The organism is Croceibacterium selenioxidans, from assembly GCF_018599195.1.
Taxonomy (GTDB): domain Bacteria; phylum Pseudomonadota; class Alphaproteobacteria; order Sphingomonadales; family Sphingomonadaceae; genus Croceibacterium_A; species Croceibacterium_A selenioxidans.
This window is the reverse complement of record NZ_JAHFVK010000001.1, coordinates 1742109-1799552: the sequence shown is the minus strand read 5'-3', so window position 1 is coordinate 1799552 and position 57444 is coordinate 1742109. Positions and strand designations below refer to the sequence as shown.

53 protein-coding genes and 1 other RNA gene (2 of these 54 running past the window's edge) are annotated in these 57444 nt (G+C 63.9%); 24 read left to right on the top strand and 30 right to left on the bottom strand.

What is annotated here, in order from left to right:
- The 11 genes from KK137_RS08825 to KK137_RS08775 all read right to left on the bottom strand — a co-directional run.
- Positions 1-475 carry the start of an outer membrane protein assembly factor BamB family protein gene (locus KK137_RS08825; protein WP_214535768.1) on the bottom strand. 1484 nt of this gene lie to the left of the window's left edge, so only the first 475 of its 1959 coding nucleotides appear in the window; its start codon is at positions 473-475; the stop codon falls past the left edge of the window.
- A gap of 95 nt (positions 476-570) precedes the next feature.
- Entirely contained in the window at positions 571-2682 is a 2112-nt protein-coding gene (locus tag KK137_RS08820; RefSeq protein WP_250893631.1) for a PQQ-dependent dehydrogenase, methanol/ethanol family, read from the bottom strand.
- 79 nt (positions 2683-2761) lie between these two features.
- Complete coding sequence (locus KK137_RS08815; protein ID WP_214535765.1) at positions 2762-3595, bottom strand: bestrophin-like domain; 834 nt, start codon at positions 3593-3595, stop codon at positions 2762-2764.
- A gap of 117 nt (positions 3596-3712) precedes the next feature.
- A complete protein-coding gene (locus KK137_RS08810) occupies positions 3713-4552 on the bottom strand; it encodes a zeta toxin family protein (RefSeq protein WP_214535764.1) in 840 nt (279 codons plus the stop codon).
- Positions 4549-5508 carry a 2-hydroxyacid dehydrogenase gene (locus tag KK137_RS08805; RefSeq protein ID WP_214535760.1) on the bottom strand — a complete coding sequence of 320 codons (960 nt, stop codon included), beginning with the start codon at positions 5506-5508 and terminating at the stop codon, positions 4549-4551. Before KK137_RS08805 ends, KK137_RS08810 begins: the two co-directional genes overlap by 4 nt.
- Positions 5508-6350: a beta-etherase gene (locus tag KK137_RS08800; RefSeq protein ID WP_214535759.1), complete on the bottom strand. Its 843-nt coding sequence runs from the start codon at positions 6348-6350 to the stop codon at positions 5508-5510. The genes KK137_RS08805 and KK137_RS08800 overlap by 1 nt, the downstream gene beginning before the upstream one ends.
- 105 nt (positions 6351-6455) lie before the next feature.
- The gene (locus KK137_RS08795; RefSeq protein WP_214535757.1) at positions 6456-7379 is read right to left on the bottom strand and encodes a ketopantoate reductase family protein; all 924 of its coding nucleotides are present in this window, start codon (positions 7377-7379) and stop codon (positions 6456-6458) included.
- Positions 7376-7930, bottom strand: a complete 555-nt coding sequence (locus KK137_RS08790) for an NUDIX hydrolase (RefSeq protein ID WP_214535755.1) — start codon at positions 7928-7930, stop codon at positions 7376-7378. Before KK137_RS08790 ends, KK137_RS08795 begins: the two co-directional genes overlap by 4 nt.
- A gap of 9 nt (positions 7931-7939) precedes the next feature.
- Positions 7940-8617, bottom strand: a complete 678-nt coding sequence (locus KK137_RS08785) for a TPM domain-containing protein (protein WP_214535753.1) — start codon at positions 8615-8617, stop codon at positions 7940-7942.
- A complete protein-coding gene (locus KK137_RS08780; protein ID WP_214535745.1) occupies positions 8618-9466 on the bottom strand; it encodes a TPM domain-containing protein in 849 nt (282 codons plus the stop codon). It abuts the gene before it with no gap.
- Between the two features lie 9 nt (positions 9467-9475).
- On the bottom strand, positions 9476-10147 hold the full coding sequence (locus tag KK137_RS08775; RefSeq protein ID WP_214535743.1) for a LemA family protein: 672 nt from the start codon (positions 10145-10147) through the stop codon (positions 9476-9478).
- A 147-nt stretch (positions 10148-10294) separates the two neighbouring features.
- Here KK137_RS08775 and mscL point away from each other — a divergent pair, with 147 nt between their 5' ends.
- From mscL to KK137_RS08760, 3 genes are all read left to right on the top strand, one after another.
- Positions 10295-10717, top strand: coding sequence for a large conductance mechanosensitive channel protein MscL (gene mscL / locus KK137_RS08770; protein WP_214535741.1), 423 nt, complete (start codon positions 10295-10297; stop codon positions 10715-10717).
- Positions 10718-10818: 101 nt separating this feature from the next.
- Positions 10819-11165: a transfer-messenger RNA gene (gene ssrA / locus KK137_RS08765) on the top strand.
- 176 nt (positions 11166-11341) lie between these two features.
- Positions 11342-12004 carry a murein L,D-transpeptidase catalytic domain family protein gene (locus KK137_RS08760; protein ID WP_214535739.1) on the top strand — a complete coding sequence of 221 codons (663 nt, stop codon included), beginning with the start codon at positions 11342-11344 and terminating at the stop codon, positions 12002-12004.
- Here the strand turns inward: KK137_RS08760 and KK137_RS08755 are convergent.
- The 4 genes from KK137_RS08755 to KK137_RS08740 all read right to left on the bottom strand — a co-directional run bounded on the left by KK137_RS08755 (position 12001) and on the right by KK137_RS08740 (position 15822).
- A complete protein-coding gene (locus tag KK137_RS08755) occupies positions 12001-12237 on the bottom strand; it encodes a hypothetical protein (protein WP_214535737.1) in 237 nt (78 codons plus the stop codon). The genes KK137_RS08760 and KK137_RS08755 overlap by 4 nt on opposite strands.
- 116 nt (positions 12238-12353) lie before the next feature.
- On the bottom strand, positions 12354-13604 hold the full coding sequence (locus KK137_RS08750; RefSeq protein WP_214536106.1) for an N-succinylarginine dihydrolase: 1251 nt from the start codon (positions 13602-13604) through the stop codon (positions 12354-12356).
- The gene (locus tag KK137_RS08745) at positions 13601-14614 is read right to left on the bottom strand and encodes an arginine N-succinyltransferase (protein ID WP_214535735.1); all 1014 of its coding nucleotides are present in this window, start codon (positions 14612-14614) and stop codon (positions 13601-13603) included. Before KK137_RS08745 ends, KK137_RS08750 begins: the two co-directional genes overlap by 4 nt.
- A complete protein-coding gene (locus KK137_RS08740; RefSeq protein WP_214535732.1) occupies positions 14611-15822 on the bottom strand; it encodes a hydrolase in 1212 nt (403 codons plus the stop codon). The genes KK137_RS08745 and KK137_RS08740 overlap by 4 nt, the downstream gene beginning before the upstream one ends.
- Before the next feature lie 96 nt (positions 15823-15918).
- Between KK137_RS08740 and KK137_RS08735 the strand changes: the two genes are divergently transcribed.
- Positions 15919-18021, top strand: a complete 2103-nt coding sequence (locus KK137_RS08735) for a malate synthase G (RefSeq protein ID WP_214535731.1) — start codon at positions 15919-15921, stop codon at positions 18019-18021.
- 17 nt (positions 18022-18038) lie between these two features.
- Here the strand turns inward: KK137_RS08735 and ybaL are convergent, their stop codons facing one another.
- From ybaL to KK137_RS08705, 6 genes are all read right to left on the bottom strand, one after another.
- Positions 18039-19697 carry a YbaL family putative K(+) efflux transporter gene (gene ybaL / locus KK137_RS08730; protein ID WP_214535730.1) on the bottom strand — a complete coding sequence of 553 codons (1659 nt, stop codon included), beginning with the start codon at positions 19695-19697 and terminating at the stop codon, positions 18039-18041.
- A gap of 242 nt (positions 19698-19939) precedes the next feature.
- A complete protein-coding gene (locus tag KK137_RS08725; RefSeq protein WP_214535729.1) occupies positions 19940-20329 on the bottom strand; it encodes a hypothetical protein in 390 nt (129 codons plus the stop codon).
- A gap of 562 nt (positions 20330-20891) precedes the next feature.
- Positions 20892-21767, bottom strand: coding sequence for a 16S rRNA (adenine(1518)-N(6)/adenine(1519)-N(6))-dimethyltransferase RsmA (gene rsmA / locus KK137_RS08720; protein ID WP_214535728.1), 876 nt, complete (start codon positions 21765-21767; stop codon positions 20892-20894).
- A gap of 25 nt (positions 21768-21792) precedes the next feature.
- A complete protein-coding gene (pdxA, locus tag KK137_RS08715; RefSeq protein ID WP_338028019.1) occupies positions 21793-22791 on the bottom strand; it encodes a 4-hydroxythreonine-4-phosphate dehydrogenase PdxA in 999 nt (332 codons plus the stop codon).
- Positions 22792-22795: 4 nt separating this feature from the next.
- On the bottom strand, positions 22796-24145 hold the full coding sequence (locus KK137_RS08710) for a peptidylprolyl isomerase (protein ID WP_214535727.1): 1350 nt from the start codon (positions 24143-24145) through the stop codon (positions 22796-22798).
- Between the two features lie 167 nt (positions 24146-24312).
- Complete coding sequence (locus KK137_RS08705) at positions 24313-26589, bottom strand: LPS-assembly protein LptD (protein WP_214535726.1); 2277 nt, start codon at positions 26587-26589, stop codon at positions 24313-24315.
- Between the two features lie 99 nt (positions 26590-26688).
- Between KK137_RS08705 and KK137_RS08700 the strand changes: the two genes are divergently transcribed.
- The 4 genes from KK137_RS08700 to KK137_RS08685 all read left to right on the top strand — a co-directional run bounded on the left by KK137_RS08700 (position 26689) and on the right by KK137_RS08685 (position 29793).
- Positions 26689-28143, top strand: coding sequence for a leucyl aminopeptidase (locus KK137_RS08700; protein ID WP_214535725.1), 1455 nt, complete (start codon positions 26689-26691; stop codon positions 28141-28143).
- A gap of 13 nt (positions 28144-28156) precedes the next feature.
- Positions 28157-28597 (top strand): DNA polymerase III subunit chi, encoded by a 441-nt coding sequence (locus KK137_RS08695; protein ID WP_338028017.1) that lies wholly within the window; start codon positions 28157-28159, stop codon positions 28595-28597.
- Between the two features lie 74 nt (positions 28598-28671).
- Positions 28672-29094, top strand: coding sequence for a nucleoside-diphosphate kinase (ndk, locus tag KK137_RS08690; RefSeq protein ID WP_214535724.1), 423 nt, complete (start codon positions 28672-28674; stop codon positions 29092-29094).
- Between the two features lie 3 nt (positions 29095-29097).
- Positions 29098-29793 (top strand): aspartate/glutamate racemase family protein, encoded by a 696-nt coding sequence (locus KK137_RS08685; RefSeq protein WP_214535723.1) that lies wholly within the window; start codon positions 29098-29100, stop codon positions 29791-29793.
- A gap of 4 nt (positions 29794-29797) precedes the next feature.
- On the opposite strand, the gene purN is transcribed toward KK137_RS08685, so the two are convergent.
- Positions 29798-30751 (bottom strand): phosphoribosylglycinamide formyltransferase, encoded by a 954-nt coding sequence (gene purN, locus KK137_RS08680; protein ID WP_214535722.1) that lies wholly within the window; start codon positions 30749-30751, stop codon positions 29798-29800.
- Positions 30744-31850 (bottom strand): phosphoribosylformylglycinamidine cyclo-ligase, encoded by a 1107-nt coding sequence (purM, locus tag KK137_RS08675; RefSeq protein WP_214535721.1) that lies wholly within the window; start codon positions 31848-31850, stop codon positions 30744-30746. The genes purN and purM overlap by 8 nt, the downstream gene beginning before the upstream one ends.
- A 136-nt stretch (positions 31851-31986) precedes the next feature.
- Here purM and KK137_RS08670 point away from each other — a divergent pair, with 136 nt between their 5' ends.
- The 5 genes from KK137_RS08670 (at position 31987) to KK137_RS08650 (ending at position 35779) form a co-directional block, all read left to right on the top strand.
- Positions 31987-33180 carry a heavy-metal-associated domain-containing protein gene (locus tag KK137_RS08670; RefSeq protein WP_338028016.1) on the top strand — a complete coding sequence of 398 codons (1194 nt, stop codon included), beginning with the start codon at positions 31987-31989 and terminating at the stop codon, positions 33178-33180.
- A gap of 34 nt (positions 33181-33214) precedes the next feature.
- Positions 33215-33823: an HdaA/DnaA family protein gene (locus KK137_RS08665; protein WP_214535719.1), complete on the top strand. Its 609-nt coding sequence runs from the start codon at positions 33215-33217 to the stop codon at positions 33821-33823.
- Between the two features lie 28 nt (positions 33824-33851).
- Positions 33852-34559 (top strand): serine O-acetyltransferase EpsC, encoded by a 708-nt coding sequence (gene epsC / locus KK137_RS08660; RefSeq protein ID WP_214535718.1) that lies wholly within the window; start codon positions 33852-33854, stop codon positions 34557-34559.
- On the top strand, positions 34559-34918 hold the full coding sequence (locus KK137_RS08655) for a DUF2794 domain-containing protein (protein ID WP_214535717.1): 360 nt from the start codon (positions 34559-34561) through the stop codon (positions 34916-34918). Before epsC ends, KK137_RS08655 begins: the two co-directional genes overlap by 1 nt.
- 174 nt (positions 34919-35092) lie before the next feature.
- The gene (locus KK137_RS08650) at positions 35093-35779 is read left to right on the top strand and encodes an OmpW/AlkL family protein (RefSeq protein ID WP_338028015.1); all 687 of its coding nucleotides are present in this window, start codon (positions 35093-35095) and stop codon (positions 35777-35779) included.
- A gap of 34 nt (positions 35780-35813) precedes the next feature.
- Here the strand turns inward: KK137_RS08650 and KK137_RS08645 are convergent, their stop codons facing one another.
- Entirely contained in the window at positions 35814-36485 is a 672-nt protein-coding gene (locus KK137_RS08645) for an HAD-IA family hydrolase (protein ID WP_214535716.1), read from the bottom strand.
- A 60-nt stretch (positions 36486-36545) separates the two neighbouring features.
- On the opposite strand from KK137_RS08645, the gene glmU reads away from it, so the two are divergent.
- The 5 genes from glmU (at position 36546) to KK137_RS08620 (ending at position 42953) form a co-directional block, all read left to right on the top strand.
- Positions 36546-37910, top strand: coding sequence for a bifunctional UDP-N-acetylglucosamine diphosphorylase/glucosamine-1-phosphate N-acetyltransferase GlmU (glmU, locus tag KK137_RS08640; RefSeq protein ID WP_214535715.1), 1365 nt, complete (start codon positions 36546-36548; stop codon positions 37908-37910).
- A 39-nt stretch (positions 37911-37949) separates the two neighbouring features.
- Positions 37950-38315, top strand: a complete 366-nt coding sequence (locus tag KK137_RS08635) for a ribbon-helix-helix protein, CopG family (RefSeq protein ID WP_214535714.1) — start codon at positions 37950-37952, stop codon at positions 38313-38315.
- Positions 38312-38692, top strand: a complete 381-nt coding sequence (locus KK137_RS08630) for a PIN domain-containing protein (RefSeq protein ID WP_214535713.1) — start codon at positions 38312-38314, stop codon at positions 38690-38692. Before KK137_RS08635 ends, KK137_RS08630 begins: the two co-directional genes overlap by 4 nt.
- Before the next feature lie 17 nt (positions 38693-38709).
- A complete protein-coding gene (gene glmS / locus KK137_RS08625; RefSeq protein ID WP_214535712.1) occupies positions 38710-40533 on the top strand; it encodes a glutamine--fructose-6-phosphate transaminase (isomerizing) in 1824 nt (607 codons plus the stop codon).
- A 116-nt stretch (positions 40534-40649) separates the two neighbouring features.
- Positions 40650-42953 carry a putative bifunctional diguanylate cyclase/phosphodiesterase gene (locus KK137_RS08620; protein WP_214535711.1) on the top strand — a complete coding sequence of 768 codons (2304 nt, stop codon included), beginning with the start codon at positions 40650-40652 and terminating at the stop codon, positions 42951-42953.
- A gap of 33 nt (positions 42954-42986) precedes the next feature.
- On the opposite strand, the gene purQ is transcribed toward KK137_RS08620, so the two are convergent.
- From purQ to purC, 5 genes are all read right to left on the bottom strand, one after another.
- The gene (gene purQ / locus KK137_RS08615; RefSeq protein ID WP_214535710.1) at positions 42987-43664 is read right to left on the bottom strand and encodes a phosphoribosylformylglycinamidine synthase subunit PurQ; all 678 of its coding nucleotides are present in this window, start codon (positions 43662-43664) and stop codon (positions 42987-42989) included.
- Positions 43661-43903 (bottom strand): phosphoribosylformylglycinamidine synthase subunit PurS, encoded by a 243-nt coding sequence (purS, locus tag KK137_RS08610; protein WP_214535709.1) that lies wholly within the window; start codon positions 43901-43903, stop codon positions 43661-43663. Before purS ends, purQ begins: the two co-directional genes overlap by 4 nt.
- Before the next feature lie 235 nt (positions 43904-44138).
- Positions 44139-44855, bottom strand: a complete 717-nt coding sequence (locus tag KK137_RS08605) for a hypothetical protein (RefSeq protein ID WP_214535708.1) — start codon at positions 44853-44855, stop codon at positions 44139-44141.
- Between the two features lie 83 nt (positions 44856-44938).
- Complete coding sequence (locus KK137_RS08600; protein ID WP_214535707.1) at positions 44939-47767, bottom strand: M16 family metallopeptidase; 2829 nt, start codon at positions 47765-47767, stop codon at positions 44939-44941.
- 159 nt (positions 47768-47926) lie between these two features.
- On the bottom strand, positions 47927-48730 hold the full coding sequence (gene purC, locus KK137_RS08595) for a phosphoribosylaminoimidazolesuccinocarboxamide synthase (RefSeq protein ID WP_214535706.1): 804 nt from the start codon (positions 48728-48730) through the stop codon (positions 47927-47929).
- 296 nt (positions 48731-49026) lie between these two features.
- Here purC and KK137_RS08590 point away from each other — a divergent pair, with 296 nt between their 5' ends.
- From KK137_RS08590 to KK137_RS08575, 4 genes are all read left to right on the top strand, one after another.
- Positions 49027-52011 carry a TonB-dependent receptor domain-containing protein gene (locus KK137_RS08590; protein ID WP_214535705.1) on the top strand — a complete coding sequence of 995 codons (2985 nt, stop codon included), beginning with the start codon at positions 49027-49029 and terminating at the stop codon, positions 52009-52011.
- A gap of 72 nt (positions 52012-52083) precedes the next feature.
- Positions 52084-52527 (top strand): RrF2 family transcriptional regulator, encoded by a 444-nt coding sequence (locus tag KK137_RS08585; protein WP_214535704.1) that lies wholly within the window; start codon positions 52084-52086, stop codon positions 52525-52527.
- Between the two features lie 122 nt (positions 52528-52649).
- Complete coding sequence (locus tag KK137_RS08580) at positions 52650-52820, top strand: YezD family protein (protein ID WP_082553664.1); 171 nt, start codon at positions 52650-52652, stop codon at positions 52818-52820.
- A gap of 139 nt (positions 52821-52959) precedes the next feature.
- Entirely contained in the window at positions 52960-55443 is a 2484-nt protein-coding gene (locus KK137_RS08575; protein ID WP_214535703.1) for a TonB-dependent receptor, read from the top strand.
- A gap of 142 nt (positions 55444-55585) precedes the next feature.
- On the opposite strand, the gene wrbA is transcribed toward KK137_RS08575, so the two are convergent.
- Positions 55586-56188, bottom strand: a complete 603-nt coding sequence (wrbA, locus tag KK137_RS08570; protein ID WP_214535702.1) for an NAD(P)H:quinone oxidoreductase — start codon at positions 56186-56188, stop codon at positions 55586-55588.
- A 347-nt stretch (positions 56189-56535) separates the two neighbouring features.
- On the opposite strand from wrbA, the gene KK137_RS08565 reads away from it, so the two are divergent.
- Positions 56536-57183: a response regulator gene (locus KK137_RS08565; RefSeq protein ID WP_055923064.1), complete on the top strand. Its 648-nt coding sequence runs from the start codon at positions 56536-56538 to the stop codon at positions 57181-57183.
- Positions 57184-57311: 128 nt separating this feature from the next.
- Positions 57312-57444, top strand: the 5' portion of a protein-coding gene (locus KK137_RS08560; RefSeq protein ID WP_214535701.1) for a DUF2092 domain-containing protein. It continues 659 nt past the right edge of the window; 133 of the gene's 792 nt are visible here — the first part of the coding sequence; the start codon lies at positions 57312-57314; its stop codon lies beyond the right edge, outside the window.

Genomic DNA, 57444 nt, shown 5'->3' with positions numbered 1-57444 from the left:
AGCCCTCGGTGCCGAAGCTGGCGTCGACCGCTCCGGTCGCGGCATCGAGCGCGGTGATCTTGGTCCCGTCGTTGTAGAAGATGCGTGGCTTGAGCGTCCCATCGCCGGGCCACCAGGTGACACCACGGCGGACCAGCCCGCTGACCTTGTGCCGCCAGACTTCCTTACCCGTGTGCGCCTCAAGCGCCACCACGCCGTTGCCGATAGTGAGGTACATCACCCCATCGATGACGATCGGCACGGCGCCGCCGAGAAGCCCGGCCCCGCCTTCGGGCCGCATGCGGAACGACCAGGCCTGATCGAGCTCATCGACATTACCGGTATTGATCTGGTCGAGCGGCGAATAGCGCGTGCCGCCCAAGTCGCGCGCGTAACGTGGCCAATCGGCCGGGTCGACCTTGACCGCATCCGACTGGGCGTGGGCAGCGGACACCATGAGGGTCGCGCCCAGCAACAGGGCCATCGTCTTGCGCATCGAATGTCGTCTCCCAAGCCTCTCGTTATGGGGAAGACCTACCCAATCCTCCCCGTCGAAGCAATTGGTTCAGTTCTGAATAGTTGAGAAGCTAACTATTTTCCTTCGGCGGCCGCCTGCAACTTCGCTTGGGTAAGCACATAGGCGCGGATCGCCTCTGCCTGCTCTGGCTTGAGCCACGGCTTGAAACTGATCATGCCGTTGTCGGACAGAGCTCCGTCCATCACCACCGTCCGCCAGGCGTCGGCACTGGTGGCGATCTGCGAGCGCAGCAGATCGGGGTTCACCGGCCCGTTGTGGCAGATCGTGCAGAAGCCGAAATACTGGGCCTCGCCTTCGGCCAGCTGGGCCGCGGTGAAGGTCTCGCTGCTGGTGACGAAGGGCGCTTGCTCCACCGGCGGCAGTTTGGCGAGCTTGCCTTTGCCGCCGATCTTGAACGCCAGCAGCACGCCGTTGGGCGGCGGGCGACGCATCCATTCGCTCGCGGTGGCCATTCCCATCGAGCCGCCGTAACCTGCGAGCACGGCGACGTATTGCTCGCCTCCTGCGCGGAAGCTCACTGGGCCTGCCATGATCCCCCGCTGGGAATCGAACGACCACAGCTCCTTGCCGGTATCGGCAGCTCGGGCGCGGAAGATGCCGTAGGGATCACCCTGGAACAGCAGATTACCGGCGGTGGCGAGCGTGCCGCCATTCCACGGCCAGGGCTGCTCAATGGTCCAGCGCGCCTTCTGCGCCACGGGATCCCAGGCCACCAGCATACCCTTGTTCGTCGCTGCGAGTGCCGCCCGACGCTCAAGGGCTGTCGCGCCGGGCACGGAACCCTCGGGCGGGGCGAGGAAGCTGACGCCGGTATTCCAGCGTCCGATGTGCCGGGTATAGTTCACGTCGTCTCCATAGGAGAGCGGCACGTGCATTGCCGGGATATAGACTAGCCCGGTCTTGGGCGAATAGCTCATCGGCATCCAAGCATGCGCGCCGATGCCGCTCGGGTATGTCAGGTGAGGCGCATCGGCGAAGCGGGCCTCAGGCCGCTCGACCGGGCGTCCGGTCACGAGGTCTATCCGCTCAGCCCAGTTCTGCGGCGCATAAGCCTCGGCGCTGATCAGCTTACCGTTCGACCGATCGAGGACGTAGAAAAACCCGTTCTTCGGCGCCTGCATCGCGACCTTGCGGACCTTGCCGTCGATGGTGAGGTCGGCGAGGGTGATCTGCTGGGTGGCGGTGAAGTCCCAAGTCTCGGCGGGATTGACCTGATAGTGCCATTTGTAGGCGCCCGTGTCGGGATCGAGCGCCAGGATCGAGCTGAGGAACAGGTTGTCACCCTTACCGTCGCTGCGGGCGCGGTAGTTCCACGGGCTGCCGTTGCCGACGCCGATGATCAACTGGTTGAATTCGGGATCGTAGACGATCGAATCCCACACGGTTCCGCCGCCGCCCATCTCCCACCATTTGCCGTACCAGGTCTTACCGGCGAATTTGGCGAAGGCGGCGTCCGAGGCTGCACCGTCGGGGCCGTCCGCCGGGTTGCCGGGCACGGTGTAGAAGCGCCAGACGAGCTTGCCGGTCTTAGCGTCGTAAGCTGAGATGTAACCGCGCACGCCCAGTTCGGCGCCGCTGTTGCCGATCAGGACCTTCCCGCGCACCACGCGCGGCGCGCCAGTGATGGTGTAGGGCTTGCTCTGGTCGACCGTGACGATGTCCCACAACTCGCCACCAGTCTTGGCGTCAAGCGCAACCAAGCGGCCGTCGATAGTGCCGACGAAGACCTTGCCTTCCCACACCGCAACGCCGCGGTTGACCACGTCACAACAGGCGTGGGCCCCTTTGGCGCCGATGGGCTGCGGGTCGTACTGCCACAGCACTTTGCCGTTCGTCGCATCGACGGCCATGACCTTCGACCAGGCGGTGGAGATGTACATCACGCCATCGACCACCACCGGCGTCGCTTCCTGCCCGCGGTTCGTGTCGAGTTCGACCGCCCAGGCGAGGCTCAGGTCCTTGACGTTGCCGTCATTGATGTCCTCGAGCGGGCTGTAGCGCTGTTCCGAATACGTGCGGCCGTGGCTGAGCCAGTCATCGCCGTTGTCTTCGGCCGCGAGCAGACGCGTCTCGGTGACATTGCCGGCCTCAGGCTCTGACTTGCTGCAGGCGCTGACCAGCAACGCGGCGGTGGCGGCCAGCGCCAGCGGCGCCAGTCGGTTCAAGATTCGCTCTCCCATCAAATGGATGGTGGCACGCTTCAGGGCGTCTAGGAAAGCGAAGAATTACCGATTTGGCGGATACTCAGGGCCGCGAGACGTCGACCGGAGGCGCAAGTGTTGGCGGTCGCGCAGCATCGCTGTCGAGCCGCTTCACGAGTTCTTCGAGCGCGCGCTGAGGCACCCGGATCGAGCCGTCGCGCGGACGGTCGATGTCCATGATCAGCACCAGCATGATCACGAACAGGATGAGCAGGATCGTCGAGGCGTGGCGCTTGGTGCCTTTAGTGTCGCGCAGCAGATAGCCGAGCATGCCGGCGGTGATGAGCAGGGAAAGGATCATCACATCGAGGATCCGGGAAGGCACGTGCGCACGGCCTGCCGCCTCGCGCCGAACACCTACGTTGAGCGCATCGTTGATAGCTTCGACCAGCGAGGACGCCTGATCGGTCTGACGGAAAGGAAACACGGCGGTGCGCGTTTCATCCCAGAGGCGTTGGCGGAGCACCGTGTCCTTGCGGAGTTCAGCCTCGACCTGGTCATCCATCACGCCGTCCGGTGCGACACGGGTATGCGCGTATTCGCGTAAGGTCCCTTGAAGCTTGGTGCGATCGGGGTCGTCGAGCAGACTGGCTCGCTGGTAGGCAGTGTCGATCGCAGTGGCCTCTTCCGCGACCATGGTGCGCCGCGTATCGAAACGGTCGAGGGCAATCGAGAACGTGAAGCCGACAGTAAAGGCCAGCAGGCCCAGGATCGCGCCGACGATGTGCGACACGGCCTCGTTATCTTCATCCTTCGCCGACTTACCCGCCACGCGCCTGTAAAGCAGCGAGCCTGCTTCACGCGCCAAGATACAGGCAAGCACCAGGATGATCCCGGCGAGCCAGAGTGGGGCGCGAAACAGCAGGATGTCGATCATGAATGCCCCGTCGTGACGAGGGGGAAATCTATCGGTCGAGGGGAAGGCGGAGAACATCGGGATAAACCCGCAAGTGGAGCTAGATCCTCCGCGTCGGCTTCGCCGACAAGGAGGATATCAGACTGGCCGTTGATCCGCCCCGATCGGGATTACGATATCAGCTCGCTCCGGCATCTCGGACAGCGTCCAACGGGTGAGGCGTTCGTAGTGCATGAGGAAGCGATCGAGCGCCGCCTCGTCCATGACTGCTTTCCCCACGGGATTGCTCGCCGCGAGCTTCTGCTCTTGCAGCAGTCGGTTGGCGCGGACGGCTTCGAACCCAGCAACCCTGAGCATGATAAGCAGGTCGATCCGTCCGAACAGCTCGGCATAGTCGGTGGCGAGGCGGCGGTTGACTTCGCGCCGCCAGGCTCCCTCGGAGTCTTCCTCTGCTTCGAGCCGGTTGACGGGCTCACGCAAGGCCGCGGCAGGTTGGGGTACAGTGCCTACACACCAGCCTTCGAACAAGATCACGTCGACAGGAGGATCGATGAGCACGCCTCCCGGGGCGCGATCGTCTATGGCCTTGTTGAAGATGGGCAGGGTAACCGGACGCCGCGACGCGATACCGTCGAAGAGCCTTTCGCCCAAGGCAACGTCGTGAGTGCCCGGTACGCCTCGCGTTGCGAACAGCGGATGCTCGTCACGCGCCAGGTCCTTCCGCTCAGCATGCGTGAGGTAGAGGTCGTCGAGCGAGAGAGTAACCGCGCGCAGGCCGCGTTCCTCCAGCAGGACTTGGAGGAAGCGGCACAGTGTCGTCTTGCCCGAGCCTTGGGCGCCGTTGATACCGACCAGTAGCGGCCGTTTCGTCTGGTTGGCGATGCAGTCGGCCAGCAGGCGCCAGCTATTTTCCACCACCTCGCGGTAATCGCCTGGCAGGCCTTCCGCCGCTATCAGCGCGTCGATGGCCTCTCTCATGCCACCCGGTCGGGCAGCGGCTCGCCTTTCGCGAAAGCTTCGACGTTGGCCAGCGCCTTCATGCCCATCGCGATGCGCGTCTCTGCGTTGGCGCTACCGAGGTGCGGCAGGAGCACGACGTTCTCAAGCCCGAGCAGCGCCGCTGGTACCTCCGGTTCGTGCGGATAGACGTCGAGCCCGGCACCGGCGATGCGGTGATTGTCGAGCGCGTCGGCCAGCGCGTCATGATCGACGATGCCGCCGCGCGCGGTGTTGATGAGGTAGCTGGTCGGCTTCATCGCGGCGAGCGCTTTGGCGTCGATCAGGTTGGTCGTTTCCGCGCCGCCAGGCACGTGGAGCGAAACGAAGTCCGAAGCACCGAGCAGGGCGTGGAGGTCGGGAAAGAATTCCGCCTCCAGCTCGCGCGCGATCTCCGGCTCGCACTCGCGGCGGCCGTAGTAGGCCACGCGCATGCCGAAGCCGTGCTTGGCCCGCCGTGCGGTGGCCACGGCGATACGACCCATGCCGACGAGGCCGAGAACCTTGCCCTTGAGCGCGCTGCCGATGAGGTGGGTTGGTCGCCAGCCGCTCCAGCGCCCGTCGCGAAGCTCGCGCTCGCCTTCGCCCGCGCGCCTTGCCGCCATCAGGAGCAGCGTGAGCGCGATGTCGGCGGTCGCATCGGTCAACACGCCGGGCGTGTTGGTGACGGCGATCCCTTCGGCCTTGGCCGCCGCGAGGTCGATGTGGTCGAAGCCGACGCCGTAGTTGGCGATCAGCCTCACCCGGCAGCCGTTGTCGAACACGGCCGCGTCGATCTTGTCGGAGACGGTCGGGCAGAGGACGTCGAACTCGTTCATCGCCCGAGCGAGTTCAGCCTGGCTGAGCGGACGGTCCGGGCCGTTGAGTACGACCTCGAACCGTTCCTGCAGGGCGCGTTCGACTTCCTCCGGCCAGCGCCGGGTGACCAGAACCCGCATCAGGCCTTGGCCATGCCTTCGGTGATGCGCTGAGTTTCGGCCTTGGTCGATTCCGGGCCGGTATTGCGCTTGTGGATGCCGCCCTGGCCCTGGGGCATGAACAGCGGCGGATCCTGGGGGCGCTGCTTCAGACCGAACAGTGGGAACAGGCCCGGATGACGGCCGAGGCCGCCGTAGAGATCGAGGCAGCGCTCGATCCACGGGCGCAGCGGGTCGTCTTCCGCCAGCACCGGGCTGTTCTGGCACACCGAGGCGGTGAACAGGATCGAGCCCATGATGCGATAGTCGGCATAGTTGGGGGACTCGCCGCCGAGCCAGTCGGCTTCGCGCAACGCGATGCGCAGCGGTTCGAGCGCGGCGGAGATCGCGGGCAGGCGGTCTTCGTAGCCCTGCTGCATGTCCTCGAGCGTCTTGCCGAGCATCTTCTCGCGCGAATGGGTGATGTATTCGTGATCCTCCGGGTTGGAGAGATCGCGGTAGCTCACACAGTTGCAGCGCATCCAGGGCCCCGTCGCCACTTGCCAGAACCACGCGTCGAGCGCGCGGGTCACGATCGCGACGCTCGGATGCGGAATGAGCATCGGCCGATCGGGGTAGGTCGCGTCAAGGTATTCGACGATGCCCCAGCTATCGAGCACCCACTTGCCGTCATCGACGATCGCCGGAAGGCGCTCGGTCACGCCGCCGGTGCGTTCGGGGATCTTGGTGAACCCGCCCGGAACCACGTCGAGATCGAAACCCTTGTGCTTGAGGGCGTACTTCGTCGCCCAAACGAACGGGCTGATCGTCGCGCCCGTCGACAGGGCGAGATCGTAGAAAGTGATAGTGTTGTTCTGTGCCATTTGGGGGGCGACTCTCCGGTTTGTGTTTGAGCGTCGTGCTATGGGGTGCGCGGCCAAAAAGAAAGGGGCTGAACTCCTCCCGAGCCCGCTCGACGCCTGTGAGACTTAACCTTCCGCCAGCTTTGCCTCTTCGAGCTTCACCAGGCGCCAGAGAGTTTCCATCACGGGCGCTTCGACGCCGGCCGCTTTCGCTGCCTCGACGATCGCGCCGTTGATCGCGTCGACTTCGGTGCGGCGCCCGGCCTTCACATCCTGCAGCATCGAAGCCTCGTGGTCGGCATGGTCGGTCATCGAAACTTCGGTGAGATCGTGGATCGGCTGGGCGGGAACCGGGACTCCGCTTGCGTTGGCCACCAGCACGCCTTCGTCCACCGCCCGGGTGATCATGGCGCGGCTCTCCGGGTGGGCGCCGAGGAAGCCCGGGGTGCGGCGGGTGAGCGCGCAGAGGGGGTTCATGGTCGCGTTGAAAATCGCCTTGGACCAGATGGCGACGTGGATCTCGGGCTCCAACACGGCAGCGAGCCCGCCCTTGGTGAGCAAATCGGCCACGTGCCCAGCGAAGACGATATCGCCCCCGAACGCCGGATAGAGCTTCGATCCGCCTTCGCCATGGCTGCGCACCTTGCCGGGGCCCACCAGATCGGAAGGAAGGGAGCTGGCGCCAACCATCACACGCTCGGGCGAGGCATGCGCGGCCAGCCGCTTGTCGTTGCCCAGACCGTTCTGCAGGCTAAGCAGTGCTGTCTCGGGTCCGATAGCGGCGGCGATGCCAGAGAGGGCGGCGTCGGTATGGAAAGTCTTGGTGAAGACCACGACGAGGTCCACCGCGCCAGCGACCTGTTCTGGAAGTTTCGCCGGGATCGGTAGCAATTCGAAACCGGCGCGCGTGTCCAGCTCCAGCCCGCGAGCGTTGATAGCATCAACATGCGCGCGATTCACATCGACCAGGGTAACTTCGCAACCTGCGCGATGGAACGCTGCGCCGTAAAGGCAGCCCATCGCACCGGCGCCTAGGATCAGGACCTTCATTGCGCGGCATCCTCCAACAGTTGCGGGCCGAGCAGCATCGTAAGCTTCACGTCGATGCCGTGGCCCTTGGCGCGGTGTTCCGCAATCACTTCCGCGATCCTGGAGAGAGGGACGCGGTGGACCACGATCTCCTCGTGCTCGGTGCCGCCCCCATCGTGGACTTGCGACAGGCCGGTGGCCTTGAGCAGCGTGAAACTCTCCTGCACCATTCCGGGCGAGGAGTAGAATTCACCCAGAGTCTCCCACTGAGCGGCCTGGTAGCCGGTCTCTTCCTCCAGTTCTCGGCGGGCGCTGGTGAGATCGTCCTCGTTTTCATCTTCGTCGCCGATCAGGCCGGCTGGCAGTTCCAGGCAGAACTTGCCGATGGCCACGCGATACTGTTCGACCAGGATCACCTCGCCGGCATCGACCGCGAGGATCACCGCGGCGCGGACCCCACGAGTGCGAGTGGCGTATTCCCAGCGACCGCGGCGCTTCGCGGCGATCCAGTTACCGGTCCATTCGACCTGTTCGGGGGCGAGGGCGTCAGGGGGGAGTTGGCGTTCGGTCACGCCAACCGCCTACAATTCGATCAGGCGATCTGGCAACTCGTTGATGTCGTCATCGGCACGCGGGAAGTGTTCGGCCAGGATCACGCCGACCTTGCCGATCGCGGCAATCATCCCGTCCGCACAGCGGCCGTCCTTGATGTGCTCGAGCATCGCCGCCATCGCATCGCCCCAGGTTTCGGGGGGGACTTTGCTGGCGATGGCTTCGTCGGCGATGATGTCCGCCCGGTGCTCGCGCATCGAGAGGTAGATCAGGATGCCGGTGCGGCCATGCGTCCGCCGTTCGGCGCCGACCTTGAACAGATCGACCGCGCGGGAAAGAGCGCGTCGGGTCTTCACGACGCCGGGGATCAAGGCGAAGCGTAGCGGCGGCCACTGCAGGAGCAGCCAGGTCGCCATGAATTTGACCATCGCACCGGTGGCCGCGAGGCCGAGGATCTCGCTGCGGGTCCACTCGTGGTTCCAACCGCCGCTGACCCTCTCGATCAGCCCTAAGTAGAAGTCGGGGAACAGCGCGTAGGCGATGAGAGCGGTGAAGGCGACGAGCGCCGACCAGGCGAGTGCGATGTCGCTGTAGCCATCCGAACTGTCGGCCACGACGGTTACGATTTCGCCGGCGGTATGCGCCTCTGCCGCCGCAACCGCAGCGCTGACGCGGGTCTGGTCTTCAGCCGAAATCCAGACGGTCATTTACCAGCCCCCGCTCGCGCCGCCGCCGTTGAAGCCACCGCCGCCTCCACCGAAGCCGCCAAATCCGCCCCCACCACCGCCGAAGCCTCCGCCACCGCCTCCACCCCAGCCGCCACCGGAACCGCGGCCGCTGTTCATGGCGGCATTGATGGCCGTCCACATGAGGACGTTGCCGACAGCGCTGGCGGTATCTCCGCCGCGACCGTGATAACGGCGACCTCGCGTGCGGCGACCGAACACCACTGCAAAGAACACAAGCATCGCGATCCAGAAGACCACGCCGGCGATCGCAGGCGCCGCTGCTTTCGACATTCGATCCTGTCGGGCCTTTTCGGCCTCCTCGATTGCCTTGGCCTGGGCTGGATCCATGTCGAGCTGCTGAACGATAGCATCAACGCCGGAAACGATGCCGCCCGAAAGATCGCCCGCCTTGAAGCGCGGCGTCACCACGTCGCGGATGATGCGACCGGACATGATGTCGGTCATCCGCTCTTGCACGCCGCGGGCGGTGTGGATGCGCATGCGGCGCTCATTGGGAGCCACAAGGAACAGGACCCCATTCTCGCTTTCCGCGCCGCCGATGTCCCAGCTTTCGGCGAGGGCCTGGGCGAAGGGCTCTATCTCCTGACCATCCAGCGAAGGAACGGTCGCGACGATGACCGCGCGCCCCGTCGTTTCGTTATAGGCACGCAGCTTGGCATCGAGCGCCGCCTTGTCTGCGGGCGAGATGATGTTCGCGCCGTCGTAGACCGGCCCCTCGGGGCGCGGCGGGAGGTTTGGCTGCGCCGCTGCTGGCGCGCCCGCAAGGGCGGCCAGCAGGGCCAACCAGATCAGCAGTAAGCGTGTCATCGACGCGGCCTAGTTGGCCGCAGCCGCGGGTTGTTCTTGGGCGGGAGCGTTGTCGTTCGCTGGGGCCGCCGCCGGTGCACCACCGATGTTGTCGAGGTTTACGGTCGGAGCGGTTTGGGCAGACTCGTTCGCCTGGAAGGGTACCATCGGCTTTGCGCCATGGATGACCCGGGCGCCGATGATCGACGGGAAGGTGCGGATCTCGGTATTATAGGCCTGTACCGCCTCGTTATACCGAGTGCGGGCCGTGTCGATCCGATTCTCCGTTCCTTCGAGCGCGGTCATCAGGTCGGCAAAGCGCGCCTGGCTCTGCAGCTGCGGATAGTTCTCGACCACGGTGCGCAACTGACCGAGCGCCTGGGTGAGCTGGTTCTGCGCGTCCTGGAATTTCTGGAATTCCGCCGGGTTCGACAGATCGTCCGTGGTGATGTTGATCGAGGTGGCGCGAGCGCGGGCGTCGGTCACCTCGGTGAGGATTTGGGATTCCGACGCGGCTGCACCGCGTACCGAGGCGACGAGGTTGGGCACCAGGTCGGCTCGGCGCTGGTAAGCGCTCTGCACGTCTGCCCACTTGGCCTTGGCGTTTTCCTCCGCAGCCGGCACCGAGTTGATGCCGCAAGCGGCCAGGGAAAGCGCCGCCATCGCGACGAAAGCGTAACGGAGCGAGGCAATCACGGACATGTCAGAGCATCCTTCGTCAACGGACCGATCATCGGCCAACTGTGTTAGTTAGATAGCACAGGGGAGGGGGCATTCAAGAAGCATGGTTGCCCCGTCGGTCATCCGATGCCAATTTGCAATTCAGAACAGTAACGTGAGGTGGGGTCTATGTTTCAGGAATTCAAGGCTTTTATCGCTCGAGGCAACGTCCTCGATCTGGCCGTGGCCGTGATCATCGGCGGGGCCTTCGGAGCGATCGTCACTTCGCTGACCGGCGACCTGATCATGCCCGTGATCGGGGCGATCCTTGGTGGCGCGGACTTCTCGAACCACTTCGTCCTGCTGAGCGTGCCCGCTGGCTACACCGGTTCCTTGTCCGACTATGCCGCGCTCAAGGAAGCTGGCGCGGCGATGATCGGATACGGGGCCTTCATTACCGCGGTGATCAATTTTCTGATTCTGGCGTTCGTGATCTTCCTGCTCGTCCGTACCGCGAACAAGCTGATTGCGAAGAAAGAGGAGGCTCCTGCCGGTCCGAGCGAGATCGATCTGCTCACCGAGATCAGGGATGAGTTGAAGAAGCGCAGCTGAAAGTTCCCCTCCCGCCCGCGGGAGGGGCCAGGAGTGGGGTAGTGCGGAGGGGGTGCGTCACGCACCCACCACCAACCCCTCCCACAAGCGGGAGGGGAGATACACTTCACATTAAGCCAGTGATCTCTATATAGGACCTCGCCGGTTTCGACCGGCTATGGCGATAAACTGCAGTGTGCAATAGGCACAGCGGACCCGGGGGCAGTACCCGGCGGCTCCACCAAAATCCTCGGGAAACCGGGGGCTCTGACGGGGCCGAACCAGGATCGACGTGTGTTGAAAAGCATTGTTTTTGCCCGGGCTGAGTAACCCGTAAAAGGCTCAAAACACACAAGTGCCAACGACAACGAAGCACTTGCTCTCGCCGCGTAACCTGACGGCCTAACGGCCTGATCTTACAAAGCGTTGAGCACGGTTCGGACCGAACCGGGTAACAGAATCGGAAACCGGGGGCCCGGGGGTGCCTAGCAACAGAAACCCCCACCCACACAATTCGCGTCAAAGATTGCGCGTTACGTCGCGGGGGAATTGACGCTGCCCCACTGTTGCCATCATCTTGCGCAAATCAGAGCCGTCGTACCTAGGCCGCCAGAGCCGGGACGAGGCTATTTTACGGGATCGCAAATGCAATTGAGCCGCCGCTTCTTCATGGGCGCCGCCATTGCCGCGACCGCTGGGGTCTCAACGGGTGGAGCCTTTGCCGAACCCTCGAGTACACCGACTGAGCCTGCCGTTGCTTTTGCTGAGCCACGCCAGACCTATCGGCCACCCCTTCTGGAAGAGGCCTTGGCTGCGCTTGACGCCCACTCGGGTTACATCCTCGACCGGAGCCGCATCGGCCTGGTCGACTTCTCCGCGCCTTCGAGCGAGCCGCGTTTTCACCTGGTCGATGTTGCCAGCGGGCAGACCATCGTCAGCTGGCTGGTCGCCCACGGAAACGGGTCCGATCCGACCGCGACGGGGATGCTGCAGTACTTCTCGAACGTGCCCGGCTCCAACGCCAGTTCGCGCGGTGCGTACGTCACCTCAACCTCATATTACGGCAAGCACGGCCGCTCGCAGCGGCTGATCGGGCTCGATGCCAGCAACAACATGGCATACGAGCGCGCGATCGTGCTGCACGGGGCGTCCTATGTCGATCCCAACATGATCCCTGCCCGGGGCCGCATCGGTCGCAGTCAAGGCTGCTTCGCTGTGGAACCGCGAGAGATCGCAACGGTGATGGAGCAGCTCGGGGCAGGGCGCTTGCTCTATGCCGGCCGGCCCGGCGAAATGGGTCTGGCCTAGACTTCCTGGTTTTCCTTCGCTGCCCGCTCATAGCGCAGGCAGTCGAGGATCTTGGCCCCGGCGATAAACACCGCTCCGGTGGTGGCCAGGAACAGTAATTTGCCGCCGAAGCCGGGAAACTGGTCAAGGTAGTGCGCGCCGCGCGTGGTCGCTCCGAGCGCCAGGGCGTAGATGATCAGGAAGGCCTCAAAGCGCGTCTTGATCGTGAACAATCGGGAGACCTTGCGCAGCATGGCTCGACATTCCATCGTTAACACCGAAAGCAGGAATGATCGTGCTTGCGGCGCGGTTCCAGCATAAAGCGTGGTTAACGGGGGCGGCGCGGTCAGCTGTCCCGCCAAGGAACAGTTCAGGCGAGCTCCGACAGTTCGAGCGCGTCGAGCAAGGCCTCCCGAGCCTTCCGCACTGAAATCGCCAGATTCTCGCGCCCGAGGTCGGCAGGATCGACCTGCTCGGGCCAGTGCGTCTCGATGATTTTCGCCATCGTTTCGGCCTTGAAACGGTTGAGAAGAAATCTTGGATCGACGGTCGAGGGATCGGCCACAACGCGCAGCCGCAGGCAGGCGGGGCCCCCTCCATTGGCCATCGACTGGCGCACATCGACCGGGATGATTCGGCGAATTGGCCCGTTGCCCGCGATCATGTCGTCAAGCCAGGCGCGAACAACTCGGCTATCCCAGGCCTCTCCCGGAATGACCAGCGCCTGCTCCCCTTCCGGGAGCGTCACGAGCTGGGCGTTGAACAGGTAGGAGCGCACCGCTTCGGCCAGGCTGACTGCACTGGCCGGCACTTCCACCACTTCCGCACCGGGACATCGCCCTCGAATCGCACCATAGGTCGCCTCCGGGTCAGCGAACGCCTGCTCATGGCAGAACAAGACCTGCTCGTTGGCGACGGCGACGACATCGTTGTGAAAGGCGCCCGCGGCGATCGCCTCCGGCGACTGCTCTATGAAGAGCACCCGTTCCGGATCGAGACCATGCCGTCGGGCGACGACGCGACTGGCCTGTTCGTGCTGGCGAGCCGGGAAGCGGCCGCCCGTGCGTCCATAGACGAACACTTCGAGCCCGGCAGAGCCATGGGCCGAAGTCAGGCGCATGTGGTTGGCGGCGCCTTCGTCACCGAAGCACGGGGGGACCGGCCCATGAACGGCGAAATGCTGCCGATCGGCAAAGGCGAGCTGGAGCTGGCGCAAGGTGTCGGGCCACTCGTGCGATCGGTGCGGCATCGTCACGAGATTGGCGACGCTCAGGTGACAGCGCCCATCGGCGGTGTCGGGTGCGGGCGAGACCGTTGCCGCGTTCGCGGTCCACATCGAGGAGGCTGACCAACCTGTTGCCAATAGGTTGCGCCCGGTGGCCGCGTCTACGGCGAGGGCTTCAAGCCAATCGCCATTGGGGCGGGGCAGGGGGACGAAGTATCCCTGCTCCAAGCCAAGTTCCATGTTGCCGCACATCTTCTCCAGCCCTTGCAGCGCCGCCGCGCGAGGATAGGAGATGTCACCCGCGTGCGCGGTCGCCGCGAGGTTGCCGAGACTCAACCCAGCATAGTTGTGGCTGGGGCCGACGATCCCGTCGAAGTTGATCTCGACCAGGCTCAACGCTGCACCGTCCACACCGTATCGCCCGGTTGGACGTCCAGCATGTCGGCTGAGCCGGAATCGATCGACAGTCCGCCGTCGACCGCCTCACAGGCGCCGTAGCAGGAGTGGAAGGCCGACAGCCTGCCGCTCGCGAGGAGGACCTTTTGGCCTTTTCGACAGTCGGTGCTCACCACGATCGAGGGCCGGGCGTCGCGGATCGAGCGCACGTTGTCGGTTCGCGCTGTCATCGTCGGCCCACCGTCGAAAATGTCGACGTAGCCCTCACAGGCGAACCCCTCTTCCTCCAGCATCCGCATCGCCGCGCGGCCCGAAGGATGCGGCACGCCGATCGCGCTGCGTGCGCTGTCGCTTAGCATGGCGACGTAGACGGGGTGCTTGGGCATGAGGTCGGCGATGAACTGGTTGCCATTGATCGCATTGAAATAATCAGCCTCCTGGAAGTTCATCCCGAAGAACCGGCCAGCGACGCCGTCCCAGAACGGCGATCCGCCGCGTTCGTCGATGATGCCGCGAAGTTCGGCCAGGATGCGGTCGGCAAAGCGCGCGCGGTGCATCGCGATGAACAGATAGCGGCTACGGGCCAGCAGCAGTCCCAGGCCACCGGCGCGTTCGTTGGGGTGAAGGAAGAGTCCGCCGACTTCGCTCGAACCTTCGAGATCGGTGACGAGGCTGAGCATTTCCGCGCGTACCGTCCGCTGAAGTTCCTCGGAATGCTGCGTCAGGGTATTCAGGCGATAGGAATAGAAGGGCCACTGCTGTCCGACCTGGGTCATCATCTGGCACGTCCCGCGAACCTCGCCGGTTTCTGGCTTTTCAAGCACCAGCACGAATTGCTCGTCGGCCAGCGTGTTCTCATCGCGAGCATAGGCTGCTTCCGCCCGTTCCAGCTTGCGCGCCAGGGCCTTGCGGTCGGCGGGGAGATTGGTGAATCCGCCGCCGGTTAGCTTGGCCATTTCGTATAGCGGCTCCAGGTCGTCGGGACGTGCGGCGCGCAGGCGAAAGCTCAAGCAAGGTCTCCTGTGGCCAGCCGATGGAGCACCACCGCCGATAGTGCGGCTCGTTCGGCAAGGGAGGATGCGATCAGGTACTCTTCGGACGAGTGGATCGCCCCGCCGCGCACACCCATTGTGTCAACGACAGGCACTCCGCAGGCGGCAATGTTGTTGCCATCACACACCCCGCCGCTCGGCTGCCATCCAAAGGCCTGGCCAAGATCGGCGCCGGTCCGCTGAACGAGATCGAACAGCCGCTGGGCCTCCGCGTCGACAGTCTTCGGCGGGCGAGTTATTCCTCCGTGGACTTGGGTGCCAACCTCATGACCTGCTTCGATATGCTGCAGCAGCACACTGAAATCTCGCTCGAAATTTAGTGCTGCGTCAGCGCTCTTGGGGCGGATGTTGAAGCGCAGAATCGCCAGGTCGGGCACGACATTGTTCGCCGAGCCGCCATCGATGCGGGCGGGATTTATCGCCAGATCGGAGTGCTCCATTGTCTTCAGCGCCACGGCGAGAGCGCCGGCTGCCACGATCGCGTTGCGTCCCTCGTGCGGGTTGCGCCCGGCATGAGCGGCGCGGCCGGTGATCGTCACACTGTAGTTGCCGCTCCCGCCCCGCGCATGGGCGAGCGTGCCGTCCGGTTGGGCAGAAGGCTCGTAGGTGAGGGCGGCGGCCTTTTCGCGAGCCAGTTCGGCGATCAAGTCGGCGGAAGATAACGAGCCGGTCTCCTCGTCCGAGTTGATCATCACGTCGTAGCCGGTGGTCTTGGCGGCGTTTGATCCCTCGAACGCCTGCAAGGCGGCGAGCATCACGGCGATTCCGCCTTTCATGTCTGCTGCGCCGGGAGCGTTGAATATGTCGTCGTCGAGCCAGCGACCCTCCTGAAAAGGATGGCCAGGTGGGTAGACGGTGTCCATGTGGCCGGTCAGCAGAAAGCGCCGCCTTGCGGCGGGGCGGACGCGGAGGACCAGGTGTCGTCCGTTGGCCTGCTCGATTTCGCGGCCGCCCGCATCGATCGACGTCACCGTCGCCGGCCCGCGCAGTTCGACCTCACCGGGCAAGGCGGCGAAAGCGCAGGCCAGTTCCTCGGCCTGCTGCTGTAGACCGGCGAGGTTGCCGGTACCGCTGTTGATCGCACTCCAGCGCTCGGTACGCACGAGCATCGCCGACTGCTCGATCGGCTCGATCAGCTTCCGCTCGTCTTGGGTTAGCCGTTGCATTTGAAACGAAGCTTAGCCGGTAGGCGTTTGCTGTCAAACAGCGCCTCGCTATTGCCGACGGGCGTGCCTAGACATGTCTCCAGGAAGGAGCCCGACTTGAGCGAAAGAGTGGAACGGAGTGGCTTGCGCGTAGACGCGACCCTGGCGCAATTCATCGAGAGCGAGGTGCTGCAACCGCTTGGGCGCGACGCCACGAGTTTCTGGGTCGGATTCGCCGAACTCCTCCGCCGCTTCGGTCCACGCAATCTGACACTGCTCGACAAGCGCGACGAGTTCCAGGCGAAGATCGATCGTTGGCATGCGGAGAGGCGGGGTCAACCTCATGATCCAGGCGCCTATCGCAATTTTCTCGAAGAGATCGGCTATCTGGTCGCGGAGCCGGAGCCGTTCACTGTGGGCACGACCGGCGTCGACGCCGAGATAGCGGCCATGGCTGGGCCGCAGTTGGTCGTCCCCGCACTCAACGCTCGCTTCGTCCTCAACGCCGCCAATGCGCGCTGGGGCAGCCTCTACGACGCGTACTATGGTACCGATGCGTTACCTCAAGCGCCGGCCGCTGAGGTGAGCGGTTACGATCCAAAACGCGGAGAAGCCGTGATTGCGGCTGCCCGGGCGTTCCTCGACCTCGCGGTGCCGCTTGAGGATACAAGCTGGTCGGAGATCGCGGGGCCGGAGAGCCTGCCGCTGTGCGAGCCGAGCCAATATGTCGGCAGCACGGAGAAGGGCCTCGTGTTCTGCCACAATGGTCTTCACATCGAGGTGGTGTTCGATCGCGAGCATATGATCGGCCGGGGCGACCCGGCGGGCATCGCCGACATCAGGCTGGAAGCCGCGCTGACGACAATTGTCGACCTCGAAGATTCGATTGCCGCCGTCGACGGAGAGGACAAGCTCGCCGCCTATCGCAACTGGCTTGGCGTGATCCGCGGCGATCTGGAGGCGAGTTTCGACAAGGGCGGCAAGACGATGAGGCGCTCGCTCGAGGACGATCTAACAGTCACTGCCGCCGACGGCACCGGGATTGCGCTGTCGGGACGGAGCTTGTTGTTCGTGCGCAATGTCGGCCACCTGATGACCAACCCGGCGATCCTGCAAGCGGGTGAGGCCGAAGTGCCGGAGGGCATTCTCGACGCCGTCGTCACTGCGGCCATCGGCGCCCTCGATGTCGAAGGGCACAGTCGATGGCGCAACAGCCGCTGCGGCAGCATTTACATCGTGAAGCCCAAGATGCACGGGCCTGAGGAAGCCGCCTTCACCAACGACTTGTTCGATGCAGTCGAGGACTTGCTCGGCCTGAAGCGCCATACAATCAAGGTTGGCGTGATGGACGAGGAGCGGCGTACCAGCGCAAATCTCGCAGCCTGCATCCGGGCAGTTAAGGACAGGATCGTTTTCATCAACACCGGCTTCCTCGACCGCACGGGTGACGAGATCCACACCTCGATGCGGGCCGGACCGATGGTCCGCAAGGGCGCGATGAAGCAATCGGTCTGGCTCGACGCCTACGAGAAGCGCAACGTTGCCATCGGGCTTGCTTGTGGGCTGTCGGGCAAGGCGCAGATCGGCAAGGGCATGTGGGCCGCACCCGACAGGATGCAGGCCATGCTTGAGGAGAAGGGAGCCCACCTCAAGGCCGGCGCCAACACGGCATGGGTTCCGTCACCCACAGCGGCCGTGCTCCATGCCTTGCACTACCACGCGACCGACGTGTTCGACGTGCAGCACCGGCTAGAACCGGCACCGGATCTCGACGCGTTGCTTACTATTCCGCTGGCCGAAGGCTTGAACTGGAGCGAGGCGGAGATTGCCGAGGAGCTCGATAACAATTGCCAGGGCCTGCTCGGTTATGTCGTGCGCTGGATCGATCAAGGCATCGGCTGCTCCAAAGTGCCCGACATCAACGACGTCGGCCTGATGGAGGATCGAGCGACGCTGCGTATCTCCAGCCAACATCTCGCGAACTGGCTCCTCCATGGCGTCGCAACCCAGCCGCAGGTCATGGACGCCCTGAAGCGCATGGCCGCGCGGGTCGACGCGCAGAATGCCGGCGATCCCGCCTATCGCCCGATGGCCGGCAACTGGACTTCGCACCCCGCGTTCCTCGCGGCGGTCGACCTGGTGTTCAAGGGCCTGAGTCAGCCCAACGGCTATACCGAACCCTTGCTCCACGCCTGGCGCCGCAAGGTGAAGGCTGGCTAGCGCCCAGTCCCCGGCCGCTAATGGGCGGCGGGGGGCCTGGGAGCCATCAACTCGAGCAGACGGGTGGCGATCTCACGTTCGCCCATGATGACCTGATCGACGCCCGCCTGGAGGAGGTGGTCCACCTCGCTGTCGGAATGGGCGCGGGCGTAGATGGTGATCTCGGGATTCAGTTTGCGCGCCTGGTCGGCGATGGCACCCGCCTCAAAGCCTTCAGGAATCGCGATCACCAGCCGTTTCGCATCTTCGATTCCAGCTTCGAGCAGCACGGACGCAGTCGCCGCATTGCCGAGGACGACCGGCAAGCCATCCTCCTCGGCTGCTCGGGCGACGTCGGCTTCGTCCTCCACGACGACGACCGCGCGGCCCGCCTTCTTGGCTCCCTGGCCCACCAGGCTGCCGACCCGACCATAGCCGATGAGAAGAGTATGCTCCTTGCGCTCCTCCTGACGCTGGCGCTCAACCTCCCGCGCCTCAGCCACGGCCGCCTTCTTCGCAGCGCCCAGACGGCCGGCGACGGCGGTGAACACGAACGGGTTGGCAAAGATTGAGAGGATCGCGCCCGCCAGGATCAGGTCGCGGCCCTCTGGTGGCAGAATGCCGAGATTCGTGCCCAGGCCTGCGAGGATGAAGGAGAACTCGCCGATCTGGGCGAGGCTGGCGGAAATCGTCAGGGCGGTCCTGGTCGGATGGCCGAAGAGGCGAACGATGGCGAAGGCCGCGATCGACTTGCCGAAGATGATGATCGCCACGGTGGCCAGCAGGGGCCAGGGCTGCTCGACCACCACCCGGGGATCGAACAGCATCCCCACCGAAACGAAGAACAGCACCGCGAACGCATCGCGCAGCGGCAAGGTCTCCTCGGCGGCCCGGCGGCTCAGCTGGGATTCGCCGAGGATCATACCGGCGAAGAAAGCTCCGAGCGCGAACGAGACGTCGAACACGTAAGCAGCGCCGAACGCGACACCTAGTGCGATTGCCAGGACCGCCAGGCGGAACAACTCGCGCGAGCCGGTGTGGGCAACCCAATGCAGCGCAGCGGGAATGAGCCGCCGCGCAACGATCAGCATGAAGGCGATAAAACCACCGACCTTGAGAACCGTGATGCCGAAGGTAGTCGCTATCGATGTGCCACCGACGGCGTCACCGGTAACCATGCTGGCGATCGGTGGCAGGAGCACCAGAGTCAGCACCATCGCCAAATCTTCGACGATCAGCCACCCGACCGCGATGCGTCCGCGCTCCGTGTTAATGAGATCGCGGGCCTGCATCGCTCGCAGCAGCACAACCGTACTGGCAACTGACAAGGCCAGGCCGAACACCAGTCCGGCGAGGATCGACCAGCCGAGAAACAGGGCCAGCGCCAGGCCGAGAAGCGTCGCGACCGTGATCTGCGTCAAGGCCCCGGGAATGGCAATCTTCCTTACCGACAGCAGGTCCCGCAATGAAAAGTGCAGACCTACGCCAAACATCAGCAGGATCACGCCCAATTCGGCCAGTTCGTTGGCCAGGCTGGCGTCGGCGACGAACCCCGGTGTGAAGGGCCCGACGATGACGCCTGCAAAAAGGTAGCCGGCAACGGGGGACACGCGCAGGCGGTGCGCCAACGCTCCCATAAAGAACGCTACGACAAGGCCGGCGACTATCGTCCCGATCAGGGGGGTGTGGTGTGGCAAGTGCTTCTCCTGGTGTCGCGGGCCCCTGGAAGCCCGCGGAATCTTTGACAGTCCGACAAGGCGACAAGCGCAGCGGAAAATGATTCCGCTACGCTCGGACTCGTCGATGGCGCAGGCGCGAACCAAAGTGGCGCCGTGCATAGCTTTCCATTCATGCTAATTCTCCAAACCGAGCCACGCAGGCCTGCAGTCTGGTGTGGGACTGACGAGGAAGAGGACCCCATCAGACCTTGGACGGCGTCTCAGGTCGTTGGAGGCGCGCGGGGTCCATGCGCCCGTACAATGGACGGACGGCCGGCTGGTTGTTCCGGGGGGGCTTCGAAGCGAAGTTGGCTGGCCCACTCGAAAGTGAACGGTAGCGGCTGGGGTTCGACGATGGCCGGCACCGGTACGCCATCGAACAAGTGATCGAGCAGCGGCTTCCGGGCGACGGTGGTCTTTGCCCCGGCGACGCGCGGCTTCTTTGGGCTAACGACGACAGAGTAGGTCGCCGGGTCGAACGCCGAACCGATTACGCGCGTGCGGGCCTGCCCAGTCGTCGGAACCGCCGAGATCAGCACGACGAGCAACATAAACCAGCCCACGAATGCGGGCCGGCCAACGCGCGGCATCATGAGATTACGTCGGTGCATGGCCTAAGAAGTAAATCCTCTGCACTGGATTGCGAACCGGAAATTCCGCTCTTTGCGAAAAAGCAGGCTCATTAGGGGAGCGTTCATCTTGGAGGCGGCACGAAAATTACGTCGATAGCCTATGGAGCGAAATTAGATATCGAGTTTCTTTGGTAACTTGTTTGATAGATGCGTTTGTAACCAGATTTCGCCTTGCGTTCAAATGCTCACTGTGCAAGGCGCGCCAGCCGGGTCGGCTGCGTAAGGTTAATACGCCAGCTTTTTGGGGGAAGTTTTGTGAGTGATGAATCCGCACTCGTCCTGGACGGGCTGACGGAGCCGGCTGACGAAGCGCAATCGGCTCAATCAAAGCTCAGTTCGGCGGGATCGTTTCCAGAGCTGAATCGCGGAGAGCGCAACGCTCTGCGGGCGTTCTGGCCCTTCCATGAGTTCGAACCCTTGTCGAAGCGGGTGCGCATCGGCTTGCCAAGTATGCACGGCCTGGTGGCGAAGGGGTTGGTCGAAGAGGGACCAGCGGGCGTCTTTGGACCAACCTTCCGTCTCACTGACCGCGGACGGACGATTACGCTCGCCCTGGCTGGTCTCGGGGGGGAACGGTCGAGACTCGGCTAAGCTGCGAGCCCGTCAATTCGCGGGCGATCGAGACGAACTCAAGGACACTTAGCGTCTCGGCCCGCCGAGTTGCATCGATCCCGAGACTGTCGAGAGCTCGGAGCGCGCCGGGAACGCCCTTCAAGCTTTGACGGAGCATCTTGCGGCGTTGGCCGAACGCGGCTTCGGTCAATTTCTCCAGCACCCTGGCGCTTACGCCGGGCGGTGCCTCTGCCGGAGTGACGTGCACGATGGCGCTCATCACTTTGGGCGGCGGCGTGAAGGCGCTGCGGTGAACTTTCATGGCGAGCTTGGCGGTGGAACGCCACTGGGCCAGGATCGCGAGCCGCCCATAGGGATCGCTTCCAGGCGCGGCGACCACGCGCTGGGCGACTTCTTGCTGGAACATCAGGGTCAGGCTGGTCCAGGTCGGTGGCCACTGTTCTCCCCCCAGCCAACCGGTGAAAAGAGCCGTGCCGACGTTATAGGGCAAGTTGGCGACAATGGCGTAGGGCTCACCCATGAGTTCGTCATGATCGAGCTTTAGGGCATCACCCTCGACTACGCGCAACCGGCCGGGAAAAACCTCTCCAAGTTCGGCGAGGGCGGGGAGGCAGCGGCGGTCCATTTCGATGGCCGTCACCCGCGCGCCTGCACGCAGCAGAGCCCGGGTGAGTCCGCCTGGACCGGGCCCGACTTCCAGCACCGCGCGATCCTGCAGATCGCCGGGAATTGCGGCGATCCGTGCGAGGAGCTGTTCGTCGAGGAGGAAATTCTGGCCCAGCGCTTTCGACGCGCTCAGGCCGTGAGCGGCAATGACTTCTCGCAAGGGGGGAAGAGGATTCATGGTCGCAATTTTGAAGAGGCGGGCCTCACCGCCCAGTCCGCCGCAGTGCCATTTCGCCCGCCATCCGGATGGCTTCGATCATGGCGCCGGGCCGCGCTGCTCCCGTTCCCGCGATACCGAAGGCCGTGCCGTGGTCGGGCGATGTGCGAATGATGGGTAGGCCCAGAGTCACATTGACACCCTGGTCGAAATCGAGCGCCTTCAACGGGATCAGGGCCTGGTCGTGGTACATCGCGATCGCGACGTCATAAGTGCCGCGCGCGTGGCCCGCGAAAAGCGCATCAGCGGGATGCGGGCCCGTCGCGTCGATGCCCGCAGCTCGCAAGGCCGCGATGGCCGGCGCAATGATCTCTATCTCTTCACGGCCCATCCTGCCGCCTTCGCCTGCGTGCGGATTGAGGCCACAGATCGCGATCCGGGGCGCGGGAATGCCGAAGTCCTGCCGAAGCGCTTGGTCGACTATCGTTGCGCGGCGCAGGATCAGGTCGGCCGAGATGCGGCCTGGAACTTCGCTCAAGGCGCAGTGAACCGTCAGCGGCACCGTTCGCAGCTGGGGACCTGCCAGCATCATCACCGCGTCATCTGCGGGGATGTCGCAGGCGGCAGCGACGAATTCGGTCTGACCCGGGAAGCCGAAGCCGATCTTCGCCAGTTCCGACTTCGCGATCGGCCCGGTGACAATGGCGCCCGCGTCTCGGGAAGCGGCGAGCAGGCTCGCTGCTTCAAGCGATCCGAGGGCCAGCCGCGCGCCACTTTCGTCGGGCTCTCCGGGCCGGTATTCGCTGTCTGACCCGCCAAGAACGGGCAAAGCGCTGGCGAAGGCTTCGACGGCCTGTCCAGGGTGGTCAATGATCGCGAGCGGCACCCGGAAGCCCCGCAGCGCAGCGGCCGCTCGCAACACGCCGGCACCGCCGGTTACGAAAAAAGGCGGCAAGCTTTTAGCGCCGCGCTTGGTCCAGGCTTCGCATATGACTTCGGGAGCGATCCCCGCCGGGTCGCCGAGCGACACGGCGAGCGGTTTCACGAGCTTAGTTATACTCGATCACCGCGTCGCGCCGAAGGTCGCGCAAGTAGCGTTGGGCCCGGCGATTGATGCGTTCGTCCTCGAGCTGCGACATCAGCGTGTCGGTGTCCGGACCGGCCGCACCGGCTGGATCGTCGCGGCCGCACAGCAGGAGAACGCGAACGCCGTCCTCAAGCGTGCCGAACGGCGGTGTCGCCTGGCCGACGCTGAGGTCTAGAAGGATCGGCTGCAAAGCTTCGGGCAGCGATCGAATGGCGATGCCGTCGTTCGACACGACCTGGGCTCCCAGTGTCGCAGCCACGCTTTCGGCCTCGCCGCAACCGCGGATCTTGCTCACACCATCGGCGAAGGCGCTTGCCCGGGCCTGTGCGTCTTCCTTGGTCGTGCCCGCGGGGAAGTCGAGCGATATCTGCTTGAGGCTGAGCAAGGCGTCACGCGGATCGGCCATGCCGACCTGGCGCTTGTCGATCAGGTAGAGAATCGAGAAGCCGCCGGGGATCTCGACCGGGCCCACCAACTGGCCGGGCTGCAGTTCGCGAGCGACGTTTTCGAGCTGCTCGTTCTGCAACTGCTCGATCCGAATCCAGCCGAGGTCTCCACCGACCGCCGCGGTCGAGGCTTCGGAGAACTGTCGGGCGTAGGCCACGAAGCTGCCACCAGCGCGCAGTTGCTCCATGATCCGTCGGGCGTTCTGGTTGACCGCTTCGCGCGTGGCCGGCGTGGCCGAAAGGTAGATTTCGCCGATGCGATACTCAGCGGTACCCTTTGACGCCTGAAGGCGCTCGAACAGCTCGTTCACTTCCTCTTCGGACACGTTCACGTAAGGCGCGACGTTGCGGCGCAGCAGGCGGTCCCAAGCGAGCTCGCCCTTGATCTGGCGCTTGAGCGAGGCTGGCGACGAACCGATCGAACTAAGGTATCGCGTCATCTCCGCGTCCGAACGCCTGAAACGGTCGCTCGCGAGGCGGTTGTAGGTCGAATTCACTTCGTCGTCCGAAACGCCGATCTCCTGGGCGTCGGCTTCCTGAATCTGAAGCGTTTCGTCGATCAGGTTGCGGAGCACCTGGAGCCGCAGCCGCTTGATCTCTTCGGCCGACGGCTGCGCCTCGTTGGCGGCGACAATCAGCGCCACACGTTGGTCGACATCGGTTCCGGTGATGATCGAGCCGTTGACCGTTGCCGTGGCCTTGCGCTTCGAATCCTCGCGATTGAGGATGATGATGTTGTCGGGAATGTTGAACGCATCGGAGGAGCTGGCTTCCTCCTGTTGTTGCGCAGTGGCAGACGTATAGAGCCCGGCCGATAGGGCCGCCGCTGCCGCGAACCATCCGAATTTCTTGGTGAACTTGCTCAATTGCAGGACCCCGTAAAGGATGCGCTTTCTGCGCTGTCGAAGGCAGGCCGCCTACCTCCAGGCGGCTTAACCCTAGCTGAGCCGCGGCGGATAGCGCGTTTGCCGGTGCCTGCCAACGGCGATGCTTGCGGATAGCGTCGACAAAGACATCAGACCAGGGTCAGGCCCTAGCGGAAGCCGAGGTTGCGCAGGGCGAAATAGATGCGGAAGCTGTTGCCCTTGTCCGCATCGGCGACCGCGACGTAATCACGCCGCCAGGTGAACCCGAACTCCAGGCAGTCGTCGGCATAGGCGATGCCTAGCCGGGTTCGCAAAGGCTCGAAACCGTCGGAAGTGAACGAGGGGTCCTCTTCGGAATTGGTCAGGTTGACGACGGCGGAGCCGAACACCGACCAGTACTTGGCGAACGCCACGCGACCCGCGGCCCGAAGTTCCTCGCGATCCTGCAAGTCCTCGAAGTTCAGGTCGATGTCTCGGTTGAGGCGCAAGTAACCTACCTCGAGATAGGTCTCGTCGGAGCCCAGCGTCGCGTCGATCTCGTTGCGGCGAACCGCGAAGTTGTCCTTATCGACGCGGTAGCGGTGGGTCAGCTTGACGAAGTCGCGATAACGAATCTCGGTGCGGCCGACCCAATCCGAGAACTGTTCGGTCAAGCCAGTGCCGTCGGGAAACAGAGAGGGCTTGTCGGTCAAGCGATAGGATTGCCCGATAGTCGCTTTCGCCCGCCAGCTGGGGATTTCGGCAGCCCAGTCCAGCCCGTAAGTCACGCGCGCGCCGTCTTCTACTCGGTCGTACCCGGGGAAGCGGTTGAGCGCGAAGAGATTGCTGTCCTCAAGATCGATCGAGCGCGCATCCTCGTTGGGAATGGTGAGGTTTTCGATTTCCGGCGCGGCTGCCAGCTGCACGCGCGGGGTTATGACCTGCGTTCCTCCCAGGAAGCTGCCGACGAATGGCCACTTCATGTCGATCGCACCGATGGCGACCCCGCGCGCCTGCCATCCGTCGCGGCCCCGATAGGAAGGGGTGCCGGTCAGTATGCTCGAATCCGAGTGATAGAGGTCGCCGCGCAAGTAGACCGTGGCGGTCAGTTCCTGACCCCAGTCCGTGATCCGCCGCAAGTTCCATTCGGCCCGGGCGAAAGCGCGCTGTGTGTCCTGCCCCTCGGTGCGGGTGATTGCGAGAGTGTTGGCCTGAATTTCGAACTGCCCGCCCAGGATCGGATCCGCGATCCGCTGGCGGTAGTCGATCAGCGGCAGCGCGATCGGGACCAGGCCCTGAGGCTGTTGAACCAGCAGCAGTTGTGTCACCCACCCGGAAATCGACAGGTAGCTGTCATCGTCGATCCGCTCGACGTCGATCATCGAGCGTAGCCGGTCGTCGCGGGTGATATCGTACCGGCGGGCGAAAGTTCGGTCGAGGGCGAAGCGCAGCGAACTCGTCACGCTCCAGTTCGGATCGAGCTGGAATTTGCCGTTACCGAAGAAGTAACCGCGGATGTCCTTTTCCTCGGTCGGTACGGTCGAGTCGAGGGGTATGCGGGTCCCGTAAGTCAGGTAGCCGGTAGCCTGGAACGCCCCGCTATCGGTTAGCATCCGGTATTGCGCCGACACCATCGGCACGGCTTCGGTGTAAGCGAAGGCCGTCAGCAGAAGATCGCGGTTCTCCGCCATGTGCCAGTAGTAACTGGCGGTGACTTCGAAGCCGTTCGAAGCGTTGATCCCGACGTCGGGGACCAGGAACCCGGAACTCGGCCCCCCGTCTGCCTGCACAGTTATCCCCGGCAGCGGCAGGATCCGCTTTCCGAACAACTCGAGGTAGGCGCCGTCGAAGCGGATGGTCTTGGTTTCGGAATCGTAGCGCACCCGCCGCGCCGTCACGCGCCAGCTTGGCTGCTTGGGACAGCCATCGTCGTCGACGACCGGGCACGAGGAATAGGAAGCGCGATCGAGTACGACATTACCAGTCTCGTCACGTCGGCCTTCCGCGGCCGCCAGGCGTCCGCCGGCCCTGAACGCCAGGAGCAGATTGCTCATGGCCCCTTCCTTGAGCTCGTCGGTCAGCTCCAGACTGTCGGTAAACAGTTGATTGCCGTCTTCATCCACTGCGCGGACATTGCCCATCGCCGTGATTTGCCCGCTTGTCCGGTTCCACGTGACGCTGTCCGCGCGCACCGAGCGGTCGCCCGAGCGCAGGAGCACTTCGCCCGAGGCGGTCACGAGATCGGCGTTGCTGTCATATTCGAGCGCATTGGCTTCGAACGCGACCTCGCGAGGGACCTGCTCACTTTGCCCGGAGTCATCGCTTGCCCCAGGGGCAGGGGAGTCCTGGGCCAGGACGGGCAACGGCGCGCACAACAGCGCCGCAAAGCCCGCCAGGGCAATCGCGCGAAAACGCCGCAAGTTGCGAAGTTCGGCGTGCAATTCTGTCTGCGGGCGGGGGCGCATCGGCTTGCCTATTGCACTGCTGCTCCCTAACTGCAACGCCACCGAGCAAGTCCCGCGGCATCAACCGCCGCGCCTCCCACACGATCGAGCGGAGAGAGCATGCAAATCACCTTCCAGAGCGCCACTGGCGGCGCAGGTCCCTCATTGGTCGCGCGCGTCGTCGACAAGGACCAGCTGCCCGTGGATCTCGACCGCGCCGTGGCCGAGGGCGCGCGGGCAGCGCGTTTCAGTGGCAAGGCCGGACAATTGTTCGAAGCCTTTGTCGAACGCGGCGATGCCGTGGTGCGGCTTGCGCTCGTGGGCGCAGGCGCCAACGGCGATGGCCGCGGCGCCGCGCTGGAACGGGCAGGGGCCGCACTGGCCGCGAAGTACCTCACGTCTGGAGCCACGGAAATGGCGCTGGACGCCGAGGGTCTGGAGGCAAAGGATGTCGCCTCGGTACTGATCGGTTTGAGGCTGCGCAGCTGGCGTCATGACGCGTACCGCACGAAGCTCAAGGACGAACAGAAGGTTTCCCTAGCCAACGTCGTCGTCACCGGCGCTCCCGAAGGCAGCGAGCTGGCCTGGGCGACGGAACGGGCCCTGTCCGAAGGCGTCGAATTTACCCGCGAACTCGTGGCCGAACCGCCAAACGTCATTTATCCTGAATCGTTTGTCGAGCGCTGCTTGACGCAGTTCGCAGGCACTGGCGCCGAACTCTCGTTCCTTGACGAGGAGGAAATGCGAAAGCTCGGCATGGGCGCTCTGCTCGGGGTGTCGCAGGGTTCTGCTCAGCCGCCGAGGCTGCTGGTGATCAAGTGGCTCGGTGGAGCCGAAGGCGTGCAACCGACGGTGTTCGTCGGCAAGGGCGTAACGTTCGATACCGGCGGCATCTCGATCAAGCCCGCGGCCGGCATGGAAGACATGAAGTGGGACATGGGTGGCGCTGGCGCCGTGGCCGGGGCGATGCTGGCGCTGGCCAAGCGCAAGGCCAAGGCCAACGTCATCGGTGTCTGCGGCCTCGTCGAGAATATGCCCGACGGCAAGGCACAGCGTCCGGGCGACATCGTCACCACGATGTCGGGCCAGACGGTCGAGGTCATCAACACCGACGCCGAAGGGCGGTTGGTGCTGTGCGACGCGCTCACCTGGGCGCAGCGCGAGTTCAAGCCCGCCGCGATCGTCGACCTCGCCACGCTGACCGGTGCGATGATTATCTCGCTCGGCCATGAGCATGGCGGGCTGTTCTCGAACGACGATGGCCTGGCCGATGACCTGTCGGCGGCAGGCAAGGCAAGCGGCGACAAGCTGTGGCGCTTCCCGCTCTCACCGGCCTACGACAAGCTGATCGATTCCCCGATCGCCGACATGAAGAACGTCGGCCCCCGCTGGGCCGGCTCGATCACTGCGGCGCAATACCTGCAGCGCTTCATCGACGAGGGCACGCCCTGGGCGCATCTCGACATCGCGGGCATGGTCTGGGCCGACAAGCCCGGTGCCACCTGGGACAAGGGGGCGACCGGTTATGGTGTGCGCCTGATCGACCGCTACGTACGCGACAAGCTCGAAAGTTAGGGCCGACCCTAAGGTGGAGAGGGTCGGTTTCTACCTGTCGGGCGCGCAGCCGGTCGAGCGTGTCCTGCCGCTGATTGCCCGCGCCGCGAAGGCTGGGGATCAGAGGATGCTGGTAGTGGCCGCGGACCCTTCGCTGGTCGACCGGCTCGACAAGGCGCTGTGGGAGCAATGCCCGGAAGATTTCCTCGCCCATGGCCGGGCGGATGCCCCCCATGCCGACCGCCAACCGGTATTGCTGTCGGGCGATTGCAGCGCCGCCAATGGCGCAAGACTACTGGCGCTCGCCGACGGGCAATGGCGCGAGGAAGCCGAGGGGTTCGACCGCGTCCTGCTGTTTTTCGATGAGGGCGGCAAGGCCGAGGCGCGCAAGACTTGGCGGCTGTTCGATCAGCGCGAGGATGTGACGCGGGAGTTCTACGAACTCGAAGACGGGAAATGGGTCAAGAAGGCTTGAGCCTTGCGCGCGATAGCGCTCACCGCTAGGGGCGCGCGCAACTTTCCGCACATTCAGTTCGAAGGATTCCCCCAATGGCGGTCACCCGCACCTTTTCGATCATCAAGCCCGATGCCACCCGCCGCAACCTCACCGGCGCGGTCACCAAGATGCTGGAAGACGCCGGCCTTCGCGTCATCGCCTCCAAGCGCATCCAGATGACCCGCGAACAGGCCGAAGGCTTCTACGCAGTGCACAAGGAACGCCCGTTCTTTGGCGAACTGTGCGATTTCATGACCAGCGGCCCAGTCGTGGTCCAGGTGCTCGAAGGTGAAGACGCCGTGAAGCGCAACCGCGAAGTCATGGGCGCGACCAACCCGGCCGATGCTGCCGAGGGCACGATCCGCAAGGTCTTCGCCGAGAGCATCGAGGCCAACTCGGTCCACGGTTCCGACAGCGACGAAAATGCTGCGATCGAGATCGACTACTTCTTCAAGACCGACGAAATCGTCGGCTAACGGATGCGCCGCGTCGGCCTGATCGGCGGTTTGAGCTGGGAAAGCACCCGGCTCTACTACGACGCGATCAACAGGACCGTCGCGGCCCGACTCGGCGGCGCCCACTCGGCGCCGCTGATTGTCGATTCGCTTAACTTCGCCCCGATTGCCCAGGCTCAGATCGAAGGGCGCTGGGATGATGCCGGGGCCGAGGTGGTGGACGCCGCCGTCAGGCTCAACCGCGCCGGTGTCGATGCGGTGGCGATCGGCAGCAATACCATGCACAAATGCGCCGATAGCGTGCGAGACGCGGTATCAGTGCCGCTGATCCATATCGTCGATCCGCTCTCCGAAGCGCTGAGCCGCGACGGTAGATCACGCCCGCTACTTCTCGCGACCCGCTTCACGATGGAGCAGGACTACATCCGCACCCCCCTGGCCGAGGCGGGGATCACGGCGTCGATACCGGACGAAGCGGACCGTGCTGCGATCCATCGGGTGATTTACGAAGAACTGATCCGCGGCGTCGTGACGGATGCGTCGCGCGAGGCGTTCCTGCAGATTATCGCTGCGGGACGCGATGCTGGGGCAGACAGCGTGATCCTCGGCTGCACCGAGATCGGCCTCCTGATTACTGCGGAGAATTCGCCGCTGCCTGTCTACGACACGATGGCACTGCATTCGGGAGCCATTGCCGATTTCATCCTCTACGGGACCTGATCGGTCAGAACCCGTCCGCCACGTCCATCAGGCCGGTAAGTTTCTTCGGCGCCACGGCGCGCCAGCTGCGGGCCAGCCATTCGCCGATCTCGTCCCAATCGTTGTCGCCCATGTCGAGGCGGATGGCGATCCAGCCGTCGCCGAAATAGGCCGGGCGGTAGTAACGGTCGGGGTCGTTCTCGATCAGCTGTGCCTGTTCGTCTGGGCCGCTGATCTTGACCAGCAGCGCGGTCTTGCCGTCGCCGTGATGGTCCAGGCTGACATAGGCGAACTTCTTGCCCTTCAAGATGCCGAAGCAAGGCATACCGTGCGATACGATCTCGTCCGCGTCAGGCAGGACCATCGCCCGTTCGCGCACCTGTGCGACGAGGTAGTCGGGCGACTTGTCGCGCGCGACGTAGTCCGCCAGCATGCGCGGATAGAGCTGATACTCCGCCATCAGCACCCGGGCCGAGAGGCTGTCGGGCGTGTCATCGGGCAGGATGTGCACCGGTACCTGCCCGAGTAGCGGGCCCCCGTCGAGTTCGGCGGTCACCACGTGGACTGAGCAGCCGCCTTGCGAATCGCCAGCCTCAATCGCCCGCTCGTGAGTGTGCAGGCCCTTGTACTTGGGCAGCAGGGAAGGGTGAGTGTTGAGCATTCTCCCGGCCCAGTTCTCGACGAAGCCCGCGGTCAGCACGCGCATGTAGCCGCACAGCGCGATGTACTCGGCGCCGGCATCGCGCAGGGCCTGGTCCATGATCGCCTCATGAGCCTCGCGGTCGAGGCCGCGGTGGCTGTGGGCGAAGGTCGGAATACCCTCGGCCGCAGCGATGTTGAGGCCTCGGGCCTCCGGCATGTTGCTGGCGACGAGCACGATCTCGTAGGGGCAATTCGGCAGGCGCGAGTGGAATAGCAGCGAGGACATGGTCGTCCCGTTGCCCGAGAGCATGACCGCGACGCGAGCCTTCTCAGGCATTGTGAGTCGCGCTCCAGTCGACCTTCGCGCTCCACGTGCTGGCAGATCCGCGCACGGTGCAACCGCGCGGGCCTTCGATCACTTCGCCGATCCGCGTAACATCCTCGCCTGCAGCTTCCAGTTCGGCGGCGATCTCGCGGGCGAGTTCCGGCTGGACCGCCAGGACCATGCCGATGCCGCAGTTGAAGGTGCGCGACATCTCGCCCGGCTCGATATTGCCCTGGCCCTGCAGGAACGCCATCAGCCCGGGCTGCTCCCAGGCGTCGGCATCAACCACCGCATGGGCGCCTTCGGGCAGCACGCGTGGGATATTCTCGAGCAGACCGCCGCCGGTAATGTGGGCGAGGGCGTCGATCTTGCCGGCGCGGATCGTCGGCAGCAGGCTCTTCACGTAGATCCGGGTCGGTTCGATCAGGACTTCGATCAGCAGCCGCTCCTGATCGAACAGGGCGGGGCGATCCATGCGCCAGCCGAGGTCGGCCGCCAGGCGGCGTACCAGCGAGAAGCCGTTCGAATGCACACCCGAGCTCGCGAGGCCGAGCAGCACGTGCCCGGGCGCCACGCGCTCTCCGGTGACTTGCTCGCCGCGCTCAACTGCTCCGACGCAGAAGCCCGCGAGGTCGTAGTCGCCTGCGGCGTACATGCCGGGCATCTCCGCGGTCTCTCCGCCGATCAACGCGCAGCCGGAAATGGTGCAGCCCTTCGCAATACCCGCGATGACCCGCTCCGCCACGCCGTTGTCGAGCTTGCCGGTGGCGAAGTAGTCGAGGAAGAACAGCGGCTCGGCGCCCTGGACGATCAGATCGTTGACGCACATCGCCACAAGGTCGATGCCAACGGTGTCGTGCCGGTCATGGTCGATCGCGAGCTTGAGTTTGGTTCCTACGCCGTCATTGGCCGCGACCAGCAGCGGATCGCTATAGCCGGCTGCTTTCGGATCGAAGAAGCCACCGAAGCCGCCGATCTCGGCATCGGCACCGGGGCGACGAGTCGCCTTGACCAGCGGGCCGATGGCCTTGACCAGCGCGTTGCCGGCATCGATCGAGACGCCGGCCTGGGCGTAGGTATAACGTTCGGGCGGGGGGTTGTTCGAAGTCATAACTGGGCGCTTTATCCATTCGCGCTTGGATTTCCACTCGCCATTGGGCAAAAGGCCGCCGATTTCACACATGCCAAGCCTTGCTCTCCCTCAAATTTCGCCTTCGCGACGCCTCTGGGCCCCGTTAGCGGGCGCTGTGGCGCTTGCCTTGGGAGTCGCGCTGGTCGCGCAAGTTTCCGGGGATCGCGGCATCGCGCCGGTCGCCAGCACCACCGATATCGAGGTGCGGGGGATCAAGGTCGACGTGGTCGGCAAGAATTCCGAGGATGCGCGACTCAAGGGTTGGCAGGAAGCTAAGAAGCTCGCCTGGAAGAAAATCGGCGGGCCGGACATTCCCGAGTCGCAACTTGAAGGGCTCATCTCGGCCATCGTGGTCGAGCGCGAACAGCTCGGTCCGCGCCGCTACATCGCCACGCTGGGCGTGGTATTCGATCGGGCGCGTTCCGGCGGATTGCTCGGTGGCGAGGGCGAGCGGGCACGTTCGGCACCGATGCTTACCCTGCCTGTGCTGATCACAGGCGGCACCCAAACCATGTTCGAGGTACGCAACCCGTGGCAGCGCGCCTGGGCCGAGTACCAGGCCGGCGCAAGCGCCATCGACTACGTCCGCCCCTCCGGCGCCGGTTCCGATTCGCTGGTCCTGACGTTCGGCCAGACCGGTCGCCGCAGCCGCATTCTTTGGAACGACATTCTCGACCAGTTCGGCGCGGCCGACGTGATCGTGCCGATTGCCCGGTTGGAGTACTCCTATCCCGGTGGCCCGGTGCTGGGACACTTCACGGGACGGCACGGGCCAGACAACGAATACTTGTTCAGCTTCACCTTGCGGGCACGTGATGCGGAGCAGGTGCCTACCATGCTCACCATGGCAGTTGAAAAGTTCGACGAATTCTACACCCGCGCGCTGGCCGCCGGCGTCCTGCGTCCTGATCCCACCCTGTCGATGGAGGGCATGCAGCTCAGCCCCGAGGTTCGGGCCCTGATCGAAGCGGCGCGGCAGGCGGAGTTGGCCGGAGCCGCCGGAGGCGAAGGCGAGAACGCCCTGATCGACTCCACCGGCCCTGCCGCCACCGCCACTCCTGGCGAAGCTCCCGTGGTGAGCATCACCGTGCAGGTCACCACGCCCGATGCACCCTCGGTCGACGCGGCGATTGCCGCGTTGCGAGGCACACCGGGCGTCCGCGGCGTGTCCACCAGCAGCGTCGCCATCGGCGGCACTTCGGTGACGCGGGTCAGCTTCGCCGGCGACCTAGCTTCACTGGCCGATGCATTGCGCGCCCGCGGCTGGCAGGTTACGCAGGGCAGCAACGCACTCGCCATTACGCGCTGAGGCGCGAAAGGCCCGTGTGTCGTATGGGGCGCCTATGAGCCAGATAGCCCTTCCGCTCGCGCCGGAGTCCGCCGGACCATCGCGGATCGTAATCGGCACAGCGAACGCCCATGTGGCGGACGCCTTGGCTCGGCCGGAAAGCTGGCCATTCCGTACCGCTGTGCTCACCGGCCCGTCTCGCTCTGGCAAGTCGTTGCTCGCCCGCTGGTTTGCCCAGAGCGGCCGGGGCGAAGCGATCGACGATGCCCGCTCGCTCGATGAGGCGCAGATATTTCATCGCTGGAACCGCGCTCAGGAAGAGGGGCGCGCCCTGCTGGTCGTCGGTGGAGAGCCGCCATGGGATATCACCCTTCCTGACTTGCGATCGCGCCTCGGTGCGGCCCTGCAGCTCGAGATCGGTCCTCCCGATGATGAGATGGCCGAGGAACTGCTCTACATTTTGGCCGAACAGCGCGGGTTGCCGCTGGGCGCCGATGCAGCGGACTATCTGCTCCCGCGAGCGGGCAGGTCTTTCTCCGATCTGGAGAAGCTCGTAGCCGCAATCGATCGGCTCAGCCTTGAACGTAAGGTGCCCGCTACCCAATCTATCTGGCGGGCCGCACTAGAGGCCGTGCACGGCGCGGAAGAGCCTCGCTTGCTTTAGTGGCGGATTTGAGGGAGAATCATCGGCAATGTTCGATCAGTTGATCGCATACTTGGACTCGGTAAGGGCACGTGACCCGGCCCCGCGGTCCCGCTGGGAAATTCTCCTGTACCCGGGCGTTTGGGCGCTCGGTTTCCACCGGCTTGCGCACTGGCTGTTCGACGGGGAGCTCTATTTTCTCGCCCGGTTCGTGAATCACTTGTCGCGCTGGCTGACGGCGATCGACATTCACCCTGGCGCGAAGATCGGGCGCAACCTGTTTATCGACCACGGTTTCACCGTGATCGGCGAGACGGCTGAGATCGGCGACAACGTCACGATCTACCAGTGCGTCACGCTCGGCGGCACCAATCCGACCAATGGGGTTGGTGGCAAGCGTCACCCGACACTCAAGGATAACGTCATTATCGGTTCCGGGGCGCAGATCATTGGCCCGATCGTGGTCGGCGAGCGTGCGCGCGTCGGCGCCAACGCGGTGGTGACGGATGACGTGCCCGAAGGCGCGACCATGATCGGGCTCAAGGCCCGCTCGACGCTGGTCCCCGCCGAAACCTGGCTGCGCGAGTTCATTCCGTATGGAACCCCGTGCGACGAGCCTTGCGAACAGGGCAACGGCGGGGTTGAACGGGTCGAAGCACTCGAACGCGAACTGGCCGAATTGCGGGCCGAGGTCGCTGCGCTGAAGGAGGAACGGCAAGTGCCGGCCCGTTCGCGCAAGACGGGCGCCGCCAGCTAATGCGGGCGGGATCGCTCGACGGAAACATCGTCCCCTTTCCGCCGTCGCGCGTCCCTCAACAAGTCGGGTTCGAGCGCGCCGAGTTGCAGCGCATTCTCGATCTTTACGGTCGGATGGTCGCCGCAGGCGAATGGCGCGACTATGCGATGAACTTCACCCGCGACTTTGCCAGCTTCTCGGCCTTCAGGCGTACAGCGGATTTTCCGCAGATGCGGCTGGAGAAACGCCCCGAGCTAAGGCAGCGACAGGGCATCTGGGCGTTGTTCGGCGAACAGGGCCAAGTGCTTAAGCGAGGCCACGAACTCGCCGGAGTGCTGGCGCCCCTTGAGCGGCGTCTGTTGAAGGTGGTGAGCGGGTAGCGGCGTAAGCACGGACCCCACGGGCACCCGGAATTATCAGAACTTCCAGCGAAAATTCCCGCCGGGCGATCTTTGCGCCGCATCAATGCCGGTCCTCCGCGATCGAGGCAGGGCGAACGGGCGCTGCAATTCCCTGGGCCTGACTGTGCGGCCCTTGCAGCGCGTGTGGAGGTAATGACGATGCGTACGGTACTCTCGCGCGGGTTAGGCGCGCTGGCCCTGATGTCCCTGGTTCATGCCGCTCCGGCCCTGGCGAGCGACGGGCAGGGCAGGCTGCAGGTGAAGGCGCTTGCTACAGCGGTTTTGCCCGACGGGAAGATCGACAAGGTGAACGCCGATCTTGTCGGCCTGCCCGCGAACACCCAGACCCAAGCGAACGACAACGTCGTACCCACTCTGGCGGTCGAATATTTTTTCTCCCCCGGCCTGTCGGTCGAGACCATCTGTTGCATGACCCAGCATGACGTCGATGGAACCACCGGGCTTCCGGGCGCTGAACTGGTGTCTGATGCCAAGCTGATCCCGGCGACGGTGACGCTGAAGTATCACCTCAACACCGGCGGTATTTCGCCCTACATCGGCGCCGGACCAGCCTACTTCCTGTTCATTGGCGAAGACCCGGGCGCCGCTACCGTGGCGCTGGGCGTGGACAAGCTCACCCTGTCGAACGAGCTCGGGGTGGTTCTGCAGGCGGGGGTCGACGTCCCGCTCAACGGCAGGGGCCTGGCGCTCAGCCTGGACGCGAAACGCTATTTCATCGGCACCACGGCGCGCTGGTATGACGGCGGGGTCAAGGTGATCGAGACCGAACACGACCTAGATCCGTGGGTCCTGAGCGCCGGGCTGGGGGTGCGGTTCTAAGTCGGTTTGGTGGATGCCCTCGGGAATGCGCTGCTCACAGCCGCTCGAGGGCGCTCACGAGATCCTCATAGCGATCGATTACCGCATCCGCGCCAAGCTCTGCCGCCGGCAGGTCGTTATAGCCGAAGCTGAGCGCGACCACCGGCACCCTGGCGTTGCGCGCGGCCTTCACGTCAAAGGTGCTGTCGCCCACCATTGCGAAGCGTCCGCCGCCGCATATCAGGATCGCGGTGTCGATCATGTCGGGCGCCGGCTTGGCCCGGCCCGGGCCGAGCGTATCGCCGCCGAGGATTACTTCGAACCGGTCGGTCATCCCCAAGGCGTCTAGCAACTTGCGCGAGTAGACCTCGATCTTGTTGGTGATCACCGCCAGCTTGCAGCCCCGCCGCGCGAGGTCGTCGAGCGCGTCGAGGCACCCGGGGTAGGGCACGGTGTGGTCGGCGATGTGCGCTTCGTAGTGGACGAGGAGTTCGCCGTAAGCGCTCTCGAACTCGTCTTCCGGAAGTTCGCCGCCGGTCAGTTCGAAGGCACGTTCGAGCATCCGGCGCGCGCCGCCGCCGATCAGGTTGCGGGTGGCGTCTTGCGAGATCAGTGGGCGGCCGACGGTGGTCAGCGCATGGTTCACCGCCGGACCGAGGTCGCGGTTGGAGTCGACAAGTGTCCCGTCGAGGTCGAACCCGACGATTTCGAAAGGAAAGTCAGCCATCCACGGGCCCTTGCCGGAGGCGTATGGAAACGGCAACCGATTGGTGGCATTGCGCGCCCCATGGGAGCTTCCGAAAGACCGATCGCAGCTATAGTCCTCGCCGCTGGCAAGGGTACGCGCATGAAAAGCACGCGGCACAAGGTGCTCCATGCGATCGCCGGGCGGCCAATGATCGACCACCTGCTCGCTTCCCTGGAGGTTCTGGCCCCGGCGAAGACCGTGGTGGTGGTGGGAGAGGGCCGCGAGCAGCTTGAGGCGCATCTCGGCGGACGGGCCGACATCGCGGTACAGCAGCCGCAGCTCGGTACCGGCCACGCGGTGCAGCAGGCGGAGAGCGCGCTCGACGGCTTTGAGGGCGACGTGCTCGTCATGTACGGCGACGTGCCCTTCATCCGCCCCGAGACGATGCAGGCGATGATCGAGCGGCTTCGGGCCGCAGACGCGCCCGAAGCGGTCGTCCTGGGCTTCTTGCCTGAAGACGCCCTGCAGTACGGTCGGGTGATCGCCGAGGATGGCCAGATCGCCCGCATGGTCGAATTCAAGGATGCGGACGAACGCGAACGCGCCTGCATGCTATGCAACTCGGGCTTGCTGGCGGCGAAGGCCGACGTCCTGTTCGAATTGCTCGGCAAGGTCGGCAACGACAACGCCCAGGGCGAATATTACCTGCCCGACGTGGTCAACATTGCCATCGCCGAGGGGCGCAACTGCGCGGTGATAACCACGGACGAGCCGGACGAAGTCTCCGGCATCAACTCGCGCTCCGAACTGGCCGAGGCAGAGGCTCGCTGGCAAAAGTCGCGGCGGGCCCAGGCCATGGCCGAAGGCGCGACGCTGGTGGCCCCGGAGACGGTCTTTTTCAGCTGGGATACGCGCATCGGCAGTGACGTGACGATCGAGCCGAACGTCGTATTCGGGCCCGGTGTCGAGGTGGCGGACGGGGTCTCCATCCACGCATTCTGCCATCTCGAAGGTGCGAAACTGGCGTCGGGCACCTCGGTCGGACCCTTCGCCCGGCTGCGGCCGGGGGCGGTGCTCGAGGAAGGAAGCAAGGTCGGCAACTTCGTCGAAGTGAAGAATGCCGTGCTGGGGCAGGGCGCCAAGGCCAATCACCTGACCTATCTGGGCGACGCCACGGTAGGGGCAGGGGCCAACATCGGCGCGGGGACCATCACCTGCAACTACGACGGTTACTTCAAATACCGTACCGAGATCGGTCCGCGCGCCTTCATCGGATCGAACAGTGCCCTGATCGCCCCGGTCAAGATCGGCGCCGATGCCATCGTGGCCGCCGGAAGTGCCGTTAGCCGCGACGTGGCTGATGGAGAGCTGCGGATGGTGCGGGCCGAACAGCTGGTCAAGCCCGGCTGGGCCGATCGCTTTCACGACGCGATGAAGCGGAAAAAGGCCGAGAAAAAGGGCTGAACCCTTGACATGATATCATGATATGATATCTGTATATCAATGACACGGATTCTCGCCGATCTTCCTGATGACGATATCAAGTGGCTCGACCGCATTGCGGAAGAGCGGGGGAAGTCTCGCGCCGCAGTACTGCGCGAAGCCGTCAGCGCCTATCGCGCGGAGGGTGTGCAGGATTGGATCGATCGTGGCTTTGGACTGTGGAAGGACTGCACCGATATTGGTGACGCCGTTGAATCGCAGCGTCGCGAACGCGCTTCTTCGACCCGGCCGTGGGATTCCGATTACGAGGAAGTTAAAGCCGAATTCCCGGATCTCTTTGACGCAGAAGATGACCGTCAGCGGCAGATCCATCTCGATATGCTTTCTGGGAAGGACCCTTCTGTCCGTGGGGCCGGCCCGGCGTGAGCGGCTTTGCGTTTGACGCCAACATCGTAGTAGACGCGCTTGCCGGACTTGACTTGGCACGGGTCGAAATCCGCCGCGCCGCGGGTCAAGGAGCGCGGGTCTGGATCAGCCGCCTGGTGTGGATCGAAGTCATGTCCAAGGGATCGGTTCACAATCTGCGCGACACGGAGGCATTTCTTTCGGGATTTGGGGTCGATGAGATCGACGGAGAGATTGCAGAGCGTGCTGCGGCCTTGCGCCGGGAGCGGCCTCGCCTCAAATCCACTGACGCACTCGTCTTGGCGAGTGCGCTCGTCAGGGGCCGCGTGCTCGTAACTCGCAATACCCGGGACTTTCCGGCGCAGATGCCGGGCATCCGCGTACCTTACATCCTCTAGCTCAAGGCAGCCTGTTCATGTGCGGAATCATTGGCATCGTCGGCAAGGAACCGGTCGCGGAGCGGTTGGTCGACGGTTTGAAGCGGATGGAATACCGCGGCTATGACAGCGCGGGAATCTGTACAATTGACGGCGGGATGCTGATCCGCCGGCGGGCACCGGGGAAGCTGCTCAACCTGGTGGCCGAGATCGAGCGGCATCCGGCTCCGGGCCACATCGGCATTGCCCATACCCGCTGGGCGACCCACGGCGCTCCGACCGCCAGTAACGCGCATCCGCACGCCACCGATCAGGTTGCCCTGGTCCACAACGGCATCATCGAGAACTTCAAACCGCTCCGGGAAGGGTTGCTGGCGCGGGGGCGCACGCTCGAAAGCGAGACCGATACCGAGATCGTGGCCCATCTCGTTTCGGAGCAGATCGAGGCCGGTCTTTCGCCCCAGGATGCTGTCAAAGCCGTCCTTCCGCAATTGCGGGGCGCCTTCGCGCTCGCCATCGCCTTTCGCGCTCACCCAGACCTGCTCATCGGCGCTCGGCTCGGTTCACCTTTGGTCGTTGGTTACGGGGAAGACGAAACCTATCTCGGCTCCGACGCACTTGCGCTGGCACCCCTGACGCAGCAGATCGCCTATCTGGACGAGGGTGACTGGGTCGTGGTCACCCGCGAGGGTGCGGCGATCTTCGATAAGGATAACAATCCGGTAGAGCGCGAAGTTACCACTTCGGGTGCATCGGCAGCGGCGATCGAGAAGGGCAACTACCGCCACTTCATGCAGAAAGAGATATTCGAGCAGCCGACGGTCGTGGCGCAGACGCTGCGCAGCTATCTGCGGCCGGTGGAGATGCAGGTCGCCCTTCCGCAAATCGACTTCGACATTTCCGCGATCGATCGCGTAACCATCGTCGCCTGCGGCACGAGCTACTATGCGGGAATGGTCGCCAAGTACTGGTTCGAGCAATTCGCGCGCGTTCCCGTCGACCTCGATTTCGCCAGTGAGTTCCGATACCGCGAGCCGGTCCTTCAGCCAGGAGGGCTGGCGCTGTTCATTTCCCAAAGCGGGGAGACCGCCGATACTCTGGCGGCGCTGAGGCACTGCAAGGCCGAAGGGCAGACGATCGCGGTGGTGGTCAACGTGCCCACCAGTTCGATGGCGCGCGAGGCAGACCTGCTGTTGCCGACCCATGCAGGGCCCGAGATCGGGGTCGCTTCGACCAAGGCGTTTACCTGCCAGTTGGCCGTGCTCGCGGCGCTCGCGGCCCATTTCGCGGTCAAGAAAGGCCGGCTCGACAGGGAGGCGGAAGCCGAAGTCGTGCGGCACCTCCTCGAAGCCCCCGCTTCGCTCAACGCCGCGCTCGCTCATGATGACGAAATCGCCGCCATGGCTCACTTGATCGCGCCGGCCCGTGACGTGCTCTACCTCGGACGTGGTCCTGATTTTCCGCTTGCCTTGGAAGGGGCACTGAAACTCAAGGAAATCAGCTATATCCACGCCGAAGGTTATGCGGCGGGTGAGATGAAGCACGGCCCGATCGCACTGATTGACGAGGCTGTTCCGGTGATCGTCCTCGCGCCTTCAGGGCCCTTGTTCGAAAAAACCGTTTCGAACATGCAGGAAGTGCGGGCTCGAGGCGGTAAGATCGTGCTGATCTCCGACAAGGCGGGACTGGAAGAAGCCGGCGAGGGCTGCATGGCGACCATCGAGATGCCGCAGGTTCATCCGCTGATCGCGCCGCTGGTCTATGCGGTTCCGGTGCAGCTGATTGCCTACCACACCGCCTCTGTAAAAGGCACCGACGTCGACCAACCGCGCAATCTCGCCAAGTCGGTAACCGTCGAATAAATCTGCAGGAACGGCATTCGTCTTCCAGGGGCTTTACCCGCTTCTAACCATTGGTGGCTTACGCGCGATGCGTGAGCGCGAATCCATCCGAGCTGCCAACCCTTCGGCTTTCTGCGTTGGAGCTTCTGGGCCTGAAGGGTCCGGCCGATGGCGATTGGGCGCGGGTCCGAGCTTTGCAGTACGGTCAGCTGCACAAGACCGTTCTGATCCGCACCGTGGCGCACGCGCTGGCCGCGGCTGTCACGGTGAGCGTGTTCGTCAGCAAGGTTCCGGTCTGGCTCTTCGGGTTGTGGCTCGTGGCCGCAGTCGCGGCGACATGGAATTCGGTCAGGATCGATCGCAGCCTGGCGGACATCGACCGTCGCGCGATGACCAAACACGAATTCAGGCGCCAGGCGCTGGGCGTGGCGGGCAGCGCCCTGGTGTGGGCGGCCGCAATGATCCTGTTTCCTCCCTACGGAGGGCAGGCTGAGCACTTCGCGCTGTGGACCCTTGTGGCCATGCTGATTGCCAGTTCCGCCTCTATCCTCTCCTCGGCGCCGATGGGTACCGTGGTGTTCATTGCCCTCACCGGAAGTACCGCCAGCACCTCGTTCGTGCTGTCCGGCGACTACGGATTTGCCGCGGTGACCCTGGCGTTCATCACGCTGGCGATTTCCGGAACGCTCGACTCTGCCCGCACCTACCTCTCAGCCCGGATCGCCGAAGCCGGCGTGGCCGAAAAGGACGAGGTGGTTTCGCTCCTGCTCCGCGAATTCCAGGAGAATGAGGCCGATTGGCTGTGGCAAGTCGATCCGAACCGACGCGTGAGGTCGGCCAGCCCGCGCTTTGCGTTTGCGCTCGGCAAGGATCCGGCGGCGGCGGAGGGCTTGCCCTTCATTCAGCTGATCGCGGGGGACAGCTGGGACAGTGGCCAGTTCCATCCCAGCATCTACGACCTCGCCGAACGGTTGAAGCGCAGGGAAAGCTTTTCGAACCTGCTGGTCCAGGTGATCGTGGGTACGGGCCGTCGCTGGTGGGAACTGTCGGGCACACCGATGCTCGATGAGAACGGCAGCTTCATCGGATACCGGGGTGTTGGGTCCGACGTTACCGAGCAGCGAGAATCCGACGAGAAGATCGCCTATCTGGCTCGCTACGACACGCTGACGGGCCTGCCCAACAGGCTGATGCTGACCGAGGCCCTGGGGGAAGCCATGCGCTTCGCTGACCAATGGCGCAGCCGCTGTGCCTTTCTGATGATCGACCTTGACCGCTTCAAGTCGGTCAACGATTCCCTTGGTCACCAGGTCGGGGACCGGTTGCTTGCCCAGGTCTCCCAGCGGCTCAAATCGGTCATTAGTGAAAACGAGCAGTGCGGGCGGCTGGGTGGCGACGAGTTTGCCATCGTGATTAGCGACGCGTCGAACGAGGGGGCGGTCTCCCGTGTCGCGGAGGCGGTGATCGAGGCTCTTTCACAGCCCTACGACGTGGACAATCACAAGCTCTACATCGGGGCGAGCGTCGGGTCGGCCCTCTGCCCCAAGGACGGCAATACGGTCGAGATGCTCATGCGCAACGCCGACCTCGCGCTTTATCGCGCGAAGGACGAAGGCGGGGGGATCCATTGCCGTTACGAACCTTCGCTACATGCCAACGCGGAAGAACGGCGCAAGCTCGAGCTCGCCTTGCGCAATGCGATCGGCAAGCAGGAGTTGAGGCTGCATTATCAGCCCGTCGTCGACGCGAAGAACGGAACGCTGGTGAGCTTCGAGGCGCTGCTCCGCTGGCAGAGCAAGGATCATGGCTTCGTCAGCCCGGGCAAGTTCATCCCTCTGGCCGAGGACACGCGCCTCATCGTGCCGATCGGTGAGTGGGTACTCTACGAGGCTTGCCGCGAAGCGGTCCGTTGGCCGGGCGAAATCAAGGTCGGGGTCAACGTCTCGGGCGAACAATTGCTCGAGCCGGGTTTTTCGACCAACGTGGTCCGCGCCTTGGTCGACAGCGGGTTGCCGCCCTATCGGCTTGAGGTCGAAGTCACCGAGAGCATTTTCCTGCGCGATGCGCGGACCGCACGGCAGACGCTCGAGGAAATCATGGCTCTCGGGTGTTCAGTGGCGCTCGACGACTTCGGCACCGGCTATTCGTCACTGGGATACCTCCGGGCGTTGCGCTTCTCGACCATCAAGGTCGACCGCACATTTGTGCAGGGCGCGGCTCAAGGGAGCGTGGAAAGCCTGGCGATTATCCGCGCCGTCGTGGCGATGGCCGATAGCCTGGGAATGACGACGACTGCCGAAGGTGCGGAAACGGCCGAAGAAGTGGCGCTGATCAAGAACCTCGGCTGCACCAAGATCCAGGGTTACTACTTCGGAAGGCCGATGGAGGCAGACGAAGCCCTGAAGCTGATCGGCCGCAAGGGGCGGGTAGCGGCGGCTTAACGCTCAGACCTCCTTCAATGGAGGTCCGGAGCCTCAGGCTTCTACCAGACCTCGAATGGCGCTTTCGAACAGGGCACGGCCGTCTGTGCTGCCGTGTTCCCGCTCGATCGCCCGTTCCGGGTGGGGCATCATGCCCAGCACATTGCCGGCCTCGTTGAGAATGCCCGCGATATCGCGACGCGATCCGTTGACCGTCTCGGCATAACGAAAAGCCACCCGGCCTTCACCTTCAAGCCGATCGAGGGTGTCTTCATCGGCGAAGTAGTTACCGTCATGGTGCGCGACCGGGACGTGAAGCGCTTGCCCAGCCTCGTAGCCTGCGGTGAAAAGCGACTGGCTGTTTTCTACCGAAAGCCGGACTGTGCGGCAGATGAAGTGCTGGTTGGCGTTGCGCATCAGTGCGCCGGGCAGCAGACCCGACTCCGTCAGGACCTGAAAGCCGTTGCAGATGCCAAGCACCGGTACACCGCGGCCGGCGGCCTGGGCCACCGCTTGCATGATCGGGCTGCGCGCGGCCATCGCGCCTGAGCGCAAATAGTCGCCATAAGAGAAACCGCCGGGGAGAGCGATGAAGTCGAGCTTCTCCGGCAGCTCGGCATCACCGTGCCACACGCGCAATGCGGGGGTGCCAGAGACTTTCTCCAGCGCCACGGCCAGGTCCCGGTCGCAGTTCGAACCCGGGAAGGTGACGACTGCCGACCGGAAGCTCACGCCACCGACTCCGGCTTTTCGATGCGATAGTTCTCGATGACCATGTTGGCGAGGAGCTGACGGCACATCCGGTCAAGGTCGGCGTCGCTCGTGCTGTCGGCCACCTCGAGTTCGATCAGGCGACCGACGCGCACATCCTCGATGCCCTTGAAACCGAGCCCTTCAAGCGAATGGTGCACGGCACGGCCCTGCGGGTCGAGCACGCCGGGCTTGAGGCTGACATGGATGCGAACCTTCATGGGGCGGGGGCCTTCTCGAACAGACGGGAGTCGCTCGCGCCTATGGCAATTGAGGCCCTTCGCGGCAAGGGTATTGAGGGGCGAAATCCTCGCTGCCCGCGTAGTGATCGGAAGGGGGACCGTTCGCGATGCGGACGGTGGAGGGGCTGGGCGTTGCGCCACTAGCCCCTCCGTCAGCCGCCTCTGGCGTCTGCAATCTCCCCATGAGCTTCGCCCTCGGGGAGGATTTTTTGGATCAGAGACCCGGAACCGAGCAGTTGGCCTTCTCGCCGCAATTCACTGCGATGTGCGTCGCTTTCACCTCGCCGTCTTCGATGCGGAAGGTGAAGCTCGCAGGAAGGCGGTCGGCCCCGAGCCGCGCGAGCACATTCACGCCGCCAAGCACTTCGTCGACCACATAGAGGCGGTCGGCAGTCGTGGCACCGTTCGCCGCGCGGGCATCGAGCCAGGCGTTGGCAGCAGCCGTCAGATCCTGCCGGCTCATCCGCTTGTCGGCCGGAATCTCGCTCCATTGCTCCGCCTTGGCCGTGTTGAGCGCCGCCTGCGCGTCGAACTTCCAGTCTCCCTTGTCGGTTACGAGATTATCGATCGGGCCCACACCGAAGAAGCCATTGGTGAGCTGCGTGGCAAGAACCATCGGGCGATCCGGGTTCAGCAGGACGGCTTCGACGAACGTCTTGCAGGACGTGGTGTCGAGCAACGCGCGGCTGGAATCGACAGTGCGTGCCTGGTTGTCGAAGAAGGCAGACAGGAATCCAATCTCGAGGTTCTCTCGATAATCGACCCATTCGCCCAAGTTCATTTCGAACGGCGAGCCCTTCTGGACGCCAGAAATCCAGTCGTCCGCGATACCCTGCAGCAATTCGCGGCTGCAGCCGCCCTGTGCGGCGGCGGGCGAAGCGAAAGTGGCGGCGGCGGCGAGCGCCACGACGGCAAATCCAAGACGTTTCATTGCTCTGCGTTCCCTCTCGGCCGCGAGGCGGCCCTTCTCAAGTAGGTGCGCCTTATTGCGCCCGGGCGATTCCGGCTAGAGGCTTAGCTGCCCTCTTTTGGCAGCACGAGGATCTCAAGCCGCTGGTCCGGTTGGAGATATTTCGCGGCCATTTCCTGTACGTCCGCCGGGGTTAAAGCAGCCAGGCGATCCTTACCCATGGTGAAGCGTTCGATCCGCTCTGCTTTCGACTGTGCGCGGTAAGCCAGATTCATCCATCCGGCGTTGGTCTTGAGCGCATTGTCGTAGGCTTCGAGCAGCGGCTTGCGCGCCCGCAGCAGCGTGTCATCGTCGACTGGCTTGTCGATCAAGGAGCGCACCGTTTCGAGAATGGCGGCCCGTGTGGCGTCAACCTCTCTCACATCGACCGAAGCGGCGATGTTGAACGTCCCGTAGCCGGCGTAAGTGTCGGACTCGCTGGCGCTGACACCAGGACTGTAAGTCTTTCCCAGGTCCTCGCGCAGTTTGTCGGTCAGCTCGATGCGCATCACCCTGTCGAGCATGTCGAGCTTGAGCACCTCTTCGAAATCGCTGTCGTCCCGGGTCGGCCAGCTCATTCGCACGATCGCTTGATCCGCCGCGCCGTCATGCCGCACGACGCGCGGGGTGCGGTCCGTGGTGAAGGCGCGTGTGCGGTTGCCGGTGTAATCGCGGAAGTCGGCCTCCCGCTGCGGCAGGGCGCCGAGGGTGCGGGCGACCAGCTGGATCGTCTGGTCTTCGTCAAAGTCGCCCACGATCGCGAGTTCGAGCGCGCCATGGCTGAGGCGGTCGGCGATCTCGTCGCGTAGCTTGGCAAAGGAAAGCCCGAGATAGGCTTGCTCCGGTTGGAGCGTGAAACGAGGATCGCCGTCGGAGACGATTTCGCCAAGAGCGTTGGCGAGCGCGCTTTCGGGCGTGGCATCGCGGCTGGCGAAAAAGGCCTTGATGTTGCGGCGGTACTGGGATTCGCCCTGGGGCCGATAGCCGGGATCGGAGATTGCGGCGGTCAACACCTGCAGCTGCACCTCCAGGTCGCGCGGGGTAGTGCCCGCGTTGAGGACGAAGGTGTCGTCAGTGGTCCCGAGATTGAAGCTGACGCTGCGCCCCGCGAGGATCGACTGCAGCTCGTCAGTCGAATGCTTGCCGAGCCCGCCGATCGGCAGCGAGCTGCTCATCGCGGTCGCAATCGGGTCCTCGCGCGTGTTGAGCATCTGCCCACCGTCAACGTTGAGCTGGACGGAGATGCGGTCGCGCTGAAGGTCGGTCTTCTTGAGGTTGAGCCGTAGGCCGTTCGAAAAGACCAGCGTTCGGATGCCGAGCAACGGCTCTGCGGTGTCGGAAACCACGGTGCCGGGCGTCCCGAAGTCGGTATAGCCCCACGCCTCGAGCCCGACGGAATCCTCTGCCGTCAGCTGGACGGCCATCCCCTCGTTCCACGCCGCCCGCAGCGCCTCGGCGCCGCCGTCGGGCGCTGTGCGCCCTTCGAAGCGGATCAATGGGTTGTCGAGCGGGACGAACTCTTCCTTGAGCGCTGCGAGCACGCTGTCGGGTGTGATTTCCGGTAAGTGCCCGAGGAAGCGCTCCAGCGCGCTTTCCGGCGTGGTCGGCACCTGTCCATCCTCCAGCAACGTGATCGCCCCGGTGATGAAATTCGCGTTGGAGCGCGTCGTGGCGCCGGCCACGTTGTTTTCGAGGGACGTGCGCAAGTTGGCGACCTGCTCTGCCACCTCGGCCTCGGTGAAACCAAACTCGAGCGCGCGGCGGTATTCAGCCTGGGCCGCCGCCAGGGCCCGGCGCCATTCGCCCTCTCCGGCATAGACGACCAGGTTGCTCGTGCGACCGGCGTCGAACATCTCGGCCGTGCCGACGCCCGCGCTGCGGAACGGCGGATCCTCCGACCGTGCCAGGCGCTGCAGGCGACGATTGATGATGCCGTAGCCGAGCTGACGGCGAACGTTCTTTTCACGGAAGGCCCGGGTGTCAGTCCGGTCAAGCGCCGGGCCGTGGCGCGAGACGGTGATCTGCTCCGACAGTGCGGGATCCAGGTAGATGTCGGTCTGACCAGCAAGATCGAACGGGATGGGGCCCGGGTCGGTTTCGGGAACGATCGGGGCCGGCTGCCAGCTAGCGAAGTGCTCGCGGATTTCAGCCTCGACCTTATCGGCATCGAAGTCGCCGACCACGATGATCGCGGTGTTTTCCGGGCGGTAGATGCGCTGGTAAAGCGCACGCAGCTTCTCGGGTGTTGCCGCCTGGAGCGCTTCAATCGTTCCGATCGGCATTCGCCCGACGAACCGCGCACCGGGATAGAAGAACTCGAGCCCATCGATCGTGTCGCGATAGTCGTAAGTGTCGCGAACGCGGCGCTCCGACAACACGACTCCCTTTTCGCGTTCGACAGCTTCAGGACTGAAGGTCAGCTCGCTGGCCGTCTCGCGCATGAGCATAAGCGCCGTGTCGAGAAGGGCCGGATCGTTGCGCGGCAGATTGAGCATGTAAAGCGTGGTTTCGAAGCTGGTCGAGGCATTCGTGTCGGGCCCGAACGCGAGACCTTCGCGCTCCAGCAACTTGACCATTTCGCCTTCGGGCACGCGGGTCGAGCCGTTGAAGCTCATGTGTTCAATGAAGTGCGCGTAGCCACGCTCTTCCTCGGTCTCCGCGACCGATCCGGAATTGACCCAGAACTGCACCATGGCCTGTCCGGCGGGCGTGCCGTTGGAGCGAATGATGTAGCGCATCCCGTTGTCGAGCCGCCCGAAACGGTAGGCAGGGTCGGCTGGCAGATCGCTCTTCTCGAACGGCCACTCGTGCTCGGGCGCGACCGGTGCCGGTTGGGCCAGGGCGGGGACGGCGGTCGCTAAAAGGAAGGCTGCGAATAAGGAACGTCGGATCATTGCGCCGGGGTGTGTGGCGGATGAAACCTGAACCGGCAATGGCGATTGCTGGTGTGGACTGCGGGGCAAGCGGGGCTTCGGCAAGTATAGGACGAACGAAAGCGGGCAGGCTCACCGCGTTTGAGGTGAGCCCGCAAAAGTGCCCAGCGCGGCGTGCGCTTACTTCTTAGGCTTGGGACCCGTACGCAGCTTTGAGCGGTGTGCGGTGAGGTCGAACACCTCGCCCGGTCCGCTGTCGGCATCGTTGAGGATGCCGAGCCGGCGAGCGACTTCCTGGTAGGCCTCTTCCTCGCCACCAAGGTCACGCCGGAAGCGGTCCTTGTCGAGCTTCTCGCCGCTGGTCATGTCCCACAGGCGGCAATTGTCCGGGCTGATCTCGTCGGCCAGGATCACGCGACTATAATCGCCGTCCCAGATGCGACCGAATTCGAGCTTGAAATCGATCAGGCGGATATCGATCGCAGCAAACATCCCGCACATGAAGTCATTCACGCGGATCGCCATCGCGGAGATGTCCTGCATCTCCTCGTTGGTCGCCCAACCGAAGCAGGCGATGTGCTCTTCGGCGACCATCGGATCCTGCAGCTCGTCCGACTTCAGGTAGTATTCGATCAGCGTGTGGGGCAGCGGCTCCCCTTCCTCGATGCCGAGGCGCTTGGAGATGCTGCCCGCGGCAACGTTGCGCACGACGACCTCTAGCGGAATGATCTCCACCTGGCGGACCAGTTGCTCGCGCATGTTGAGCCGGCGGATAAAGTGCGTCGGGATGCCGATGTGGGCAAGACGCAGGAAGACGTGCTCCGAGATCCGGTTATTGATCACGCCCTTGCCGTTGATGGTGCCCTTCTTCTGGGCATTGAACGCAGTGGCGTCATCCTTGAAGTACTGGATGATCGTGCCAGGCTCGGGTCCTTCGTAAAGGATCTTGGCCTTGCCTTCGTAAAGCTGGCGACGGCGGGACATGGCAAACCTTCAGAATAGCAAACCCCGGCGTAAACGAGTCGGTTATCGACTGCGCGGCCGGGGCAAAGCGGGCCTCTACGCCAAATCGAACGGGCGTGCAATTGTGCTGGGACGCTTTCGCAAATTGGCCGCCCGAGCCACCTGATTTTTCCAACCGATCTAGTTCTTGATTTACTTACACTTCTGCAAATTGCTCGCAATTGACGCGAGCATGTGCAAACACTAACGGGCGCGGCGAATAATAAACCAAAAACAAAGTGAGGGTCGTGTTGCGCAAGAGCGGCATCAATAGAACCGTGTCTTTGCTGGCGGTGGCCGCGGCCACCTTTTCAGCGATTCCGGCATTAGGACAGGACGGCGCTACGGACGCTGGTCGCGAGATCATCGTGACCGGCTCCCTCATCTCATCGAGCGAAGACGCTCCGGCACCGATCGACGTGATCGGAGCCGAGGAACTCTCGGCGCAGGGCTCGCCCTCGATGCTCGACCTCACCAAGCGCCTGCCGGCCTCCGCCGGCGTGATCGGCGACGCCAGTCAGTTCGACATCCGCAGCCAGTTCAACGAAGGCACGGCCTCGGTAAACTTGCGCGGGCTGGGCCCGCAGCGGACGCTGGTTCTGCTCAACGGCAAGCGGCTGGTGGCGAGCGGCTCGGGCAACCTGCCGCTGGTGGACGTGAACCTCATTCCTTCGGGCGCGCTGGGACGAATCGAGATCCTCAAGGACGGCGCGGCGGCGACTTACGGGTCGGACGCGATCGCCGGCGTGGTGAACTTCATCACGCGGACCGATCAGGAGGGCTTCCTGGCCGAAGGTGACTATCGATACGTCGGTGGCTCTGACGGCGATTGGAGCGCGGCCCTTTCGTGGGGCGGCCAAGTCGGACCTGCGCGGGTCCTGCTGTCAGGCGGCTATCAGCACCGCAGCGAACTGACCACGCTCGACCGCGATTTCGCGCTCCGGCCTTTCGAGGAAAACCCACAGGGCGGTTGGTCCGGGGGCGGAGCGCCGGGGAACTTCGACTATAACGGCAGCAACGGCGGAGTGGCGTTTGAGTCAGACGAGGGTTGCGAGGCGGTCGGTGGCTTCCGTTCCTTGCCCGGCTCGACTTCGGACTTGTGCCAGACACAGTACCTCGGGTTCACCAACCTGGTGGAACCCGAAGACCGCTTCCAGCTCTTCGGGGACATCGAACTCGATCTCAGCAGCTCGGCGACGCTGCGCCTAACCGGCCTCTACGGCCGGACCGAAACGGTTCTGACCACTTCACCGAGCTACCTTCCGACCATTTCACCCTCCAGCAACGCGGCGTTCGGGGGCGGCGGGATATTCGTGATCCCGTCCTACGCTCCCGCGCTCGCCGACTATTGCGCCCGCTATGGCGCGGCGGCCGGGTGTACCGTCGACGGCAGTGGAACCCCTCAGGCTTCGGCCTTGGCCTATCCAGTGCGTTTTCGCCCGGTGTTAACCGGCGGCAACCCGCTGTTCGACAACGAGCGACAGGCCGCGGTGTTGCCGCGCAGCTCCGACTTCTACCAGTTCACCGGCGACCTTTCGGTCGAAGTGACCTCCTCAATCGATTTCGACGTGGGGCTGACCTATTCGGAATACGACCGCTATTTCGAAGGCGGGGACAGCTTCGTCGACCTTCTGCAGAACGCGCTGGCAGGCTTCGGCGGAGAAGATTGCGCCTATGCCACGCCGCAGTCGCGCGCCGGGATGACCCCCGCGCAATTGGCCGCGGTCGCAGGGACGAACGGATGTAATTTCTTCAATCCGTTCTCCAGCGGGATCGCCGCCAACATGATCACCGGCCAGGCCAATCCCAATTATGCCGGAACGAGCAATCCTCTCGGCCTCGATCTCGCGCCCGGCGCGGGCCTGATCAACGACGCGACCACGATCGACGACTTCTTCACGGTCATTCAGCGCAAGGCCAACACGCAGCAATTCGTTGCCGATGCAGTGCTTTCTGGCCAGACCGGAGTCGAGCTTGGTGGGGGCGAGATCGCCTTTGCGATTGGCGGCCAATACCGCCGCGACGGCTACTCGCGCTGGTATGGCGACACCAACAACCTCGACGTCATGCCGTGCCCGGGGTCTGTGCTCGATCCCAACGCCACCTGTACCCAGGAAGTAGGGCCGATCGGCTTCCTCGGCTCGAACCGCAACGTCGACGTCGACAGCGACGTCGTGGCGCTGTTCGGTGAGCTTCAGTTGCCCATCACGACCGGAATTCTGGCCCAGCTCTCAGCCCGCTACGAAGATTATGGGGCAACCGTCGGTTCGACTTTCGATCCCCAGGCCCGCCTGCGGATCGAAGTGACTGACTGGCTGACGCTGCGCGGCGGCGTAGGCACTACGTTCCGTGGGCCGCCGCCGCAGACGGTGAATTCCGACCTGGTCATCCTGACCTTCATCGGCGGCGCATTCCGTGCCGTCGACGTGCTTGGCAACCGGGATCTGCGCCCCGAGACTGCGACGACCTACAACGCCGGCGCGATTGTCGAGAACGGCGGTTTCCGTGCCAGCCTCGATTACTGGCGCTACGACTTCAAGGGCCCAATCGAGAGTGAGCCGGTGAATGGCATGGTCTCCGCCATGTTCGGCACGACCGGCACGGCCAATTGCGGCAATCCGGACTACGCGGCGCTCCAGGCTCGATTCACTTTTTCGGGCGGAGTGTGTTCGTCGGCCAACGTGCAGCGGCTCACCACTTACGCTTTCAACTCAGCCGACGTTTCCACCAGCGGCCTCGATTTTCAGGCGGACTACTCCACCGAGATCGGTGGGATCAAGGCCCAGGCCGGCCTCTCGGGCAGCTACGTGATCAACTACAAGATCGATGACGTCGTGGTCGAAGGGATCGTGGTGCAGCCTGCATTCGATGCGGCCGGGAAGCTCAACTACCAGACCACCGCTTATCCGCTTCCCCGGCTCAAGGGCCAGGCGTGGGTGCAAGGGACGATGGGGGATCACTCCCTGAGGCTGCAGATGAACTACGTCGACAGCTACACCGACCAGCGCGGCCCCGAGGTGTTCGGGCCCAATACGTCCGCGCTCGCTGGGGCGTCTGTGACGACGGGGAAGGTCATCGGCAACTTCACCACCTTCGACGCGGTTTGGCGCTGGCAGGTGCTCGACGGGACCAGAGTGTCGTTGGCGCTGCTCAACATCTTCGATGTCGATCCGCCGTTCGCCCGCCTGGACCAGAACTTCGACCCCTTCACGGCAAGCCCGATCGGGTTCTCGGTCAAGTTCGGTTTGAGCCAGACGTTCTGAGCCCATCCATGGCGGGGGAGGAACGCCAGCGACGCGCTTGCCGCGCGACGCTGGCGGAGGCATTGATCGACAATGCTCTCGCAGAAGACCCGCTATGCCATCCGCGCCATGCAGCACCTGGCCGATCACTACGGCCAGGGACCGGTGCAATTGTCGGAGATCGCCGCGGCGCAGAAGATTCCGGCGAATTTCCTCACCGTCATCCTCTCTGAACTAAGCCGATACGGGATCGTCGACTCGCAACGCGGCAAGGACGGCGGGTACTGGCTCGCGATCGCGCCGATCGACATAACCTACGGAGATCTCATCCGCGTCATGCGTGGGTCGCTCGCCCTGGTTCCGTGTGCGAGTCGCTTTGCCCACGAGAAGTGCCGCAATTGCCTGGAGGAGGGCGACTGCCGCACTCGCGCACTCATGCTTCAGGTCCGCGATCGCACTGCCGAACTGCTCGATTCGATCCGTCTTTCCGACAGAATCGATCCGGTTCCCGCCTTGGAAGGCGAAGAAGAAAGCTGAACTTTTCGCATGTGAGCAGGAATTTTCGCACCGATCGTCGCATGCCATATTGTCAACTTAATTAGTTGAGAATATCAGAGCGTCCACCGCGGCATTGCGCCGCTATTGATCGGAGACGCTACATGGCCGCCACTATCGAACGTCCCAGGACCGACGATTCTGCCGACCTTCCCGAGCACCTGCGTGTCGTCGTGGAGGCCCTTGACCGCCTTCGTTACGGCGTCATCCAGCTGACCGTACATGACGGCAAGCTGATGCAGGTCGATGTTACCGAGCGCCGCCGCTTCAGCTGAGCGTTCGCGTAAAATCCTGACAACCCAATAACTAAAACTCAGCAGACCGGACTTCCGGATGCGTCTCCAGCCTGCGTGGGCGAGATCGACAGCGCTCTCTCTCCATTGGTTGGAATCCTACCATCTTGAGGGAACCGCTATGAAACAGAAGTTCGTCCTGTTGACGGGGATCGCCGCTGGCGCTCTCGTTTCAACTCCCGCTTTCGCCCAACAGGGGGGTGAATCGTCTATCGCCGGCGCGCAGATCGCGCAGGCAACCACCGGCAACGTCACCGTTTCGGCCGATGCCCCGGCGGAAGTCACGCCCAGCAACGTGCCCGAGAACGTGATCATCATCACGGCCCGCCGCCGCGAGGAAGCTTCGCAGGACGTGCCGATCGCCATCGCCACGCTCGACGGCCGCACGATCAACGAGACCGGCGCGTTCAGCATTCAGAAGATCCAGCAGCTCGCGCCGAGCCTTCAGGTCTATTCGTCCAACCCGCGCAACACTGCGGTCAACATCCGCGGTATCGGCGTGCCGTTCGGTCTGACCAACGACGGCTTCGAACAGGGCGTCGGCATCTATGTCGACGACGTCTACTACTCGCGCCCGGCTTCGGCCGTGTTCGACTTCCTCGACGTGGCTCAGGTCGAAGTGCTGCGTGGCCCGCAGGGTACGCTCTACGGCAAGAACACCACCGCCGGCGCGATCAACATCCGCACCAACCAGCCGACCTTCGATTTCGAAGGCAGCACCGAAGTCTCGCTCGGCAGCTACAACTTCAAGCAGCTCAAGGCCGCAGTCTCGGGTCCGCTGAGCGAGAACATCGCAGCCCGCGTTGCGGTGTCGGGTACCGACCGTCAGGGGACGATCTACAACGTCACCACCGGCAACTGGGTCAACGAGCAGGATAACCTGGGCGTGCGCGGGCAAGTCCTGTTCCGACCCAACGACAGCCTCGATATTACCCTGTCGGGCGATTACAGCGCCCAGAATCCGGAGTGCTGCGGCACGGTCTACGTGGGCTACGGTCCGACCCAGCGCGCGTTGAACCGGCAGTTTCCGGCTCTTGCACAGAAGCTCGGTTACGCGCCGGTCAGCACCAATCCGTTCGACCGTCTGACCGATCTCGACAGCAGCCTCAACGCCGGAAACAAGACCGGCGGCGCTTCGCTGCGGGCGATCTGGGATATCAACGACAGCAGCTCGTTCACTTCGATCACTGCCTGGCGCTTCTGGGACTGGAAGCCGGAGAACGATCGTGACTACACCGGCTTGCCGATCGTCAGCCTGTCGCAAAATCCATCGCAGCAGGATCAGTACAGCCAGGAATTCCGCTACAACTACACTGGCGAAACCATCAACGCGGTGATCGGTGCGTTCGCTTTCAAGCAGCGCATCGATACGCAAGGCACCGAGCAACAGGGCTCAGCAGCGAGCCGGTGGAACCTGACGAACCAGGATCAGATCGACCGGGACATCCTCAATGGGCTGACGGCCAAGAACACGCAGTGGCTCAAGGCGACGAGCGCGGCCATCTTTGGTCAGCTTGAGTGGGAAGTGACTCCCGGTCTGAGAATCCAGCCGGGTGCCCGCATCAACTACGACAAGAAGGAAGGCCACTACGAACGCGTGGTGACCGATGCTCAGGGCAATCTGATCCCGGCGTCTGGCGGAAACGCGGACCAGCGGGCGCAACGCGGCATCTATGCCCCGCAGCTGATCGAGCCGAGCTTCAGCGACTGGAACTTCAGCTACGACCTGACGATCAGCTATGCCGTGATGAACGACGTGATGGTCTATGGCACTTACGCCAAGACCTTCAAGACGGGCGGCATCAACCAGAATGGCGTGCCTTCCGACGCAGACGGCAACCCGATCCTCGAAGCGGGCACGATCCTGCCGGAATCGGTCCAGCACTTCGAAATCGGCGCCAAGACCCAGTTCTGGGACAACAAGGCGACGCTCAATCTTGCGGCTTACCGCACGACGATCGATGACTTCCAGGCGAACGTCAGCAACGGCCAGTTCGGCGTGTTGCGCGGTTACCTGGCCAACGCAGACCGTGTTCGTACCCAGGGCGTGGAGCTGGACTTCTCGGTTCGTCCGGTCGAGGGCATCACGGGCTACCTCAACGGTGCCTACACAGACGCCAAGTACGTGAAGTTCATCGATGCGCCTTGTCCGCCTGAACGCGCGGGCGGCACGACCGTGACCCCCGGCCAGGATCCGAGCGATCCGGGCGTCCCGGGACCCAGTGCGGAAAACTGCGATATTTCGGGCGAGCGACTGCCGGGCGTATCGAAGTGGTCGTTCTCCTACGGCTTCGAAACGGCGGCGCCGCTGCACCTTTTGGGTGAGGAGGGCGAGCTCTACTTCGGCGTCGACGGCAGCTACCGCTCCAACTTCTCGTCCAACCCTTCGCCTTCGATCTACACGTGGGTCGACGGTTACAACCTGACCAACTTCCGCTTCGGTTTCCGCGCCGACAATGGGCTGAACGTCTATGCCTGGGTGCGTAACGCTTTCGATGCCGAGTACTTCGAACAGCTCGTCTTCGGCCCCAGCAACACCGGCCTGATTGCCGGCAACCCTGGCGATCCGAGAACCTGGGGCGGCACTATCCGCTTCGACTTCTAAGGCGAAATTCTCCCCGCTCTCGTGCGAAAGGGAGCGGGGAGTCCCTACGGCGGTCCTGCCGCCCGGCCCAAAGGGGGGCTCGGTAAAGCCTCCCTTAGTTCTTTGCCTCCCCGTCCGGTCCTACCGGAGGGGAGGTCTTTTCTTATGCGGTCAGCTTGGCCGCGGTCGCAGCGACCCGGCGGCCAAGGTAGCGGGCGCCGTTCAGGTCGATTTCGCTCGGCAAACGCGAGCCGTCGTTGTTGGCGATCGTCGTCGCCCCATAAGGCGAACCGCCCCGAACCACATCCACGCCATTCTGCTCGGTGAAACCGTAGTCGAGACCAACAATCGTGCAGCCCATGTGAAGCAAGTTGGTCAGGATCGAAAACAGCGTGGTCTCTTGCCCACCGTGCTGGGCAGCGGTCGAAGTAAACGCCGCGCCGACCTTGCCGATCAGCGCTCCTCGGAACCACAAGCCACCGGCCTGGTCCCAGAACGAGGCCATCTGGCTCGGCATACGCCCAAAGCGCGTCGGCGCGCCGACAACGATGCCATCGTACGTCTCCAAGTCGTCGACACCGCCGATGAGCTCGTGGCTATGATCAACCCGAAAACCCGCTGCCTCAGCGACTTCCGCTGGCGCGGTCTCGGCAACGCGGAGGACGTCGCAGTCATGCCCGGCCTCACGAACGCCTTCAGCCACGGCATCGGCCATTTGCGCGATGTGGCCATAGGAAGAGTAATAAAGCACGAGGATGCGGGCCATCGTAGGTTCCTTTCGGTTGGAGTGAGTGGGATAGCGCCTGCATCGGCAATCGCAACGCGCCGTATTCGATCCGCGCGATGCCCTTGGTCATGAACTGCAAGCTGCGCAAATCACGAGACTTGTGGCGGTACGGAGAACGGAGTGCCGGCTGATTTCGACTGGCACCCGATGGTATCACCGGAAACTCGATCTGCGAACATGCGGATTCCTAGGGTAAATCCTGATGGCATTCTCTGTCGAGCGCCCGATTATCGGGGCTAGATAGGAATCAGGCCTGCCGTCACCGATTGATTTGGTGCATCTAGGCAAGCGCTCTGTAACAGGGGCCAGAGAGGAGTGGAGGGGCGTTGACCACTTCGATCCGTAGAATACTGATCGCAGACGACCATGACATCATTCGCCGTGGCGTCAGGATGTTGCTCGAAACGCGAGGCAACTTAAGGATCGTCGCGGAAGCCGCGACCGGGCGGGAGGCCTTGGCCGCCGCGCGAGAGACCAAGCCCGATATCGCGATACTGGATTACACGCTTCCCGAATTGAACGGCCGGGACCTGACCCTGGAACTGCGCAAGGAGTTCCCGAAGATCGAGATTCTCATCTACACGATGCATGACAGGGAGGACATGATCCTCGATGTCTTGTTGGCCGGCGCGCGCGGATTTGTGCTCAAGTCCGACACCGAAAAGCACCTGTTTGCCGCCATCGATGCGCTCTCCATCCACCGTCCGTATTTCTCCGCGGCGATCTCTGAGACCTTGCTGGAGCAGTACCTGCGCAGCAAGCCACAGGGTTCCTTCAGCACGCTCAGCCACAGGGAGCGCGAGGTCGTTCAGCTGATCGCCGAAGGCAAGATCAACAAGCAGGTCGCCGAACTGCTCAACATCAGCATCAAGACCGTCGAAACCCATCGCTCGGTCGCGATGCAAAAGCTCAAGCTGCGAACAACGGCAGAGCTCGTGCGCTATGCGGTGCGCAATAACCTGGTGGAGCCATAGCGCACCCAGGTCTTTCGCCAGATGACTGGATTGGCAGGTGATTTCCCGTTCGGTTTGCGGGAAAACCCCAATGGTAGTCTTACTCGCCGAATTCGATGGTCGCCTCCGCAATTCAGTGGAGGCCCGCTATGCGATCCCTACTCGTACTGGGTGGCGTGCTGGCCCTGGCGGTGACGCCGGCGGTCCAGGCGCAAGAGCAAGCTGCCGCACCGGCCGCGCCCGCCGCATCGACGGTCGCGCCGGAAGATGCCGTGGATCCGA

Coding starts and splice junctions, on each gene's coding strand:
- KK137_RS08795 (WP_214535757.1), bottom strand. CDS start 7,379: ATGAAGGTCCTGATCCTAGGCGCCGGTGCGATGGGCTGCCTTTACGGC.
- KK137_RS08810 (WP_214535764.1), bottom strand. CDS start 4,552: ATGAGAGAGGCCATCGACGCGCTGATAGCGGCGGAAGGCCTGCCAGGC.
- KK137_RS08775 (WP_214535743.1), bottom strand. CDS start 10,147: ATGTCCGTGATTGCCTCGCTCCGTTACGCTTTCGTCGCGATGGCGGCG.
- KK137_RS08635 (WP_214535714.1), top strand. CDS start 37,950: ATGACACGGATTCTCGCCGATCTTCCTGATGACGATATCAAGTGGCTC.
- glmS (WP_214535712.1), top strand. CDS start 38,710: ATGTGCGGAATCATTGGCATCGTCGGCAAGGAACCGGTCGCGGAGCGG.
- purM (WP_214535721.1), bottom strand. CDS start 31,850: ATGACTTCGAACAACCCCCCGCCCGAACGTTATACCTACGCCCAGGCC.
- KK137_RS08800 (WP_214535759.1), bottom strand. CDS start 6,350: ATGGCACAGAACAACACTATCACTTTCTACGATCTCGCCCTGTCGACG.
- ndk (WP_214535724.1), top strand. CDS start 28,672: ATGGCGGTCACCCGCACCTTTTCGATCATCAAGCCCGATGCCACCCGC.
- KK137_RS08805 (WP_214535760.1), bottom strand. CDS start 5,508: ATGCGGGTTCTGGTCACCCGGCGCTGGCCGGAGGAAGTCGAACGCGCC.
- rsmA (WP_214535728.1), bottom strand. CDS start 21,767: ATGAATCCTCTTCCCCCCTTGCGAGAAGTCATTGCCGCTCACGGCCTG.
- KK137_RS08645 (WP_214535716.1), bottom strand. CDS start 36,485: ATGGCTGACTTTCCTTTCGAAATCGTCGGGTTCGACCTCGACGGGACA.
- epsC (WP_214535718.1), top strand. CDS start 33,852: ATGTTCGATCAGTTGATCGCATACTTGGACTCGGTAAGGGCACGTGAC.
- KK137_RS08740 (WP_214535732.1), bottom strand. CDS start 15,822: ATGCAACGGCTAACCCAAGACGAGCGGAAGCTGATCGAGCCGATCGAG.
- KK137_RS08650 (WP_338028015.1), top strand. CDS start 35,093: ATGACGATGCGTACGGTACTCTCGCGCGGGTTAGGCGCGCTGGCCCTG.
- purC (WP_214535706.1), bottom strand. CDS start 48,730: ATGTCCCGCCGTCGCCAGCTTTACGAAGGCAAGGCCAAGATCCTTTAC.
- KK137_RS08785 (WP_214535753.1), bottom strand. CDS start 8,617: ATGACCGTCTGGATTTCGGCTGAAGACCAGACCCGCGTCAGCGCTGCG.
- KK137_RS08780 (WP_214535745.1), bottom strand. CDS start 9,466: ATGACACGCTTACTGCTGATCTGGTTGGCCCTGCTGGCCGCCCTTGCG.
- KK137_RS08605 (WP_214535708.1), bottom strand. CDS start 44,855: ATGAAACGTCTTGGATTTGCCGTCGTGGCGCTCGCCGCCGCCGCCACT.
- purN (WP_214535722.1), bottom strand. CDS start 30,751: ATGCCTGAGAAGGCTCGCGTCGCGGTCATGCTCTCGGGCAACGGGACG.
- glmU (WP_214535715.1), top strand. CDS start 36,546: ATGGGAGCTTCCGAAAGACCGATCGCAGCTATAGTCCTCGCCGCTGGC.
- KK137_RS08705 (WP_214535726.1), bottom strand. CDS start 26,589: ATGCGCCCCCGCCCGCAGACAGAATTGCACGCCGAACTTCGCAACTTG.
- KK137_RS08655 (WP_214535717.1), top strand. CDS start 34,559: ATGCGGGCGGGATCGCTCGACGGAAACATCGTCCCCTTTCCGCCGTCG.
- KK137_RS08575 (WP_214535703.1), top strand. CDS start 52,960: ATGAAACAGAAGTTCGTCCTGTTGACGGGGATCGCCGCTGGCGCTCTC.
- KK137_RS08580 (WP_082553664.1), top strand. CDS start 52,650: ATGGCCGCCACTATCGAACGTCCCAGGACCGACGATTCTGCCGACCTT.
- mscL (WP_214535741.1), top strand. CDS start 10,295: ATGTTTCAGGAATTCAAGGCTTTTATCGCTCGAGGCAACGTCCTCGAT.
- KK137_RS08685 (WP_214535723.1), top strand. CDS start 29,098: ATGCGCCGCGTCGGCCTGATCGGCGGTTTGAGCTGGGAAAGCACCCGG.
- KK137_RS08815 (WP_214535765.1), bottom strand. CDS start 3,595: ATGATCGACATCCTGCTGTTTCGCGCCCCACTCTGGCTCGCCGGGATC.
- KK137_RS08760 (WP_214535739.1), top strand. CDS start 11,342: ATGCAATTGAGCCGCCGCTTCTTCATGGGCGCCGCCATTGCCGCGACC.
- KK137_RS08700 (WP_214535725.1), top strand. CDS start 26,689: ATGCAAATCACCTTCCAGAGCGCCACTGGCGGCGCAGGTCCCTCATTG.
- KK137_RS08755 (WP_214535737.1), bottom strand. CDS start 12,237: ATGCTGCGCAAGGTCTCCCGATTGTTCACGATCAAGACGCGCTTTGAG.
- KK137_RS08665 (WP_214535719.1), top strand. CDS start 33,215: ATGAGCCAGATAGCCCTTCCGCTCGCGCCGGAGTCCGCCGGACCATCG.
- KK137_RS08585 (WP_214535704.1), top strand. CDS start 52,084: ATGCTCTCGCAGAAGACCCGCTATGCCATCCGCGCCATGCAGCACCTG.
- purS (WP_214535709.1), bottom strand. CDS start 43,903: ATGAAGGTTCGCATCCATGTCAGCCTCAAGCCCGGCGTGCTCGACCCG.
- KK137_RS08725 (WP_214535729.1), bottom strand. CDS start 20,329: ATGCACCGACGTAATCTCATGATGCCGCGCGTTGGCCGGCCCGCATTC.
- wrbA (WP_214535702.1), bottom strand. CDS start 56,188: ATGGCCCGCATCCTCGTGCTTTATTACTCTTCCTATGGCCACATCGCG.
- KK137_RS08600 (WP_214535707.1), bottom strand. CDS start 47,767: ATGATCCGACGTTCCTTATTCGCAGCCTTCCTTTTAGCGACCGCCGTC.